General features: G+C 63.4%; 45 protein-coding genes, 2 tRNA genes and 2 pseudogenes (1 of these 49 running past the window's edge). 18 read left to right on the top strand and 31 right to left on the bottom strand.

Going from position 1 to position 57,671, the window contains the following annotated elements; all coding sequences use genetic code 11:
- Together BTO32_RS06510 and BTO32_RS06505 are read right to left on the bottom strand one after the other, a co-directional pair.
- Positions 1 to 68: the 5' end (the start) of a PaaI family thioesterase gene (locus BTO32_RS06510; RefSeq protein ID WP_076723824.1), read on the bottom strand. The gene continues 403 nt to the left of window position 1, outside the view; only the first 68 of its 471 coding nucleotides appear in the window; the start codon lies at positions 66 to 68; the stop codon falls past the left edge of the window.
- A gap of 33 nt (positions 69 to 101) precedes the next feature.
- The gene (locus BTO32_RS06505) at positions 102 to 830 is read right to left on the bottom strand and encodes a DUF599 domain-containing protein (protein ID WP_076723823.1); all 729 of its coding nucleotides are present in this window, start codon (positions 828 to 830) and stop codon (positions 102 to 104) included.
- A 168-nt stretch (positions 831 to 998) separates the two neighbouring features.
- Between BTO32_RS06505 and BTO32_RS06500 the strand changes: the two genes are divergently transcribed.
- The 4 genes and pseudogenes from BTO32_RS06500 to BTO32_RS06485 all read left to right on the top strand — a co-directional run.
- Entirely contained in the window at positions 999 to 2,276 is a 1,278-nt protein-coding gene (locus BTO32_RS06500; protein WP_076723822.1) for a M48 family metalloprotease, read from the top strand.
- 79 nt (positions 2,277 to 2,355) lie between these two features.
- Complete coding sequence (locus BTO32_RS06495) at positions 2,356 to 2,904, top strand: hypothetical protein (RefSeq protein WP_076723821.1); 549 nt, start codon at positions 2,356 to 2,358, stop codon at positions 2,902 to 2,904.
- A complete protein-coding gene (locus BTO32_RS06490; protein WP_076723820.1) occupies positions 2,901 to 4,088 on the top strand; it encodes an iron-containing alcohol dehydrogenase in 1,188 nt (395 codons plus the stop codon). Before BTO32_RS06495 ends, BTO32_RS06490 begins: the two co-directional genes overlap by 4 nt.
- Positions 4,089 to 4,211: 123 nt before the next feature.
- Positions 4,212 to 4,958: pseudogene (locus tag BTO32_RS06485) on the top strand (substrate-binding periplasmic protein); the annotation flags it as partial.
- Positions 4,959 to 4,982: 24 nt separating this feature from the next.
- On the opposite strand, the gene BTO32_RS06480 reads toward BTO32_RS06485, so the two are convergent.
- Together BTO32_RS06480 and BTO32_RS06475 are read right to left on the bottom strand one after the other, a co-directional pair.
- Complete coding sequence (locus tag BTO32_RS06480) at positions 4,983 to 7,463, bottom strand: ABC transporter permease (RefSeq protein ID WP_076723818.1); 2,481 nt, start codon at positions 7,461 to 7,463, stop codon at positions 4,983 to 4,985.
- Positions 7,463 to 8,149: an ABC transporter ATP-binding protein gene (locus tag BTO32_RS06475; RefSeq protein WP_139339032.1), complete on the bottom strand. Its 687-nt coding sequence runs from the start codon at positions 8,147 to 8,149 to the stop codon at positions 7,463 to 7,465. The genes BTO32_RS06480 and BTO32_RS06475 overlap by 1 nt, the downstream gene beginning before the upstream one ends.
- Positions 8,150 to 8,245: 96 nt before the next feature.
- Here BTO32_RS06475 and BTO32_RS06470 point away from each other — a divergent pair, with 96 nt between their 5' ends.
- The gene (locus BTO32_RS06470) at positions 8,246 to 8,893 is read left to right on the top strand and encodes an arylesterase (RefSeq protein WP_076723816.1); all 648 of its coding nucleotides are present in this window, start codon (positions 8,246 to 8,248) and stop codon (positions 8,891 to 8,893) included.
- On the opposite strand, the gene BTO32_RS06465 is transcribed toward BTO32_RS06470, so the two are convergent.
- Positions 8,882 to 9,853, bottom strand: coding sequence for a YheT family hydrolase (locus tag BTO32_RS06465; protein ID WP_076723815.1), 972 nt, complete (start codon positions 9,851 to 9,853; stop codon positions 8,882 to 8,884). The two genes, BTO32_RS06470 and BTO32_RS06465, sit on opposite strands and share 12 nt — an antisense overlap.
- A gap of 72 nt (positions 9,854 to 9,925) precedes the next feature.
- Between BTO32_RS06465 and BTO32_RS06460 the strand changes: the two genes are divergently transcribed.
- Positions 9,926 to 10,001, top strand: a tRNA-Asn gene (locus BTO32_RS06460).
- Positions 10,002 to 10,049: 48 nt separating this feature from the next.
- On the opposite strand, the gene BTO32_RS06455 is transcribed toward BTO32_RS06460, so the two are convergent.
- The gene (locus BTO32_RS06455; protein ID WP_076723814.1) at positions 10,050 to 11,339 is read right to left on the bottom strand and encodes a M18 family aminopeptidase; all 1,290 of its coding nucleotides are present in this window, start codon (positions 11,337 to 11,339) and stop codon (positions 10,050 to 10,052) included.
- A 67-nt stretch (positions 11,340 to 11,406) separates the two neighbouring features.
- Between BTO32_RS06455 and BTO32_RS06450 the strand changes: the two genes are divergently transcribed.
- Positions 11,407 to 11,892, top strand: coding sequence for a hypothetical protein (locus BTO32_RS06450; protein ID WP_076723813.1), 486 nt, complete (start codon positions 11,407 to 11,409; stop codon positions 11,890 to 11,892).
- A 102-nt stretch (positions 11,893 to 11,994) separates the two neighbouring features.
- Entirely contained in the window at positions 11,995 to 12,600 is a 606-nt protein-coding gene (locus BTO32_RS06445; RefSeq protein WP_076723812.1) for an outer membrane beta-barrel protein, read from the top strand.
- Here the strand turns inward: BTO32_RS06445 and rlmKL are convergent.
- Complete coding sequence (rlmKL, locus tag BTO32_RS06440; RefSeq protein ID WP_076723811.1) at positions 12,588 to 14,777, bottom strand: bifunctional 23S rRNA (guanine(2069)-N(7))-methyltransferase RlmK/23S rRNA (guanine(2445)-N(2))-methyltransferase RlmL; 2,190 nt, start codon at positions 14,775 to 14,777, stop codon at positions 12,588 to 12,590. The genes BTO32_RS06445 and rlmKL overlap by 13 nt on opposite strands.
- Before the next feature lie 344 nt (positions 14,778 to 15,121).
- Between rlmKL and rmf the strand changes: the two genes are divergently transcribed.
- Positions 15,122 to 15,331, top strand: coding sequence for a ribosome modulation factor (gene rmf / locus BTO32_RS06435; protein ID WP_076723810.1), 210 nt, complete (start codon positions 15,122 to 15,124; stop codon positions 15,329 to 15,331).
- Between the two features lie 184 nt (positions 15,332 to 15,515).
- Here the strand turns inward: rmf and BTO32_RS06430 are convergent, their stop codons facing one another.
- Positions 15,516 to 16,547 carry a quinone-dependent dihydroorotate dehydrogenase gene (locus tag BTO32_RS06430; RefSeq protein WP_076723809.1) on the bottom strand — a complete coding sequence of 344 codons (1,032 nt, stop codon included), beginning with the start codon at positions 16,545 to 16,547 and terminating at the stop codon, positions 15,516 to 15,518.
- 382 nt (positions 16,548 to 16,929) lie between these two features.
- Between BTO32_RS06430 and BTO32_RS06425 the strand changes: the two genes are divergently transcribed.
- Positions 16,930 to 18,108 carry a cation diffusion facilitator family transporter gene (locus BTO32_RS06425; RefSeq protein WP_076724146.1) on the top strand — a complete coding sequence of 393 codons (1,179 nt, stop codon included), beginning with the start codon at positions 16,930 to 16,932 and terminating at the stop codon, positions 18,106 to 18,108.
- A 6-nt stretch (positions 18,109 to 18,114) separates the two neighbouring features.
- On the opposite strand, the gene BTO32_RS06420 is transcribed toward BTO32_RS06425, so the two are convergent.
- Positions 18,115 to 19,614, bottom strand: a complete 1,500-nt coding sequence (locus BTO32_RS06420; RefSeq protein WP_076723808.1) for a RimK family protein — start codon at positions 19,612 to 19,614, stop codon at positions 18,115 to 18,117.
- Between the two features lie 199 nt (positions 19,615 to 19,813).
- On the opposite strand from BTO32_RS06420, the gene rimI reads away from it, so the two are divergent.
- Positions 19,814 to 20,926 (top strand): ribosomal protein S18-alanine N-acetyltransferase, encoded by a 1,113-nt coding sequence (rimI, locus tag BTO32_RS06415; RefSeq protein ID WP_076723807.1) that lies wholly within the window; start codon positions 19,814 to 19,816, stop codon positions 20,924 to 20,926.
- Here the strand turns inward: rimI and uvrB are convergent.
- Positions 20,923 to 22,976: pseudogene (gene uvrB / locus BTO32_RS06410) on the bottom strand (excinuclease ABC subunit UvrB). The gene rimI and the pseudogene uvrB sit on opposite strands and share 4 nt — an antisense overlap.
- 191 nt (positions 22,977 to 23,167) lie before the next feature.
- On the opposite strand from uvrB, the gene BTO32_RS06405 reads away from it, so the two are divergent.
- Both BTO32_RS06405 and BTO32_RS06400 read left to right on the top strand, forming a co-directional pair.
- On the top strand, positions 23,168 to 24,352 hold the full coding sequence (locus BTO32_RS06405) for a pyridoxal phosphate-dependent aminotransferase (protein ID WP_076723806.1): 1,185 nt from the start codon (positions 23,168 to 23,170) through the stop codon (positions 24,350 to 24,352).
- Between the two features lie 67 nt (positions 24,353 to 24,419).
- A tRNA-Asn gene (locus tag BTO32_RS06400) sits at positions 24,420 to 24,495 on the top strand.
- Positions 24,496 to 24,609: 114 nt separating this feature from the next.
- On the opposite strand, the gene pyrF is transcribed toward BTO32_RS06400, so the two are convergent.
- From pyrF to purU, 12 genes are all read right to left on the bottom strand, one after another.
- On the bottom strand, positions 24,610 to 25,320 hold the full coding sequence (gene pyrF / locus BTO32_RS06395; RefSeq protein ID WP_076723805.1) for an orotidine-5'-phosphate decarboxylase: 711 nt from the start codon (positions 25,318 to 25,320) through the stop codon (positions 24,610 to 24,612).
- A gap of 31 nt (positions 25,321 to 25,351) precedes the next feature.
- The gene (gene lapB / locus BTO32_RS06390; protein WP_076723804.1) at positions 25,352 to 26,521 is read right to left on the bottom strand and encodes a lipopolysaccharide assembly protein LapB; all 1,170 of its coding nucleotides are present in this window, start codon (positions 26,519 to 26,521) and stop codon (positions 25,352 to 25,354) included.
- Complete coding sequence (locus BTO32_RS06385; protein WP_076723803.1) at positions 26,521 to 26,823, bottom strand: LapA family protein; 303 nt, start codon at positions 26,821 to 26,823, stop codon at positions 26,521 to 26,523. Before BTO32_RS06385 ends, lapB begins: the two co-directional genes overlap by 1 nt.
- A 54-nt stretch (positions 26,824 to 26,877) precedes the next feature.
- The gene (locus BTO32_RS06380; protein WP_076723802.1) at positions 26,878 to 27,174 is read right to left on the bottom strand and encodes an integration host factor subunit beta; all 297 of its coding nucleotides are present in this window, start codon (positions 27,172 to 27,174) and stop codon (positions 26,878 to 26,880) included.
- Between the two features lie 127 nt (positions 27,175 to 27,301).
- Positions 27,302 to 28,990, bottom strand: a complete 1,689-nt coding sequence (rpsA, locus tag BTO32_RS06375) for a 30S ribosomal protein S1 (protein ID WP_076723801.1) — start codon at positions 28,988 to 28,990, stop codon at positions 27,302 to 27,304.
- A 130-nt stretch (positions 28,991 to 29,120) separates the two neighbouring features.
- Positions 29,121 to 29,801 (bottom strand): (d)CMP kinase, encoded by a 681-nt coding sequence (gene cmk / locus BTO32_RS06370; RefSeq protein ID WP_076723800.1) that lies wholly within the window; start codon positions 29,799 to 29,801, stop codon positions 29,121 to 29,123.
- A complete protein-coding gene (locus BTO32_RS06365; RefSeq protein ID WP_076723799.1) occupies positions 29,798 to 32,026 on the bottom strand; it encodes a bifunctional prephenate dehydrogenase/3-phosphoshikimate 1-carboxyvinyltransferase in 2,229 nt (742 codons plus the stop codon). Before BTO32_RS06365 ends, cmk begins: the two co-directional genes overlap by 4 nt.
- Before the next feature lies 1 nt (position 32,027).
- Positions 32,028 to 33,152: a histidinol-phosphate transaminase gene (hisC, locus tag BTO32_RS06360; protein WP_076723798.1), complete on the bottom strand. Its 1,125-nt coding sequence runs from the start codon at positions 33,150 to 33,152 to the stop codon at positions 32,028 to 32,030.
- Positions 33,153 to 33,174: 22 nt separating this feature from the next.
- The gene (gene pheA, locus BTO32_RS06355; RefSeq protein WP_076723797.1) at positions 33,175 to 34,272 is read right to left on the bottom strand and encodes a prephenate dehydratase; all 1,098 of its coding nucleotides are present in this window, start codon (positions 34,270 to 34,272) and stop codon (positions 33,175 to 33,177) included.
- 2 nt (positions 34,273 to 34,274) lie between these two features.
- Complete coding sequence (gene serC, locus BTO32_RS06350) at positions 34,275 to 35,357, bottom strand: 3-phosphoserine/phosphohydroxythreonine transaminase (RefSeq protein ID WP_076723796.1); 1,083 nt, start codon at positions 35,355 to 35,357, stop codon at positions 34,275 to 34,277.
- Positions 35,354 to 37,921: a DNA gyrase subunit A gene (gene gyrA, locus BTO32_RS06345; RefSeq protein ID WP_076723795.1), complete on the bottom strand. Its 2,568-nt coding sequence runs from the start codon at positions 37,919 to 37,921 to the stop codon at positions 35,354 to 35,356. Before gyrA ends, serC begins: the two co-directional genes overlap by 4 nt.
- 127 nt (positions 37,922 to 38,048) lie before the next feature.
- Positions 38,049 to 38,903: a formyltetrahydrofolate deformylase gene (gene purU, locus BTO32_RS06340; RefSeq protein WP_076723794.1), complete on the bottom strand. Its 855-nt coding sequence runs from the start codon at positions 38,901 to 38,903 to the stop codon at positions 38,049 to 38,051.
- 169 nt (positions 38,904 to 39,072) lie between these two features.
- Here purU and BTO32_RS06335 point away from each other — a divergent pair, with 169 nt between their 5' ends.
- Both BTO32_RS06335 and ftsH read left to right on the top strand, forming a co-directional pair.
- A complete protein-coding gene (locus BTO32_RS06335; protein WP_076723793.1) occupies positions 39,073 to 39,321 on the top strand; it encodes a YkoF family thiamine/hydroxymethylpyrimidine-binding protein in 249 nt (82 codons plus the stop codon).
- Positions 39,318 to 41,231: an ATP-dependent zinc metalloprotease FtsH gene (gene ftsH, locus BTO32_RS06330; protein WP_076723792.1), complete on the top strand. Its 1,914-nt coding sequence runs from the start codon at positions 39,318 to 39,320 to the stop codon at positions 41,229 to 41,231. Before BTO32_RS06335 ends, ftsH begins: the two co-directional genes overlap by 4 nt.
- Before the next feature lie 44 nt (positions 41,232 to 41,275).
- Here ftsH and yghU read toward each other — a convergent pair whose 3' ends face one another.
- The 4 genes from yghU to BTO32_RS06310 form a co-directional block, all read right to left on the bottom strand.
- On the bottom strand, positions 41,276 to 42,157 hold the full coding sequence (gene yghU / locus BTO32_RS06325; RefSeq protein WP_076723791.1) for a glutathione-dependent disulfide-bond oxidoreductase: 882 nt from the start codon (positions 42,155 to 42,157) through the stop codon (positions 41,276 to 41,278).
- 93 nt (positions 42,158 to 42,250) lie between these two features.
- Positions 42,251 to 42,610, bottom strand: a complete 360-nt coding sequence (locus BTO32_RS06320; protein ID WP_076723790.1) for a carboxymuconolactone decarboxylase family protein — start codon at positions 42,608 to 42,610, stop codon at positions 42,251 to 42,253.
- A 53-nt stretch (positions 42,611 to 42,663) separates the two neighbouring features.
- Positions 42,664 to 42,954, bottom strand: a complete 291-nt coding sequence (locus BTO32_RS06315) for a YrhK family protein (protein ID WP_245820291.1) — start codon at positions 42,952 to 42,954, stop codon at positions 42,664 to 42,666.
- A complete protein-coding gene (locus BTO32_RS06310) occupies positions 42,954 to 43,301 on the bottom strand; it encodes a 4a-hydroxytetrahydrobiopterin dehydratase (protein WP_076723789.1) in 348 nt (115 codons plus the stop codon). The genes BTO32_RS06315 and BTO32_RS06310 overlap by 1 nt, the downstream gene beginning before the upstream one ends.
- 128 nt (positions 43,302 to 43,429) lie before the next feature.
- Between BTO32_RS06310 and imuA the strand changes: the two genes are divergently transcribed.
- Genes imuA through BTO32_RS06295 form a run of 3 tightly spaced genes read left to right on the top strand, consistent with a single transcriptional unit; the run spans position 43,430 to position 48,658 of the window.
- Positions 43,430 to 44,116, top strand: coding sequence for a translesion DNA synthesis-associated protein ImuA (gene imuA, locus BTO32_RS06305; protein ID WP_076724144.1), 687 nt, complete (start codon positions 43,430 to 43,432; stop codon positions 44,114 to 44,116).
- 4 nt (positions 44,117 to 44,120) lie between these two features.
- Positions 44,121 to 45,539, top strand: coding sequence for a Y-family DNA polymerase (locus tag BTO32_RS06300; RefSeq protein WP_076723788.1), 1,419 nt, complete (start codon positions 44,121 to 44,123; stop codon positions 45,537 to 45,539).
- Between the two features lie 5 nt (positions 45,540 to 45,544).
- Positions 45,545 to 48,658, top strand: a complete 3,114-nt coding sequence (locus BTO32_RS06295; RefSeq protein WP_076723787.1) for an error-prone DNA polymerase — start codon at positions 45,545 to 45,547, stop codon at positions 48,656 to 48,658.
- Between the two features lie 71 nt (positions 48,659 to 48,729).
- Here BTO32_RS06295 and BTO32_RS06290 read toward each other — a convergent pair whose 3' ends face one another.
- The 5 genes from BTO32_RS06290 to BTO32_RS06270 form a co-directional block, all read right to left on the bottom strand.
- Complete coding sequence (locus BTO32_RS06290) at positions 48,730 to 50,052, bottom strand: sodium ion-translocating decarboxylase subunit beta (RefSeq protein WP_076723786.1); 1,323 nt, start codon at positions 50,050 to 50,052, stop codon at positions 48,730 to 48,732.
- A gap of 13 nt (positions 50,053 to 50,065) precedes the next feature.
- Positions 50,066 to 51,847: a sodium-extruding oxaloacetate decarboxylase subunit alpha gene (oadA, locus tag BTO32_RS06285; RefSeq protein WP_076723785.1), complete on the bottom strand. Its 1,782-nt coding sequence runs from the start codon at positions 51,845 to 51,847 to the stop codon at positions 50,066 to 50,068.
- Positions 51,848 to 51,889: 42 nt separating this feature from the next.
- The gene (locus BTO32_RS06280; RefSeq protein WP_076723784.1) at positions 51,890 to 52,138 is read right to left on the bottom strand and encodes an OadG family protein; all 249 of its coding nucleotides are present in this window, start codon (positions 52,136 to 52,138) and stop codon (positions 51,890 to 51,892) included.
- Positions 52,139 to 52,387: 249 nt separating this feature from the next.
- Entirely contained in the window at positions 52,388 to 54,787 is a 2,400-nt protein-coding gene (locus BTO32_RS06275; RefSeq protein WP_076723783.1) for a phosphoketolase family protein, read from the bottom strand.
- A 19-nt stretch (positions 54,788 to 54,806) separates the two neighbouring features.
- Positions 54,807 to 57,410 (bottom strand): plasma-membrane proton-efflux P-type ATPase, encoded by a 2,604-nt coding sequence (locus BTO32_RS06270; protein WP_076723782.1) that lies wholly within the window; start codon positions 57,408 to 57,410, stop codon positions 54,807 to 54,809.
- Positions 57,411 to 57,671 lie beyond the last annotated feature (261 nt).

Below are 57,671 nucleotides of genomic sequence, written 5' to 3'. Positions count from 1 at the left end.
AGCTCACGGGCTTGGTTCAGGGTGTGGATGAACCGGCTGACCCGGTCTCTTCGAGTTTTATCGTCCATTCGGGAACAACCTATGATGAAGACATTCGCGGGTTAGACACTTTTGTCGGACTTGCCCGGCACGGGTTCCTCGAACACCTTGCCCGAGCGCAAAGCGGCCAGCGCGTCCGAACAGAACTCCCGGCGGTACAGCACGATCACCACCACTGTGGAAGCGACGATGAACGCCACCGGGTGGAAGAACCAGGCCACCACCGCCAAGGCATAATAGAAAGATCTCAGCCCCAGGTTGAAGGCGTCGCCCGCCAGGTTGCAGATATTGCCCGCACTGCGGGCGAACGCTTCCCGGGCCGCCGGACTGACCTTGGTGTCACCCGGCATCGGGGCACTGCCCACCATCACCGAGACAAAGTTGTACATCCGCATCGACCAGGTGAACTTGAAGAAGGCGTAGACAAACACCACCAGCAGCACCACCAGGCGCAGCTCCCAGATTGCCCGGTTCGGCACCACGCTGAACGGCAGCGTGGCGAAGACCTCCATGGCCTCCGAGGTGTAACCCAGGGCGGTGATGATCCCCGCCAGGATCAACAGGCAGCTGGACGCAAAAAAGGCACCGTTACGCTCCAGGTTGCCCACCACCGAAGCATCGGAAATCCGATTTTCGCGCCGCAGCATCACCCGCATCCAGTCCTCGCGGTACAGATCCAGGGTGTTGGACAGACACGGACGATCCGCGGCGCGCTGCTTGGAATACTGGGTATAACCGACCCAGCAGGTGAAGAACCAAAGCAACGCAACGAGTTCGATCAGGTGACCCATGAATGTCCTAGTCCAGGCGTTCGGTTGGGGGCATGAAGCACGGAGCGCCTATGATACGCCATGACCCGGCCGGCCACCACCAGGCCCGTTTTCACCGCGGCCGGCTCGTGCAATGATGTGGGGACGACAGGAGCCCGCAGGGAACCAATACCGAAACAGGAGTTCACCGTGTCCAAGAAACACCTGAATGCCGTTGCCGTGACCCTTGCTTTCGCAGCGTCACTTACCGGATGCAGCGTCAACCCGGTCACCGGGGAAAAACAACTGTCCCTGATCCCGGAAAGCCAGGAGCTGGCCATGGGGGCCGAACAGTATATCCCGACCCAGCAGACCCAGGGCGGCCGCTTCTACGTGGACCCGGAACTGACCCTCTATGTACAGCAGGTGGGCCAGAAACTGGCCAGGGTCAGCGACCGACCGGACCTGCCCTTCGAATTCGTGGTCCTGAACAGCAGCGTGCCCAACGCCTGGGCCCTGCCCGGCGGCAAGATCGCCGTGAACCGGGGATTGCTGACGCAACTGGAGGATGAGGCACAGCTGGCTGCCGTGCTCGGGCACGAAATCGTCCACGCCGCCGCCCGCCACAGCGTTCAGCGCCTGCAGCAGGCCCAGCTGATCAGCCTCGGCGTCGCCGGCCTCGGCTTCGCCGTCTCCGACAACGAGTGGGCGGGGCTGGCCATGGGCACCGCCGCCCTCGGAGCGCAGCTGGCCCTGGCCCAATACAGCCAGGGCGACGAGCTGGAAGCAGATCACTACGGCATCGCCTACATGAAACGGGCCGGTTACGACCCGCAGGCGGCGGTGGAGCTCCAGGAGCTGTTCGTGAAGCTCAGCGAGGGGCGCGACCAGAACTTCCTCCAGGGACTGTTCGCCACACACCCGCCGTCGGTGCGCCGGGTGCGGGAAAACCAAGCCCTGGTGAACCGGATCGGCGCCGGCGGCTACCGGGGCGCGGATGCCTACCAGCGCAAGCTGGCTACCCTTCGCCAGCTGCAGCCCGCCTACGATGCCCACGACGAAGCTCTGGCACTGGCATCCGACGGCCACTATCAGGAGGCGCTGGATAAGATCAACGAGGCCATTCGGCGGTTGCCCCGGGAGGCGATGTTCTACTCCCTCCGGGGCCGGCTCCACCAGGCACTGGACCAGCGGGAGAAGGCCGAGGCCGACTTCGACAAGGCCATCGCCCTGTACCCGGAAATGTTCGAATACCAGCTGCGGGGAGGCCTCAACGCCCTGGCGCTGGGTGAGCTGGAGACGGCCCGCCAGCGCCTGACCCGCGCCAACCAGTCGGTGCCCACCTCCATCGCCTACCTGCGCCTGGGAGACATCGCCGTGCGCCAGGGTCGTCGTGCCGAGGCCATCACCGCGTACCGCCAGGCCGCCCAATCCGATGACGAGATCGGCGCCGAGGCCCGCCAGAAACTGGCCGAGTTGACGCAGTAGCCGGGGCAGTCTTACGTTGACTTTTAGAGCAATAACTCTAAAAATCATGAAAACCAACAACAAACCATGGACAAACCCCATGCTGCTCAAACGAATCCAGCCAATGGCGTACCATGCCCGCCGCTTGTACGTGGAGCTGATGTTCCAGGTGATGGGACGGGCGTTGCAGGCCGTCAGTGAAGTGGACGAAACGGTCAGACGTGAAGCCCGCGCCCTGCCGGCGGGCCTGCTGTTCGAGATGATGGTGATGCCGGACGGGCCCCGCCTGGTGGTGGAACACACCGGAGACGGCCATTTCCTCTACCATGGCAGCCAAGCCCCGCGGGCAGTGGACCTGTCGATCCAGTTCAAGCATATCGCCCATGCCTTCCTGGTGCTGTCGTTTCGGGAGAAGACCGCCGTCGCCTTCGCCAACGACCGCATGCTGGTGGACGGCGAGATCAGCCAGGCCGTCCGCATGACCCGTGTGCTCAACCGGCTGGAATCCTTCATTCTGCCCAAACTGGTGGCCCAGAGGGCAGTCAAGGAGTACCCCAAAGAACTGCGCCTGCCCGAGAAGCTGCTCAGCGCTGCCCGCATTTACCTGCGGATCGTCACCCACCTGTTCCAGACAGCGAGAACATCATGAGCCAGAACTATTACGAGTTTTTCTGCCCGGTCAAGGTGATCGCCGGCAAGGCCGCCCTTGAGCACCTGCCCTACGAGCTCACCAGCCTGGCTGCCCGCCGGCCGATGATTGTCACCGACAAGGGCGTGCGCGCCGCCGGCCTGCTGGACCCAGTCATCGCCGCCTGCGAGGAAAGCGGTCTTGAGATCGTCAGCACCTATGACGACGTACCGCCCGATTCCGCCACCCATGTCGTGCGCGATATCGCCGCCATCTACCGCCAGGAAAAATGCGACGCCATCATCGCCGTGGGCGGCGGCTCGGCCATCGACACCGGCAAGGCTGTCAACATTCTTGTTTCCGAGGGCGGAGACGACCTGGCCCAATACAGCGGCGCCGGCGTGCTCAAGCACCCGCTCAAACCCTTTTTCGTGATCCCCACCACTGCCGGCACAGGCTCGGAAGTCACCTCGGTGGCGGTGATCACCGATGAAACGAAGGGCGTGAAGCTACCGTTCTCATCCGCGTTCCTGCTGCCGAACGCGGCCATCATCGACCCGAGGATGACCCTGACCCTGCCCCCCCACATTACCGCGGCAACCGCCATGGATGCCCTCACCCACGCCACCGAAGCTTATACCTGCCTGGCCAAGAACCCGCTGAGCGATGCCTACGCCACCGCTGCCATCCGGAAAATCAGCCAGTCGCTGCTCACGGTCATGGACAACCCCAAGGACATCGAGGGACGTCTGGAGCTGGCCCAGGCATCCACCATGGCGGGAATCGCCTTCTCCAACTCCATGGTGGGCTTGGTGCACGCCCTGGGGCATGCCACCGGCGCCATTTGCCATCTGCCCCATGGCCTGTGCATGAGCCTGTACCTGCCCTACGCCCTGGAGTACAACCTGGATACCATCCGCGCTCCCCTGGGGGAGCTGCTGCTGTACCTGGAGGGCCCGGAGGTCTATGCCGCCACGCCGGGGCACCGCCGCGCGGAAGCCAGCATCGCCGCCATCCGCAAGCTGCGGGACCAGCTGTACAAACGATGCCAGCTGCCCCGTACCCTCAAGGAAACCGGCAAGGTACTGGAAAGCCAGCTGGACGCCATTGCCGAGCTGGCTCTGGACGACGGTTCGATCATGTTCAATCCGAAGGAGGTGACCCTCGAGGACGCCCGGGAAGTACTGCGCCGGGCCTGGGCCTGACATCGGCTCGGCCGGCCAATTGCAATGGCCGGCCGATATGGGGACAATGGGCCAACGAACGAGGCAGGGAAGCTGCAGGGTTATCTATAACGTCAAACATCCATCGCCCTACAGAGTCACGCGATGCTAAACGGTTCCCCTTCCCACCTGGCCAGGGCTTTCCTGTGTCTCCTGGCGCTGGCCTCCGGGCCGGTTTTTGGCGCCGGCGACGACGTCCCGGTGCTGCGTTTCAACGTGTCCCCCAATGGCTACCCACCCTACCTGATCGTCAAGCAGGACCGGGCCTCCGGTATCATGTGGGATGTCATGGAACGGATTGCCTCCCGCCTTGGGTATCGTTTGGTGGCGGAACGCATTCCCAGAAAGCGGGTGGACCAGATGCTGCTGGACGGCTTCATCGACGCCACGCCCAGGGCCCGGGAATGGACCGCGGAACCGGACAAGTTCCTGTTCACCGATCCGGTGGTCCACATTGAGGAAGTGTTTTTCGTTCCCAGCCAGTCGCCTCTGGAATACCAGCAACCGGAGGACCTGTTCTCTCGGACGGTGGTCACCCATCTGGGCTACTTGTACCCGCCATTGGAGCCCTACTTCCAATCCGGCAAGATCCAACGCTTCGACGTCGCCCGGGACCGGGACATGTTTACCTACCTGGTATACGGCAACCAGTTCGATGCGGCGATTGCCGATCGTCTGGTCGGTAAGTGGATTCTCCGCCAAGAGGGCATGCAGGACCAGTTCCGGTCGTCGCAACACTCCCTCAGCCATTACGGATTCCGGATCATGCTGCGGCAGGACTGGCAGGCGTTCGCCGACGCCTTCAACCAGGAACTGGCGCGCATGCGCGAAAACGGCGAACTGGACGCCATCCTCGCCAACTACCGCTGGACCGGGTTATTCCAGGCGCCGGAGCAGCAGCATCGGCGACACGTTGAGCACCGGCCGCAGCTGCCAGCGGCCGAACAGGGCCACCACCAGCGCGCTCACCAGGGGCACCGGCAAAACCACCGACCAATGCCACCGGAAACCGCCCCCGAACAAACGGGCCTGGAGCGCATAGACCGCCGCCTCCGCCGCCAGCACCCCCATCGTTCCCGCCAAGCCGCCCAGCACGGCAAATTCCAGCAGGGTGCTGTTTACCAGCAGGGAACGCCGTCCCCCCAGTGTCCGCAGCAGCGCACCCTCCCGTTGCCGGTCCCGGAGCGTGGCGCCCACCACCGCCGCCATCACCACTAGGGCGGCGGCCAGCACCAGCGCCAGAATCGCTTCGATCGCCCGGGTAACTTGGCGCACGATGTCCTGGATCCGGCTGATGATGTGATCGATTTCCAGCACCGACACGGTCGGGAACTGCCGGGTGAAGTCGTTCAGGGCAGTCTTGGCCTGCGCAGGCAGGTAAAAGCTGGTGATCCAGGTGGCCGGTAGGCCCTCCAGCCCGCCCCCCGGCGGAAACACCATATAAAAGTTGGGTTTCATACTGTCCCACTGCACCGTACGGATGCTGGTGACCGGTTCGGTGATCCGCTCGGCGCCGACCACGAAGGTCAGCTCATCCCCCAAGGACAAACCCAGCCGCTCCGCCAGCTGGGACTCCACCGATACGCCCCGGACCTCACCGGGTTCGAACCAGTGCCCCGCGACCAGGTCGTTGTCTTCCGGCAGCGTCGCCATCCAGGTTAGGTTGAGTTCCCGGTTCAACGCCCCGATGCGTTCATCCTTGCCAACCGCCTCCTTCACCGGACGGCCGTTCAGCTCCACCAGACGCCCGCGCACCATCGGATACAGTGCCTCCAGCGGCCGCCCCCGCTCGCGCCAGAAGTCCGCCACCGAGTCCACCGCATCCGGTGCAATGTTGATCAGGAAATGATTGGGTGCCTCGTCCGGCAGCTGGGTCCGCCAGTCATCCAGCAACGAGGTACGCACCAAAATCAGCGTTACCGCCAGCATCAGCGTCATGGCGAACACCGCCAGCTGCGACAAGGCCGCGCTCCGATGCCGGTACAGCCCCACCAGCGCCAAGCGCCAGCTGGTGCCGCCGCCCCGTATCCGGCGCAGCAGGGCAATGAGCCCGCCGCCGATCAGAACCAGAACCGCGAGAAGCAGCACCAGGGCGCCCAGCAGCGACGCCACCAGAGCCAGCTCGCCTGCGTACAGCCACACCAGCCCAAACACCGCGATCAGCGCCAGTGCCACGTCTGTCAGCAGGTCCCGCCCGGACTCCCCGGGCTGGCTGCGCAACACCCGCATCGCGGGCACCCGGCGCAACCGGCGAATCGGCGGATAGGCAAAGGCGAACAGGGACACCACCGCGGTCAGCAGCGCCGGCAGCAACGCCTGCGGCGCCAGCTGGATATCAACGGGGCGTTCCAGCACCTCCGACAGCAGGGAAGCCAGCAACCAGAACAGGGGCAATGCCACCAACACGCCACCGACGATGCCCACCAGTCCCCACACCAGCAGGCGACGGAGGTAACGCCGGGCAATGCCCGGGCCGTCCAGTCCCAGGGTTTTCAGCAACGCCACGGTGTCGCGCTGGGACAAGGCATACTGACGGCTGGCCACGGCAACCGCCACGGCTGCCAGCAGCACCGCTAAACTGCCGCCCAGCAGCAGAAAGCGCTCCGCCCGTTGCAGGGACCGGGAAAAGGTTTCGCCGTCCCGCACGCTCTCCCACTCATGGCTGGGCCCCAGGCGCGGTTTCAACCATTGGTAATATGACGCCAGGGCGGTGTCGTCGCCGGCAAACAGATACACATACTCGACCCGGCTGCCGGTCTGGATGACGCCGGTGGAGGCCACGTCGTCCAGATGCATCATCACCCGGGGAGCCAGCGCCGACAGCCGAAAGCCACCGTCCGGTTCCCGGATCAGCAGGCCGGTCACCTTGAGCGCACGGTTGCCCACCTCCAACGTATCGCCAATGTTCAGCCCCAACAGCCGGAGCAGGCGGGGATTGATCCAGACTTCCCCCGGACCGGGGCCACGGTTCACCGTCAGTCGGGGCCCGTCGGGCCGCCGCTGCATGTCGATGTCGCCCCGCAGCGGATACTCGTCACTGACGGCTTTCACCGACACCAGCTGAAAGCCGTCGCCGCCAAACACCATGGTGGAAAACTCAACCATCCGGCCGGTGGCCAGCCCGCGGGCGCGGGCCTGTTGCAGCCACTCATCGGGGATCGGCCGTCCGTTCTCCGCCTCCAGCTGCCGGTCCGCCGCCAGGAAAGCGCTGGCGGAGCTGACCAGGGTCCGCTGGAGCTGATCGGCGAACAGAGCGATGGTGGCGACCGTGGCCACGGCGATCACCAGTGCCGCCAGGACCACCCGGACGTCCCGTTCCCGCCAGTCCCGGCGGGCCCATGCTCCGTTGCGCGCCATTACGGAGCCTCCCCGCCGGCGACCGCCGGCTCCGACAACCGGCCGGCCTCAATGTGCAGCTGGCGGCCACAACGGGCCGCCAGTTGTTCGTCATGGGTCACCATGACCAGGGTGGTCCCCTGCTCCCGGTTCAGCGCCATGAGCAGATCGGAGACGGCCTGACCGGTGCGGTTGTCAAGGTTGCCGGTGGGCTCGTCCGCGAACAGTACCACCGGATCACAGGCGAAGGCGCGGGCGATGGCAACCCGCTGCTGTTCACCTCCGGACAGCTGTCGTGGGGTGTGATGCAGGCGATCCCCGAGCCCTACCCGTTCCAGCAGTTCTCGGGCCCGCGATTCCGGCGCCTCCTGCCCAGCCAGCTCCAGCGGCAGCAACACGTTTTCCAACGCGGTGAGTGCCGGCAGCAGCTGGAACGACTGGAACACGAACCCCACCCGCTGCGCCCGCAGCCGAGCCCGCTCGTCCTCATCCAGCTCACTGATGACAGCGCCATCGAGCAGGATTGAACCCTCGCTGGGGGTGTCCAATCCGGCCAGCAACCCCAGCAGGGTGGTTTTGCCGGAACCGGAACGCCCGACAATTGCCACCGACTCACCACGGAGAATCTCCAGGTTGACCCCCTCCAGGATCGTCAGCGTATCATGGGCCAGGGCCACGCGATGGCTGAGGCCGGTCACTTTCAGCATAGGAACGTCCGACTCCGCCTGTGTTTTGGTCATCTGGTTCACGGAAACTCCCGTTGATTACCTGTCCTGTATTCAGATAGGAGACGAAGCCCCCTCATGCATACGCACGTAAGGCCCGCCCGATTCATCCTGCTGCTGTTCCTGCTCGTCACTCTACCGGGGCTGGCCGGCGCCCGTACCCTGCTGGTTCTGGGCGACAGCCTCAGCGCCGGTTATGGCATCCCCGCCGAGCAGGCCTGGGTCCAGCTGCTGCGCGCGCGGCTCGAACAGAAACGGCTGGACTGGTCGGTGGTCAACGCCAGCATCAGCGGCGAAACCACCGATGGCGGCCTGCGCCGATTACCCGGGCTGCTGAGCCGGCACGAGCCCGGGATCGTAGTGATCGAACTCGGCGGCAACGATGGCCTGAGGGGATTCCCGCCCCAGGTCATCGAACAGAACCTGGCCCGAATGATCGAACTGACCCAGGCCGCTGGTGCCCGGGCGGTCCTGGTGGGCATGCAGATTCCGCCCAACTACGGCCAACGCTATACCCGGGCTTTCGCGGAACTCTATCCCCGCTTGTCCGACCGCTACGATGCGCCATTGGTTCCCTTCTTTCTGGAGGGCATCTACGACCAGCCGCCGCTGATGCAGGGCGATGGCATTCACCCTACCGCCCAGGCCCAGCCCAGGCTGCTGGACAATCTCTGGCCGGTGCTGGCGCCCCTGCTGTCCCCTGCGCACCAGGCGTCAAGCGACTGACAGCCGACCGATAAAATGCAGGGCCCGCCGTTCCGACCAGTACAGGCCGTCCCGAGCGTGTTCCACGAAGCCGACATGGCCACCCCAGCGGGGAGACTCGAAGCGCAGGTGACGCCCCAGCACTCGGGTGGATTCCGGAAAGCAGCCTCGGGACAGAAACGGATCGTCCGCCGCGTTGACCATCAGCGACGGCACCCGGATGTCCCGCAGTCGTGGCAGCGCCGAACACTGGGCCCAGTAATCACGGGCATCACGGAAGCCGTGCAGGGGCGCGGTGAAACGGTCGTCGAACTCATGGAAGCTGCGAATGGAGCCGAACCCCTCGACGTCGATCAGGCCGGGAAACGCCTGGGCTTTCTGGCGCATCTTGCCATGCAGGTCCTTCAGGAAACGCTGCATGTAGATGCGCCGGCTGGGGCGGGCCAGCACCTCCGCGCTGCCGGCCAAGTCGCAGGGCACCGAGAAGGCCACGGCGCCGCAGATCCGGCTGTCGACGCGTTCCCCCTGCTGCCCCAGATACAACAGAGTCAGGTTGCCTCCGAGGCTGAAACCCGACAGCAGAACGGTCCGGTAGCCCTCGCCCAGGGCGTGGGAGACCACGAGCCCCAGGTCGTCGGTGGCGCCGCTGTGGTAAAACCTCGGCTGCAAGTTCATGTCACCGCCGCAGGAGCGGTAGTTCCAGGCCAGCACGTCCCAGCCGGCAGCCAGCAGAGCCCGGGCCAGGCCCAGCACATAGGGGCGCTGGCTGTGGCCTTCCAGACCATGGGAAATGATCGCCAGACGCCCGGCCCCCTGGCGGTACCAGTCGAGATACAGCCGGTCGTCATCCGGTGTCGCCAGCCACCGCCGTTCCGGAGCCCGAAGCGACACCGAACGGAACAGCGTCGGCCACACCGACTGCACGTGACCGTTGCGCAGCCAGACCGGGGGACGATAGCGTAAGGTCTTGCTTCTGTACAATTTTCAGCCCTTTCATCCAGGGGTTGACGAGGCCGGATAAAGCGCTTAATATGCGCGCCACTTCGACGCTGTTCCCCGATAGCTCAGTTGGTAGAGCAACGGACTGTTAATCCGTTTGTCGCTGGTTCGAGCCCAGCTCGGGGAGCCACCGAATTCCCAAAAGGCCGCTGTTCACCAGCGGCCTTTTTTCTTTCCCTCAGAGCACCACCGGCCGCTGCAGGAATTCAACCAGTACCCGGAACAGCGTGTGGCCGTCCTCGGCACCGATCAGCTCACGAATCGAATGCATACCAAACTGCGGCACGCCGATGTCCAGCGTCGTCACGCCCAGGTTGGCCGCCGTCAGCGGACCGATGGTACTGCCGCAGGCCATGTCGCTGCGCACTACGAAGGTCTGGTGCGGCAGGCCCAGCTCGTCGCTGATCAGGCGATACAGGGCCGCCGAGCGGCTGTTGGTGGCGTAGCGCTGGTTGTGGTTGACCTTGATCACCGGTCCCCGGTTCAGGATCGGGCCATGGTTTTCGTCGTGCCGATCGAGGTAGTTGGGGTGCACGCCGTGGGCATTGTCGGCGGAAATCATCATGGAGCGGGCCAGCGCACGCCCCCTGGCCGCGCCCAGCCAACGATCCAGCACTGCACTCAGGAACGGGCCCTGGGCTCCCTCGGCGGACATGCTGCCGACTTCCTCGTGGTCATTGCACACCAGCAGCGCCGGCTGTTCGCCCGAGGTGTGGATCAGAGACTGCAGGCCGATGTAGCAGCTGAGCAGATTATCCATCCGGGCCGAGGCGATGAACTCCCCGTGCAAGCCGACAAACCCGGCTTTCTGGGTATCGTAGAGGCTGAGCTCGTAGCCAAGAATCCTGCGCGGGCACACCCCGGTTTCTTCGGTGACCTGACGTTCCAGCAGATCCTCGAAGCGGGTGGCGTCCCCCTCCGGAGCCTGCATCAGAACCGGAGGCAGATCGGTCTGCGGATTCACGCTGCGATTGCTGTTGGCCTCCCGGTCCAGGTGAATGGCGAGGCTCGGGATGAACGCCACCGGCCGGCGGAAATTCACCAACACATCCCGGACCTGGCCGGACGCCTCCTGCAGCGTAACCCGTCCGGCCAGGGACAGGTCCCGATCAAACCAGGGGTTGAGCAAGGCACCGCCGTATACCTCGACGCCCAACTGAAAGTACCCCTTGCGCCGCAGCACCGGATTGGGCTTGACCTTCAGGCAGGGACTGTCGGTGTGGGCTCCCACCATACGCACGCCCTGCGCCGCCGGGTCCCCAGTGCCGGTGCGGAAAGCCACCAGGCTGGATCCGTTGCGAATCACGTAATAGCCGCTATTGGCCGCCAGCGACCAGTCCTCGCGCTCGTCCAGCGCCTGGAACCCGGCCTCGTCCAGCTTCGCCTTCATGGTTGCCACGGCGTGCCATGGCGTTGGCGACTGGTTCAGAAATTCGAGCAAACCTTGGTTGAAATCAGCGTGTTCCATGATGCCCCTGATTGATTGATAATGGCCGCTCCAGTATACCAGTCGTTCATCAACACCGGAGACAACCTTGTCACTGCCCCGATTCCTCGACATTGAATACTGTCAGACCGACGATGCGCTGTTTCCCGTGGCCATGGCTTGGTCCCTGGCGGACGGTCGCATGAAAACCGTCGTGATCGCGCCGGAGGAAAGCTGGCTGCCGGACGACGGCGACCTGGGCGATGTCGACCTGTTCTACCTGCGGGAACAGGGCGTGCCGCTGATCGAACTGGCCCGGGAACTGCACGAGGACCTGCCCGACGAAACCGTATACGTCGACGGGCTGGACCCGGACGAGATCCTGGTGGACCTCATCTTCGGCGCGGTGCGCCAGGAAGCGCCCTTTGAAATCGCGCCGATCAGCGACCTGATTACCCACCGGGACGCCCATGCTCTGGAAGACCGGCGCCGGCAACTCCTGTTCGAGGAAGGGCTGGAGCCGCAGCTGCCGGAAAACGGCGTCTACGCCCTGCTTCTACTGGCAAAGGAAGAAGGGCTGCTGGAGGGTTATTGACCGTTTCCGGTCACCGGGAAGTGTGACGCGGATCCACGTAACATACCGTTACACACGGCAGAATCGGTGCCTGTGCTCAGCATCTCAGGAAACCGAAACGCCATGACCCAGGCCCCCCATGCCGGCGCGCTCGCCCCGCTCCTTCTGGTCGCGACCCTGATCAGCCCCGCCGCCGACGCCCAGGACACCCCGCCCCGTTCGGACAGGCACTACATCGGGCTGCTGGCCACCGCCATCAACCACCGCACCATCGGCCCCTATTCGGAGCGTGCCTGGGGCAACGCCAGCACCCTGGTCATCGGTGGTCATCTGACCGATCTGTTCCACGCCGAGATCCGTCTCGGCGCCGGCATTCAGGACGCCGAGGTCCCGGACAGCGATCTCAGCCTGTCCGTGGACTATTACGGCAGCTGGTACCTCGGCCTGCACTACCCGGTGACCGACTACGCCAACATCTACGGCCAGTTCGGCTTTTCCTACGTGCGGGGCAGCGCCCACCTCGGACACCCGGAGGACAGCCGGAACAGCCCCTACCGTGCACTCGATGACGTTCCGGAAAGCGCCTTCAGCACCGGCTGGCTCGCGGGGCTCGACTTCCAGGTCATGATCAACACCTACCTGGTGGTCGAAGGCGGCAAGCTGTTCAAGGACACCCGCAGCAATATCGACAGCTTCCAGTTCTCGGGCGGGCTCCGTTACGAGTTCTGATCACGCCTCCTGTGGCGGATGTGCCAGCAGCGGTGGATGCGGGGGTTACGCTGGAAATCCCGGTCGAGGGTTTGCCGGGACACCTCCCGAATCTCGAATTCCGCCTCCAACTCCCCGGCCAGCTGAAACCGCCGGAAGTTGTTCGAGAAAATCAGCAGGCCGTCATCCGCCAGTCGGCGCATGGCCCCCCGCACCAGGGCGACATGATCGCGCTGGACATCCAGCACGCCGTCCATGCGGGCCGAATTCGAGAAGGTGGGCGGATCCATGAAGATCAGGTCGAACATCTGCCCCGGCTGCGGCGGCTCGGCCAGCCAGGCCAGACAATCCGCCTGCTCCACCCGGTGCGCCCTTGGGTCGGCCCCGTTCAGCGCCAGGTTCTCCCGGGCCCAGTTCACATAGGTTTTCGATAGGTCCAGGCTCAGTGAGCCTGAGGCTCCGCCGACAGCGGCGTGTACCGTGGCGGCACCGGTGTAACAAAACAGGTTGAGAAAACGGCGGCCCCGGGCGTGTTGCTGGATCCAGTGGCGGACCGGCCGATGATCCAGAAACAGGCCGGTATCCAGATAGTCCCGCAGATTGACCCGCAGCGCACAGCCATGCTCGTGCACCGTGAAGAATTCACCGGTGGCATCCTGCTTCTCGTACTGGCGGGTGCCGGTCTGGCGCTGGCGCTGCTTGCACACCATGGCCGCAGGCTCGACCCCCAGCACCTCCGGTATCACCGCCAGCGCCTCCGACAAGCGTTCACGGGCCGCCCGGGCGTCGACGGATTTGGGGGCAACGTACTCCTGCACGTGCACCCGCCCTTCGTACAGATCCACCGCCAACGCGTATTCCGGCATGTCGGCATCGTACAGACGGTAACAGCCAATCCCCTGCTTGCGGGCCCACTGACCAAGGGTCTTGAGGTTCTTGCGCAGCCGGTTGCGCAGCATCTCGGCGCGGGCCTCGTTGACGATGCGGGGCCGGATCTCGCCGGTTTCGTCCGGGTCCACCGAGGGTCGGAGATTTTCCTCCGTCACCTCGAACAGCAGCAGCTGAGTCGGCAGCTTGCCGTTAAAGAAGCGGTACTGTTTGAAGCTGCGCAGGCCAATGGACTTGCCGAACTCGGGCACGCCGGTGAACACGCCCAGCCGCCACCCGGGCAACGCGTTCCGGGCGGCTTCGCCCAAGGCGCGGTAGAGGCCGGACAGCTCGGAGCGCTCGCCAAGCCGCTCGCCATAGGGCGGGTTGGTCAGCATCAGGCCGCGATGGGCGTGCTCGCCGTCAAGCCGAAACTCCGCCACCGGACGCGCCTCCACATGCACCACCCCGTCCAGGCCGGCGCGCTGAATATTGCGCCAAGCGGTGGCGATGACCCGGGAGTCCTGATCGTAGCCGACGATCTTCGGCAGCCGCCTCTGGCGACCCTCATGTGCTCGACGCTCCGCCTCCTGCCGCAGTGCCAGCCAGGTCTCCGGCTGATGCCCAAGCCAACGCTCGAAACCAAAGTGTTCCTGACGCCGCCCCGGGGCGATGTCCAGCACCATCATGGCCGCTTCGATCAGCAGAGTTCCGGAGCCGCACATCGGGTCCACGAAATCGCCCCCCTCGGCGGCAATTTCAGGCCATCCGGCCCGCAGCAGCAAGGCCGCCGCGAGATTCTCCTTCAGCGGCGCCACGCCCTTGTCGGTCCGGTAACCCCGCATGTGCAGGCTGTGTCCGCTCAGGTCGATCCCCAGGGACAGGCGGTCCCGGGTCAGGCGCGCGGCCACAGTGACATCCGGCTGCCGGGTTGCCACCGATGGCCGCGGCAGGCCAGCGGCGCGAAAGGCGTCGACAATCCCGTCCTTGACTCGCTGGGCACCATACTGGGTGTTGCGGATGACACGGTTCTGCCCAAAGAAGGACACCCGGAAGCTGCCCTGGGCGGGAATATGGGACGGCCAGGGCATCCCCAGCACGCCCTCATAGAGGCGTTCGTCGCGGCTGGCGTCCACCTCCGCCAGGTGCAGCACCACACGATTGGCCAGGCGGGACCACAGGCAGGCCCGATAGCCCGCCGCCAGATCGCCCTGGGCCCAGACACCAGCCGGAGCGTTGCGGGTGGGCTCCAACCCGAACGACTGGAGCTCGTCGGCCAGCAGGTACTCGACGCCCTTGGGGCAGGTTACAAAAAAGACACAGTCGGACAAGGAGGTCTCCTGGTGTTCAGTAAGGGTCAGGCTAAGTTTCCGATTTCGCGGCCATTCTACCGCTAACGCGTCATTTTTATTTCATCCACCTATAAGAGAAGCGTCATCTAGATGAAATAAATAGTGTACAGCCGCCGAGGGTTCGTTCTACCTTGTAATTGACGCGTCGTTCCGGAGGCCTGAAAAGCCTCCGTTAACAGGATCCTGACGGCTCTGGCCAGAACTGGCAATAGGGGGATGTCTCCGTGTGACACACGACAAGGACCCATTGTCATGGCCTGGGCTGGGTACGCGGGTGTTGGGTACCGGCACCCCACTTCTGTTAACCATCAGTGAGGGACGGCATGAAAAGACAGAAAAGAGACATGTACGCTCGTGCATTCAAGCGGGGATACCTCGCCGGCGTGTCCGGTAAATCCAAAGACAGCTGCCCGGTCGAACAGCCGGATGTCCGGCAGGAATGGCTGAACGGGTGGCGCGAAGGCCGACAAGACAACTGGGAGGGCATGATCGGCGTCTCCGGAATTCACAAGCTGGCCACCATTACCTCCTAGACCTCCTAGCTAAATGGTGGCCCGGTCCAAAACCTGATCTTTTTGAACTCAACGCAACACACAAACGAAGCAGTTCAACGCAGTCACCAAGCAACCCAAACGGGGCCTCCCGCCCCGTACCATGCGAGGAAGCGCAACGGGGTTTATTCCCTGCAAGGGCCCGCTAGGCGGGCCCATCCTTTTTCTACTCGGCCGCCGTCAACGCCCGCCGGATGGCTTCCACCGACTCCCCGATCAGGGTCGGCCCCCGGTAAATGAACCCCGTGTAGAGTTGCACCAGCCTGGCTCCGGCCCGCACCTTCTCCGCTGCACTCTCGCCATCGGTAATGCCGCCAACCCCAATGATCGGCAGCCGATCCCCCAGCTCCGCGTACAGGCCCCGAATCACCGACAGCGAGGCATCCCGAACCGGCGCGCCGCTCAAACCGCCGGCTTCCGCCCCATGACGGTGCCCGGCCACCGCTTCCCGGCGAATGGTGGTATTGGTGGCGATCACACCGTCCAGCCCCGTTTCCAGCAGCGCGCCCGCCACAAAGCGTATGCCCGCTTCGTCCATGTCCGGAGCGATTTTCACGGCAATGGGTACGTACCGACCGGTCTGTTGCTGGGAGCGCCCCTGCTGTTCCTTGATGGCCGACAGCAGACGCTTGAGGGAGTCACCGAACTGGAGATCCCGGAGTCCCGGAGTATTGGGAGAGGACACATTGACGGTGATGTAGTCCGCCACCGGATACACCGCTTCGATTCCGGCACGGTAATCCCGTTCCGAATCCTCGTTGGGGGTGTCCTTGTTCTTGCCCACATTAATTCCGAGGATGCCCTGGTAACGGCGCCGGCGCACTCGTGTCAGAAGATGCTCCAGCCCCTCGTTATTAAACCCCATGCGATTGATGATGGCTTGATGCTCCGGCAGCCGGAACAGGCGCGGCTTCGGATTGCCGGGCTGCGGGCGCGGTGTCACCGTACCCACTTCGATGAATCCGAAGCCGAGGTCACCCAGGGCATCCAGGTGGTCCGCATTCTTGTCCAGCCCAGCCGCCAGCCCCACCGGATTGGGAAACTCCAGCCCCATCGCGCGAACCGGACAGGGTGCCACATCCGGCGTCAGGGCGCGCAGCAGACCCAGTGTGTGGGCCAGGTCCAGTGCGTTCAGGGCCAGGTTGTGTGCGGGCTCCGGCGGGAGTCGGAAAAGCAGAGTGCGAATCAGACCGTACATCGAACATCTCCCAGAAAAACAGCTGCGGAGTATACCGAAAGTTTTCCACAGCATCCCCTGTTGCGTTTTTTTTGCGCCTAAATGACTGACACATTAACTTCCCGTGACCTTTTCCACGGATTCTGTGGATAACCCTGTTGAAAATCCCGGGGCAAGCGTTGCGATCCCTTGATAACCGCGCCAGTCTACAAATTGGTCATTTTTTGATCAGTCAAATTAACCTTTATTTTCAGCAAGTTACCAATGTCAAGACGATTCAGACCAACAACGAGCGATTCTTGGGCCAAAGTCACCGAACTGCAACCATGTGCATAACACCGCGCGTGATCGGACGGAGAGGGTTCCAAAAACCGGCGTCTTTAGCGATATACTGCGAGGGTTCATCTCCGAAACCACCCCCGCGACAGGAGTCCCCTTGAGTCCCAGCCAGCAGCACACCCTCGCAGAGGAAAGTCACGCCGCCACCCGGGTCACCCTCATCGGCATGGTACTCGATGCCGCGCTTGGCGCCCTGAAAGTGGTGGCGGGCGCCCTGTTTCACTCCCAGGCACTGATCGTCGACGGCGTACACTCGTTTACCGATGTGGCATCGGACTTGGTCGTGCTCGCGGTGATGAAGGTTTCCCGGCAGGCACCGGACGACAACCACCCGTATGGCCACCAACGCATCGAGACCTTCGGTACCCTGCTGCTGGGCAGTATCCTGATCGCGGTGGGCGCAGCGCTGGCCTGGGAAAACGTTCTGCGCCTGCTGGAAGGCGGACTGGACACGGTTCCGGAATGGCCGGTGCTGGTCGCCGCCGGCCTGTCGGTGGCCGGCAAGGAGTGGATCTACCGTTACACCCGCCGTGTCGGCGAGCGTATCCGTTCCGATCTGATCATCGCCAACGCCTGGCACAGCCGCACCGATGCCTTTTCCTCGGTCGTGGTACTGGCGTCCACCGCCGGTGCCATGCTCGGGTGGATCTGGCTGGATGTGCTGGCCGCCATTGTCATTGCCGTCATCATCGTCCACATCGGCTGGAAATTCACCTGGGATAGCGTCAAGGAGCTGGTGGATACCGGCCTGTCCCGGGAGGACACGCAACGGCTTCGGGCCATCGCGCTCGGCACCGAGGGTGTACGCAATCTGCATGAGCTGCGCAGCCGGCGGATGGGCCACGACATTCTGCTGGATGTTCATCTCGTAGTCCCCCCCGATATCAGCGTGTCCGAAGGCCACCAGATTGGCATGGAAGTGGTGGCACGGATGCGCGAGGCCCTGCCGGGCATCCGCGACATCAACTTTCACATCGACACCGAAAACGACGAGGCGAACCCGGCCGCCAACCACCCGGCCCCGCCCCGGGGCGAACTCAGGGCACTGCTGTCGGAAACCCTGGGCCGGGATCTCCCGGGCGACCACCGCCTGCGCCTGCACTACCTGAAAAACAGGGTCTACATCGAACTGTTTTTCGACAGCCAGGAGCAGGCCGAGGGAGTCAGCTGCGACACCATTCACGACAGGCTCGCACACCACCCCTGGTTTGGCAGTGTGCGCATCTGGATCGCCGGAGGCTGAGGCGGCTTACCCCCGGCGCTTGTCTTCCATGCGGGTCAGGAACTCCTGCATGATCAGGGTATACAGTTCGCCGCCAAGGAACTTGTCCTCCACGCCAGAATCAATGCTCGGGTTGTCGTTGACCTCGATCACCGCGACCCGATTCCCGGACTGCTTGATGTCCACCCCATACAGGCCGTTACCGATCAGACGGGTAGCGTTCAGGGCCGCCTGGATCACGTTGCGGGGCACTTCGTAGGTCGGCAGGGTCTCGAATCCGCCGCTTTCCACCCGCGACTCGCCATGCTGGTAGATCTGCCAGTGGCCCTTCACCATCATGTACTTGCAGGCATAGATGGCACGCCCGCCCAGCACACCGATGCGCCAGTCGTACTCGGTGTAGAAATACTCCTGAGCCAGGACCAGGGCCGACTGCCGGAACAGCGACTTGAGCCCGGAGGCGAGTTCGGCCTCGTCCCGGGCCTTGATCACACCACGCGAGAAGGCGCCATCCGGAATCTTGATCACCACCGGCAGCCCCAGTTCCGTCACCACACGGGCCACGGCGTCCTTTTGGTCCTTGGACAGGATCAGGGTTTTCGGGGTCGGCACCTTGTTGTTCTTGAGCAGGTCCGCCAGGAAAACCTTGTTGGTACAACGCAGGATCGACACCGGATCGTCGATGACCACCATGCCTTCCGCTTCCGCCTTGCGGGCAAAGCGGTAGGTGTGGTGGTCGATGGCCGTGGTTTCCCGGATGAACAGCCCGTCGTACTCGGGCAGGCGCATATAGTCGCGCCGGGTAATCCGCTCGACGTTGATGCCGAGCTTGCGGCCAGCCCGCTCGAACCGTTTCAACGCCGTCTCGTCGCTGGGGGGCAGCTCCTCCTCCGGATTCACCAGCACCGCCAGATCAAACCGGTACCGGCGCCGGGAACGGGGCTTACGCCAGACAATGCTGCTGAAACGATCCAGAGCGGCGGCGAACTGGTCCTGCTCCGATTCGTCCAGCTCGCTGGGCGCTCCCGGCCGCAGGGAATCGATTTGCCACTGTTTCCGGCGCTTGAAGACGATCTCCAGAATCGGACAGGGAAACCGTTCGAACAGGGCCCGGGCCACCAGTTTCAACTCCGGCTGGGCCACCTGCCCAAAAAAGCTGCGCACACGGACCTCGTGGGTGGCCTCCCGCTCATCCGCTGCCGGTTCGATCACCGCCCCCGCCTTTTCCAGCCAGCGCACCACCGGGCGGTCCAGCTCATCGAGCTGCAGGGAAAACAACCCTTTGCGGCTCAGATCATTGAGGGTCATAACGGAGGGCACCACATTGTGTCCACGCGCCTCGGCCAGCAGTGAACAGTAATAGCCCTTGCTGAGGTACTTCGAACTCTGGCACAGGTTGATGACCCGCACCCGCCCGGTCGCCGGCGAAGCGTACTGAAGATACTGGTCGAACGTCAGCACATCCTCGCTGGGGTAATACGGCGCCCAATCCTTGGCGCGGTCGACAACGATAAGCAAACGGGACATGGGTGGCACGCCTCCCTGAAGGTTCTGCCGGTTCTGATGGCCGCACGATACGCCGGGGCCCGTCGCCGGGCAATTGGCCGTGAGTGCGTGCTTCTACGCATGCAGCCAGGGTTTGCGCCCGGGCCAGGCTCTACCATAATAGCCGCAAGTGACGCGCTCATCCGCTCGCCTACCCGACCCATGCAAGGCCCAGCCCCCGATGCCCGAGATCACCCTGCGTCCCGCCACCCCAAAAGATCTGGATGCCCTGGTCCGACTGGAACAGCAATGTTTCACCGAGGATCGCTTGTCCCGCCGCAGCTTCCGGCGTTTTCTGGATATGCCCCAGGACCGGCTGATCGTGGCCGAGCATGGGGGCCGCCTGCTGGGCTACTGCTTGGTGCTGATGAACGCCGCCACCCGGCTGGCTCGCATCTACTCCATCGCGGTGTCGCCGGAGGCCCGTGGCCAGGGGCTGGGCGAACGCTTGGTGCGCCAAGCCGAGCAGGAAGCCGCCGAGGCCGGACGAATCGTCATGCGCCTGGAAGTACGGGAGGACAATGCCGGTGCCATCAACCTGTACCGGCGACTGGGCTACCGCCAGTTCGGCACCTACCGGGATTACTACGAGGATCACGGCGACGCCCTGCGTTTCGAGCGCCGCATCCTGTACTACGAGCCGTCCCGGGAGTTTCCGACGGTCCCCTACTACCCCCAGACCACCGAGTTCACCTGTGGCCCCGCAGCGTTACTGATGGCGATGGCGGCCCTGGATGAACAGCAGCCGGTAAACACTCTGGAGGAACTGCGCATCTGGCGGCAAGCCACCACCATCTTCATGCTCGCGGGCCATGGTGGCTGCGGCCCCCACGGCCTGGCCCTGGCGGCCTGGCAGCGCGGTTTCCACGCCAGCGCCTGGATCAGCCAGGAAGGCGCGCTGTTCAAGGATACGGTTCGTAACGAGGACAAGAAGCGGGTACTGGAGCTGGTGCACGAGGGTTTCCTCACCGACATCGGCCATACCGGCATTGAGCTGCACCATGACCCGCTCACTCTGGAAAGCATGGAACGGGCGCTGCACGAGGGTCGCGTTCCGGTGATTCTGATCAGCACCTGGCAGCTCAACCACAGCCGAATCCCCCACTGGGTGACCGTCTGTGCCATCGATGACCGGTTCGTCTACCTGCACGACCCGGAAATCGACACGGACGCGGGGGAAACGGTCGCGGACAAACAATACCTGCCCATCGACCGGCGGGTTTTCACCCGTATGTCGAAATACGGGCGCAACCAGCCCCTGCAGGCGGCGGTGATCGTCGGCCCCCGGCGCTAGCCCGCTCTCAACGCCGCTTCCCGCAGCTCGGCGATCTCGTCCCGCAGGCGGGCGGCGGTTTCGAACTCCAGTTCCGAGGCCGCCTTGTACATCTCGTCTTCCAGCCGGGCGATCTCTTTCAGCAGTGCCTCCGGCGAACGCCCGGTATCAGCGGCACGATAGCTTCCGCTGTCATCGGCCACCTTCTGGCCCGGCCGCTCGCCCCGCTTCCGACCCCGGCCGCCAGTCGCCCCTTCCATGATATCGGCGATTTTCTTGTTCAGCCCCCTGGGGGTAATGCCGTGGGCCTCATTGAATGCCATCTGCTTGGCGCGGCGACGCTCGGTCTCATCAATGGCCCGGCGCATGGAGCCGGTGATCGTGTCACCATAGAGAATGGCCTTGCCATTGACGTTGCGCGCAGCCCGGCCAATGGTCTGGATCAAGGACCGCTCGGAGCGCAGGAAACCCTCCTTGTCGGCATCCAGGATTGCCACCAGGGACACCTCGGGCATGTCCAGACCTTCTCGCAGCAGGTTGATGCCGACCAGAACGTCGAATTCCCCCCGCCGCAGGTCGCGGATGATTTCCACCCGCTCCACGGTGTCGATGTCCGAGTGCAGGTAGCGTACGCGAATGTCGTGCTCCATCAAGAAGTCGGTCAGGTCCTCGGCCATCCGCTTGGTCAGCGTGGTGACCAGCACCCGCTCATCCACGGCCACCCGGGCGTGGATTTCCGACAGCAGGTCGTCCACCTGGGTCGAGGCCGGGCGTACCTCGATTTCCGGGTCCAGCAACCCGGTGGGCCTGACCACCTGCTCGACCACCTGTCCCGCATGCGCCGCCTCATACGGCCCCGGGGTGGCAGACACGAAAATCATCTGCGGCGCGATGCGCTCCCATTCTTCGAATCGCATCGGCCGGTTGTCCAGTGCCGACGGCAGCCGGAATCCATACTCCACCAGAGTTTCCTTGCGTGACCGGTCGCCCTTGTACATGGCACCGATCTGCGGAATGGTGACATGGGACTCATCCACCACCAGCAGCGCGTTCGGCGGCAAGTAGTCGAACAGAGTGGGCGGCGGTTCGCCGGGCTGGCGCCCGGACAGGTAGCGGGAGTAGTTCTCAATGCCGTTGCAGTAGCCCAGTTCCAGCATCATCTCAATGCGTAACGGGTCCGTTCTTCCAGCCGCTGGGCTTCCACCAGGCGGTTGCTGTCCCGCAGCTGCTGCAGCCTCTGGTCCAGTTCGGACTTGATCTGTTCCACCGCGTCCAAGACAGTCTGTCGGGGCGTGACGTAATGGGATTTCGGGTAGATCGTCACCCTCGGCACCCGCCGCAGCACTTCTCCGGTCAGCGGATCGAAATGGCTCAGGTTCTCCACCTCATCATCGAACAGCTCGATGCGGATCGCCTCCCGTTCGGATTCCGCGGGAAACACATCGATCACGTCGCCGCGTACCCGATAGTTGGCCCGGTGGAACTCGACGTCGTTGCGGGTGTATTGCAGCTCCGCCAGACGCCGGAGAATGAACCGCTGATCCACCTGATCGCCACGATCCAGGTGCAACATCATCTTCAGGTAGGACTCCGGATCACCCAGACCATAGATGGACGACACGGTGGCGACAATGATCGCATCCGGCCGCTCCAGCAGCGCCTTGGTGGCGGACAGTCGCATCTGCTCGATGTGTTCGTTGATGGAGGCGTCCTTCTCGATGAAGGTGTCCGAGGACGGCACATAGGCTTCCGGCTGGTAGTAGTCGTAGTAGGAGACGAAATACTCCACGGCGTTGTCCGGAAAAAACTCCCGGAACTCGCCGTAGAGCTGCGCCGCCAGAGTCTTGTTGTGAGCCAGAATGATGGTCGGGCGCTGCACCTGCTCGATGACGTTGGCAATAGTGAACGTCTTGCCCGAGCCGGTCACCCCCAGCAGGGTCTGGTGCGCCAGGCCGGATTGCAATCCGTCCACCAGTTCCCGGATCGCTTTCGGCTGATCGCCGGCGGGCTGATAGGAGGAGTTGACGCGAAACACGCCCTGTCGGGCGGAGCGGGATTCTTTGCTGGCCATAAAAGGTCTGATTACCTCCGGGACTTGGCCGGTAATGGCCACCAACCGGGCCAATACCATGGGAACATTTAGTGTTCGGCAGGCTTCATGATACCATCAGTGCGATCGACGGCTGGCCGAGATTCAGCCAACACCCAGGCTCCTCACCGGCCGATCGCAGCCCAATGGACGTAGCTTTAAGGAGCTCAAGTTTGGACCTTCAACTTTCCAGCCGTGTACAGGCGATCAAGCCCTCTCCCACCCTCGCCGTGACCAACAAAGCCGCGGAACTCCGGGCGGCCGGCCAGGACATCATTGGCCTGGGCGCCGGCGAACCGGACTTCGACACCCCCGAACACATCAAGGTGGCCGCCATCGAGGCCATCCGCAACGGCCAAACCAAATACACCGCGGTGGATGGTACGCCGGCATTGAAGAAAGCGATTATCGCGAAGTTCAAACGGGACAACGGTCTGGAATACGAAGCCAACCAGATTCTGGTATCCAGTGGTGGCAAACAGAGCTTTTTCAACCTTGCCCTGGCCATTCTGAACCCGGGTGACGAAGTCATCATTCCTGCCCCCTACTGGGTGTCTTACCCGGACATGGTACTGGTGGCCGAAGGCAAACCCGTGATCCTCGAGACCTCCGCCGAAACCCGCTTTAAGATCACGGCACAACAACTCGAACAGGCAATCACCGAGCGTACCCGGCTGTTCGTCATCAACAGCCCCTCCAACCCCAGCGGCATGGCCTATTCCCTGGACGAGCTGAAAGCGCTGGGCGAGGTCCTGAAACGGCACCCGCACGTCATGGTCGCCACCGACGACATGTACGAACCGATCCTGTGGACTGGCAAACCGTTCTGCAACATCCTCAACGCCTGTCCCGAGCTGTATGACCGCACCTTCGTACTCAATGGCGTGTCCAAGGCCTATTCCATGACCGGCTGGCGCATCGGCTACGCCGCTGGCCCGGCCCGCGTTATCGGCGCGATGAAGAAGATCCAGTCCCAGAGCACCTCCAACCCCTGTTCCATCTCCCAGGCAGCGGCAGCCGCAGCCCTGGAGGGGGATCAGACCTGCGTTGGCGAAATGGTCAAGGCATTCAGGGAGCGCCACGACTGGCTGGTTTCGGCCCTGAACGAGCTGCCGGGAGTGGCGTGTCTCCGGGGCGACGGTACCTTCTATGTGTTCCCCAGCTTCCAGGGCGCCATCGAAGCCACCGACGGGGTCGGCACCGACGTCGAACTGGCAGAGAAACTGCTCAGCGATGCCGGGGTTGCCCTGGTGCCCGGATCGGCCTTCGGTGCCCCCGGGCACATGCGCCTGAGCTTCGCCACCAGCATGGAAAACCTGGAAAAAGCGGTGGCAAGACTGAGGAACGCCCTGGCCTAAAATTTTCTGGCCAGGGGTTGACGAGGCCGTGGGACCCACTTAATATACGCGCCTCGTCAGACGACGTTCCCCGATAGCTCAGTTGGTAGAGCAACGGACTGTTAATCCGTTTGTCGCTGGTTCGAGCCCAGCTCGGGGAGCCACTTATTCCAAAAGCCCGTGGATTTCGGATCTACGGGCTTTTTTATGTCTGGACCAAGAGACTGGGTGACAGGGCATCGGCGACGCCCTTACACGGGCGCCGCACACCGGCACCGTCAGAACCCTTCGATTTCCGAGGCAATGACCTCCAAGGCCGCCAGAGGATCCGGCGCCCGGGTAATGGGGCGGCCAATCACCAGATAGTCGGACCCCGCCCGCAACGCCTCCGAAGGCGTCATGACCCGCTGCTGATCCCCTTTCTCCGCCGTCGCCGGACGAATGCCCGGCGTCACCAGCACAAAGTCCGCCCCCTGCTCGGCTTTGAGTACCGGCGCCTCCTGCGCAGAACAAACGACGCCATCCAGCCCACAGTTTCGGGCCAAAGTCGCCAGACGCGACACCTGAGCCTCCGGCGTCCCGGCAACCCCGATACCGGCAAGGTCCTCAGGCCCCATGCTGGTCAGTACGGTCACTGCGATCAGCAACGGCCGGTCAGCACCATAGGCGTCAAGGCGCTCCCGGCATGCCACCATCATCCGCTCGCCGCCCAAAGCGTGCACGTTCACCATCCAGACACCGAGGTCGGCCGCCGCCGCCACCGCAGCGGACGTGGTGTTGGGTATGTCGTGGAATTTCAGGTCCAGAAACACCTCGAAACCACGCCCCTGAAGGGAGCGAACCAGCTGGGGCCCGAACCGGGTAAACAGCTCCTTGCCCACTTTCAGACGACACTTGGCCGGATCCAGCCGGTCCACCAGCGCGAACGCGGATGCCTCGGAGGCAAAGTCCAGGGCTACGATGATCTTGGGGTCATTGACGGTCTGCACAATCGGGTATCCTGAAAACGGTGACTGAGGGTTATTCGGCTTCCACCCCTTGTATCGGGCGAACGGTTTCCCACTGCTTGCAGCTTGGGCACAACCAGTGCAGCTGCTGGCCGGAGAAGCCACAACTGACGCATCGGTATACGGGGCGATTGGCGAGCAACAGGTGCCCGATCCGGCTGACCAAGCGCCCTTCATCCGTGGTCATGCCCTTCTCATAGCCGGCCATCTGAACCAGCCGCAGCAACCCCCGCACCGAGGGTCGCACTTCCAGCTCCTGGCGCAGCAAATCAATGGCCGCAGGACGGCCGGAGGCACGCTCCACGGATTCGACCAGCGCCAGAAGCAGGCTGGTACTGGGATACTTTTCATAGAGTTTCTGCAGTTTCTTGACCAAGCGGGCCACGTCGCCGTGTTCCCGCTCCAGCTTCATCAGGCGATCAACGGCTTCGGGACCGAATTCCGGGTTCTGGTCAAACACCTTCAGGCTCTCCCGGCCGGCCTCCCGATAACTGCCCTGGCGAATCAGCAGGTTCATCAAAATCAGGGTGGCACGCACACAGGAACGATCATATTCCAACGCTTCCCGAGCCCGCTTCTGAGCGGTCCAGCGGTCATCATCCCGCAATGCCTGATCCGCCAGCTCGCACGTCAGGTAGGCCAGGGTCTTGGCCAACTCGGGACCGGCATCACCCCGCGTCAGGGTGCGCGCCACATCCGCCGCCTTGGCCCATTCCCGCTCCTGCTGATACAGCTCAATCAGGTGCTCTGCGGCCCGGCGACCGTAATCCCGATCCCCCATGATCTGATGCAGCAACGCTTCCGCCCGGTCCAGCAGGCCCGCGTTCATGTAGTCCAATGCCAGCTCAAGGGTTACCTGGGGGGAATAGCGGCTCGGCAGCTCGGGCCGGGCCAGCAGGTTCTGGTGAATCAGGATCGCACGATCCGTCTCGCCCTTGTTGCGGAAGTGACTGCCGATGGAGAGGTGTAGACTGACGGTATCCTTGTTGACCGCCAGGGACTGAACAAAATTCTCGACCGCCTGATCTGAGTAATTGGTAAACAGAAACTGCAAGCGCTCCCGAACCGAATTCTCATCCGACAGACCGGACCTGGACGCACGGCCACGACTGCCGTACCGACCCGCAAGCCAACCCGCGGCTACCGCCACGGTCAGCAGCAGCCATTGAAGCAGTATGTCCATCAAAGCGTCCGGTTGGTCTCGGCCCTGGATTTCTCCAATGCCTGCTCGGCCCGATCAAGTCGTTTCTTGAGGGAGCGGCGCGAAACCGCCGTTTTGAAGGTGGCCAAGAGGGTCATCAGCACACCGAACAGGGCACCAATGACAAAAGCCATAATGACCCAGACGGCCACGCCGTGGGGCTGCGTCTCAAACAGCAGGAAGTTCAGGGAGACCGCCATCTGGTTGTTCAGGGAAAACACAAGCGCCAGCAACACCAGGATTAAAACCAACAGGACAATGAGGATCTTCTGCAATCCTGCCATAGCACTCGCACTCCATGGGCTCGCGTGGGCCCAATTCCCCCGATTGTGTAACGGTCAAAAGCCTTTTTTCAGGCTCTCGTTAACTTGTTCCCTGAGCTCTTTGCCGGGTTTGAAATGAGGTACGTACTTTGCGGGCAACTGAACCGCCTCGCCAGTTTTGGGATTGCGCCCCACCCTGGCAGCCCGGTGATGGAGCGAGAAGCTGCCAAACCCCCGGATTTCGATTCTCTGACCATTCGCAAGCGACTGGGACATGTGCTCGATAATGGTTTTCACAGCAAGCTCGACATCCTTGACAGACAGCTGAGTCTGCTTGGACGCAATCAGTTCGACCAGCTCGGACTTAGTCATGAGGCGCTTCCCTCTTTATTATTAGGCAGACAGTTACCGCATACCTATGACCATAGTTTAGCCAAACCGAAAAAAAATACAAAAAAAACGGGCTCTTAGAGCCCGTTTTTTTCACGCCAGGAGACAATCACTCCTTATTGGCGTTCTGCTGCTGCATCTGTTCCTTGATCAGGTCACCGATGGTGGTGGCACCGGTGGACTCGGCCGCCTTGCGGACGCTTTCCAGCGCCTGCTTGTCATCTTCAACGTCCTTGGACTTGATGGACAGATTGATGACACGGTTCTTGCGGTCGATGCTGATGATCTTCGCTTCGACTTCCTCGCCTTCCTTCAGCGCGTTACGAGCGTCCTCGACGCGGTCACGGCTGATTTCAGACGCTTTCAGAACCGCCTCAACCTCGTCGTTCAGAGCCACGACAGCACCTTTGGCGTCAACGGAGGAAACCGTACCCTTGACGATGGAGCCCTTGTCGTTCAGCTGTACGAACTCAGCGAAAGGATCGCTTTCCAGCTGCTTGATGCCCAGGGAGATACGCTCGCGCTCCGGATCCACGGACAGGATAACGGTCTCGACCTCGTCGCCCTTCTTGTACTTGCGTACGGCTTCCTCACCCGGCTCGTTCCAGCTGATATCGGACAGGTGCACCAGACCGTCGATACCACCTTCCAGACCGATAAAGATACCGAAATCGGTGATGGATTTGATCTTGCCGGAGATGCGGTCGCCCTTGTTGTACTTGCTGGAGAACTCCTCCCACGGGTTGGGCACGCACTGCTTGATGCCCAGGGAGATGCGACGACGCTCCTCGTCGATGTCCAGGATCATGACTTCCACTTCGTCACCGACCTGAACCACCTTGGAGGGATGAATGTTCTTGTTGGTCCAGTCCATTTCGGACACGTGAACCAGACCCTCGACACCTTCTTCCAGCTCCGCGAAACAGCCATAGTCGGTCAGGTTGGTGACCCGGGCCATGACCTTGGAACCTTCCGGATAGCGAGCCTTGATATCCACCCAGGGATCTTCACCGAGCTGCTTCAGACCCAGAGAAACCCGGTTGCGCTCCCGGTCGAACTTGAGAACCTTGACGGTGATTTCGTCACCCACGTTGACGATTTCGCTCGGGTGCTTGATGCGCTTCCAGGCCATGTCGGTGATGTGCAACAGGCCGTCAACACCACCCAGGTCAACGAACGCGCCGTAATCGGTCAGGTTCTTGACAATACCCTTGATTTCCAGACCTTCGGTCAGGGTTTCCAGCAGAGCTTCACGCTGCTCGCTGTTTTCCGCTTCCAGAACCGCGCGGCGGGACACCGCCACGTTGTTGCGCTTCTGATCCAGCTTGATGACCTTGAACTCCAGTTCCTTGTTCTCCAGGTGCGCGGTGTCGCGAACCGGGCGAACGTCAACCAGGGAACCGGGCAGGAAGGCACGAATACCGGACAGGTCGACGGTGAAACCACCCTTGACCTTGCCGTTGATCACACCCTTGACAACCTCTTCCGCCTCGAAGGCCTTCTCCAGAACCTTCCACGCTTCGGCACGCTTGGCCTTCTCGCGGGACAGACGGGTTTCACCGAAGCCATCTTCAACAGCATCGAGAGCCACATCGACAACGTCGCCGACAGCAACTTCCAACTCGCCTTTTTCATTCATGAACTGGGAGGCGGGGATAACGCCCTCGGACTTCAGTCCGGCGTTAACGGTGACCCAGTCGTTGTCGACGTCAACTACGGTTCCCTGGACGATGGAACCCGGTTGCATGTCAATTTCTTTCAGGCTTTCTTCAAAAAGATCCGCAAAGCTCTCGCTCATTATGTGTCCTATGTGATCAACGCAAGTGTACTCCGTGCCGCCAGCAACACGGTCTGTTAGCGATTTCCGGAACCAGTCAATGGCTGGCAAGAATCACTGCTTCCGGCACTCCAGCGACAAAAAGGTGCGGTCAGGCCTGGCCCACCACGGCCATACACCTGTCCAGCACCTCCTCGATACTCAAACCTGTGGAATCAATGACTTGCGCATCATCCGCTGGTTTGAGAGGGGCCGCCGAACGGTTCATGTCCCGCTCATCGCGCGCCCGAATCTCCTCTAAAAGGGCGTCAATCTTAACATCGACCCCGGCTTCCTTCAACTGGTTAAAACGTCGCCGGGCCCGTTCCTCGGGGCTGGCGGTCAGGAAGATTTTGAAGGGTGCATCGGGGAAAACCACCGTGCCCATGTCGCGGCCATCGGCCACCAGTCCCGGAGCTTTTCGGAAGTCCCGCTGACGTTGCAGCAGGGCGTCCCGGACCGGCTGCAGCACGGCAACACGGGAGGCGTTGTTGCCACACACCTCCGTGCGGATTTCCGAGGTCACATCCTCGCCCGCCAGCAGCACCCGGGCAGGCTGCCCCGGCGGAGTCGGCTCGAACGCCACGTCCAGGCCGGACGCCACCCGCACCAGGCCGGATTCATCATCCAGAGCCACCCCCTGCCGGACTGCGGCCAGCGCGGTCAGGCGATAAATCGCACCGCTGTCGAGCAGGTGCCAACCCAGGCGCTGCGCCAGCATCTGGGTAATGGTGCCCTTACCCGATCCGCCCGGGCCGTCGATGGTAATGACCGGTGGCTGTGCCGCCCTCATTCACCGCCCTCCGCTCGGATCTGGATGCCGGTGCTCCGGGCCAAGTCGACAAAGCCGGGGAAGGAAGTGGCCACATTGGCACAGTCGGTGACCACGATCGGAGCGGTGGCCCGCAATGACGCCACCGCGAATGACATGGCAATGCGATGATCACCGTGGCTGTCCACGGTTCCCCCACCGATTTCCTGGCCACCCTCGATGATGATGCCATCCGGTGTCACGGTGGTTGCCACACCCAGTGCCGCCAAGCCGTCGGCCATGACCTGGATGCGGTCGCTTTCTTTGACCCGCAGCTCCTCGGCACCCCGGAGAACTGTACGTCCGGTGGCGCAGGTCGCGGCGATGAACAGTACCGGGAACTCGTCGATGGCCAGCGGCACTTGGTCCTCGGGGATGTCGATGCCCCGCAGCTCGGCCGAGCGCACCCGCAGGTCCGCCACCGGCTCGCCGCCGATTTCCCGCTGCGCCAACACCTCGATATCGGCCCCCATCCTGCGCAGGATGTTGATCACCCCCACCCGGGTCGGGTTCATGCCGACGTGGCGCAACACCAAGTCCGAATCCGGGGCGATGGACGCCGCCACCAGGAAGAAAGCGGCGGAGGAAATGTCGGCGGGGACGTCGATGGCGCAGGCGGTCAGCTTGCCGCCACCGGTCACGCTGGCGGTGGCACCGTTCCGGTGGACGTGGTAGCCAAAACCCTTCAACATGCGTTCGGTGTGGTCCCGGGTCGGCGCCGGTTCGGTCACGGAGGTTACGCCCTCGGCATAGAGCCCGGCCAGCAGCAGGCACGATTTGACCTGAGCGCTGGCAACCGGCATTTCGTAGTGAATTCCGGTCAGGCTCTGGCCCCCCCGGATCCGGAGCGGCGGCCGACCGCCGTCGGCGGTGTCGATGACCGCGCCCATGGCCCGCAGCGGCTCCGCCACCCGCCCCATGGGCCGCCGGGACAGGCTGGCGTCGCCGGTCAACTCGGAGTCGAACGGCTGAGCCGCCAGCAAGCCGGCGAACAGTCGCATGGCGGTGCCGGAATTGCCGAGATACAAGGGGCCTCGGGGTGCCTGGAGGCCGTGCATGCCCACCCCGTGGATCCGCACGAACCCTTCGTCCGGTCCCTCGATGGCAACGCCCATGTCACGGAATGCCTGCAAGGTGGCCAGGCTGTCCTCCCCTTCGAGGAATCCCTTAACCTCGGTAATGCCCTCCGCCAACGCGCCCAGCATAATGGAACGATGGGAAATCGACTTGTCACCAGGAACCCGGATATCACCCCGAACGGAACCCCCCGGCTGGAGATGGAACGTAACCTGTGTGTTGCTGTTGTCTGTCACAAACGCCTGCCCTGAAAGCATCTTGGAAAAATGGTCCCGCGCCGCCTTGGCGCGACTGAAAACCCGTAGCAAGGTGGCACCGTCACCGGCGGCGATGGCGGCCCGCAGCTGTCCGAGATCCCGGGTAAAGTGGTCGATCACGCGCAGCACCGCATCCCGGTTGGACAGAAAAATGTCATGCCACATCACCGGATCGCTGGCGGCGATACGGGTGAAATCCCGAAAACCACCGGCGGCGTACCGGAAGATGTCCATATTCTCATTTTCTCCCGCCAAAGTGTCCACCAGGGAAAAGGCGATCAGGTGCGGGAGATGGCTGGTGGCTGCCAGCACTTCGTCGTGGTAGGCCACCGACATGGTCAGCACGGTGGCGCCGCACGCTTCCCACAACGCGGTCAGCCGCCCGACCGCCTCCGGGTCGGTGTTGTCGGCGGGCGTGAGGATCACCTTGTGCCGGGCGAACAGTTCCGGGTTCGCGGCGCGGATGCCGCTGCGCTCGGAGCCGGCGATGGGATGCCCGGGAACAACCCGGGGCGGCAACTCACCGAAGACCGACTCGACATCCGCCACAAAACTGGCCTTGGTGCTGCCGACATCCGACAGGATGGCGTCCTCCCCCAGAACGGGCCGTATTTCCGCCAGCACCGAGCGGGCGGCGCGCACCGGCACCGCGAGCATCACGAGATCACTGCCGCGCACGGCCTGGGCCAGCGAGTCGGCCGCCTGGTCAATCACGCCCAGCGCCACCCCCAGCGCCAGCTCGTCCGCACGGGCATCGTAGCCGACCACGGTCTGCGCCAGCCCGTGCGCGCGAATGGCGCTGGCCAGGGAACCGCCGATCAGCCCGAGGCCAATGACCGCGACCCGACGAAACAGCGGCGAGGGCTGAGCCACCTCAGCCCCCCTCCCCACCGGCGGTCAGGGCTTCGGCCAAGGCATCCAGGAAGCGATCGTTCTGATGCGGCAAGCCGACCGAAACCCGCAGGTGTCGCGGCATACCGTAGCCGGCCACGGGCCGGACGATCACACCGTGCTGCAACAGCGTCTGATAGACCGCGGCCGCCTGGTCGCCAACCTCGACGGCGATGAAGTTGCCGGCCGAGGGAATGTACTTCAGCCCCATACGGTCGAACCCTTCCGCCAGCTGCTTCAAGCCCGCCGCGTTCACCTCCCTCGACCGTTCCAGATAGGCTTCATCCGCCAGCACCGCGGTAGCCGCGGCCAGGGCAACCGAGTCTACGTTGAACGGTTGCCGTACCCGGTTGAGGATATCCGCGATGTCCGGGGAGCTGAGGCTGTACCCCACCCGCAGCGCCGCCAGCCCCCAAGCCTTGGAAAAGGTGCGGCACACGATCAGGTTGGGAAAACGCGACAGGAGCCGGACACCGTCCGGGCTGTCGTCGCCAGTCAGGTACTCGCAGTAGGCCTCGTCCAGCACCACCAGAACCCGTTCCGGCACCTTGGCCAGGAAGGCCTCGATGGCGGCGGCCGTGTGTACCGTGCCGGTGGGGTTGTTGGGGTTGGCGACAAACACCAGCCGCGTCCGCTCGGTGATGGCGTCGGCCATGGCATCCAGGTCATGCCCCCAGTCACGGGCCGGCACGCAGACACCACGAGCACCGATGGCCTGGGTGACCAGTGGATAGACGGCAAAGGCGTACTGGGAAAACACCACTTCGCTTTCAGTATCGGCGAAACAGCGGGTGATCACTTCCAGGACATCGTTGGAGCCATTGCCCAGAGTGATCTGGTCCATGCCGACACCGTAGCGCTCCGATAGGGCCCGCTTGAGCTCATAACCGTTTCCGTCCGGGTAGAGGCAAAGGTCGGACAAGGCAGAGCGGGCAGCCGCCAGGGCTTTTTCGCTGGGCCCCAACGGGTTCTCGTTGCTCGCCAGTTTGATGATGTCCGACGGCTCCAGGCCCAGCTCGCGGGCCAGCTCGTCGATGGGTTTGCCCGGCTGGTAGGGGCTCAGCGCCTGAACGCCCTTAACCGCGAGACTCTGGTAATCGACTGCCATAACGCTCCCCTATTTTTACTGCTTACAGCACACCAATGGGATAGGACCCCAGACGCTTCAGCTCCACCGCCTCGGCCTCCACTTCCGACAGGACCTCGCGGATGACGTCGTCCTCCATGTGTCCCTCGAAATCGATGTAGAACACGTAGGCCCAGGTGCCGCTGGGGGAGGGTCGAGTCTCGATCCGGGTCAGGCTGACGCCATGCCGGTGGAAGGGCTCCAGAAGCTGATAGAGGGCCCCCGGTTTGTTGCGCATGGATACCAGGATGGAGGATTTGTCGTGCCCGCTCGGCGGCACGGTTTCCCGGCCGATGATCAGGAACCGGGTGGTGTTATCCGGCCGGTCCTCGATGCAGTTGGCCAGCTTTTCCAGACCGTACAGCTCGGCCGCCATGTCGCCGGCGATAGCGGCGGCCCCCGGTTCCTCCGCCGCGCGGCGCGCTGCCTCGGCGTTGCTGGAGACGGTTACCCGCTCAATGCCGTAGCGATGGGTATCGAGCCATTGGCGGCACTGGGCAAAGGATTGCTGATGGGAGTAGATGCGGGTGATCGCTTCGTCCCGGTGCTTGGGCGACACCAGCAGGTGGTGATGAATCCGCAACTGGACCTCACCACAGATTTTCAGCGGCGAACTCATGAACATATCAAGGGTATGGTTGATCATGCCCTCGGTGGAGTTTTCCACCGGCACCACGCCATAGTGGGCGGCACCGGACTCCACTTCACGGAAAACCGCATCGATCGCCGGCAGGGGCACGCTGATGACAGAGTGCCCGAAGTGCTTGAGCGCCGCCGCCTGGGTGAAGGTCCCCACCGGCCCCAGGAACGCGATATGCATCGGTTTCTCCAAGGCCAGGCACGCGGACATGATTTCCCGGAACAGGCGGGCCATTTCCTCGTCCGGAAGGGGCCCCGGATTGGAGTCTTTGATGCGCCGCAGCACCTGGGCCTCGCGCTCAGGCCGGTAGAAGACCACATCCTGGCCCGGATTCGCGGCCAGTTTCACGTTGGCCACTTCCTGGGCGCAGCGCGCCCGGGCACTGATCAGGTCCATGATTTGTCGGTCGATCCGGTCGATCTGCTCCCGCAGTTCCGCCAGTCGGGCCTTCTCATCCGTCATGGTCAGCCGTGCTCCTTCGCGAATTCGGCCATATAGTCAATCAGGGCATCCACCCCGGCTTCCGGCATGGCGTTGTAGAGACTCGCTCGCATACCGCCCACTGACCGGTGCCCCTTCAGGTTCAGCAACCCACGGGCCTCGGCGCCTTCCAGGAAGGCGCGGTTAAGAGCCTCATCGGCCAGGGTGAAGGGTACGTTCATCCGGGAGCGGAAACGCGGTTCGATGGGATTGGCGTAGAAATCATTGTCGTCGATGAACCGGTACAGCTTGCGCGCCTTGCGCTCGTTGCGCTCTGCCATTGCCTCCAGGCCACCCTGGGCCTTCAGCCATTTGAACACGAGCCCGGCCAGGTACCAGGAATAGGTGGCCGGAGTGTTGTACATGGAGCCATTATCGGCGATGACCTGGTAGTTCATCATGGTCGGTGTTTCCTTGCGCGCCTTACCCAGCAGATCCTTGCGAAGGATGACCACGACCAGCCCGGAGGGGCCGATGTTTTTCTGGGCGCCGGCGTAGATCAGACCATACCGGGTGACGTCCAGCGGGCGCGACAGGATGGTGGAGGACATGTCCGCCACCAGCGGCACGTCGCCACTGTCCGGCACGAAGTCGAATTCCAGGCCGCCAATGGTTTCGTTGGGCGTGTAGTGCAGGTAAGCCGCGTCCGGGCGGGTGCGCCAGCCGGACGGATCCGGTACCGTGGTAAAACCGCTGTCCTCGGAGCTGGCCACCACGTTCACGTCACCGTAGCGACGGGCTTCGGCAATGGCTTTCTTAGACCAGATGCCGGTATTCACGTAATCGGCCGAGGTCTTGTCCCCCAGCAGGTTCAGGGGAATGGTCGAGAATTGACTGGACGCGCCCCCCTGCATGAACAGGACCGCGTAATCCTCCGGAATCTCCGCCAGCTCGCGCAGATCCCGCTCCGCCTCCTCGGCGATGGCCACGAACTCGTCGCTGCGGTGGCTCATTTCCATCACCGACATGCCGGTACCTCGCCAGTCCAGCATTTCCTCCTGAGCCTGTTTCAGAACGGGCTCCGGCAGGGTAGCCGGGCCGGCGCAAAAATTGAACGCCCTGCTCATGCTTCGGTTTCCTCACCATCCATCTCATCATCATCGGACTCGGCGATACGCTCGACCCCGACCAGGCGCTCGTCACTTTGGGTCAGCCGGATCAGGCGCACGCCCTGGGTATTCCGGCTCAGCAACGAGACTTCATCGGACCGGGTACGTACCAGGGTTCCCTTGTCCGAAATCAGCATCATCTCATCTCCCTCGAACAGTTGCAGCGCGCTGACCAGGTCGCCGTTGCGCTCGGAGCACTGCATGGCAATGACACCCTGGCTGCCCCGGCTGTAGGTGGGAAACTCCTCCAGCGCGGTGCGCTTGCCGTAGCCGTTTTCGCTGGCGGTGAGAATCACGCCGCCGGCCTGGGGAATGATCAGAGACACCACCCGCTGGCCGTCCTGGAGGCGGATGCCGCGCACCCCCCGGGCCAGACGGCCCATCGGCCGGACCTGCTCCTCGGGGAAGCGCACGGCCTTGCCCGCGCTGGAGAACAGCATCACTTCGGCGTCACCCTGGGTGATGGCGGCGCCGATCAGGGTGTCACCTTCGTCCAGATTCAGCGCGATCAGGCCGCTGCTGCGCGGACGGGAGAAGTTCTGCAGCGGGGTTTTCTTGACCACGCCATGGGACGTGGCCATCAGCACAAACTGGTCTTCCGGATACTCCTTGACGGGCAGGAAGGTGGTGATGCGCTCGCCCTCCTCCAGCGGCAGGATGTTCACCATCGGGCGGCCGCGGGAACCCCGGCTGCCCCGGGGAATTTCGAACACCCGCAGCCAGTACACCTTACCCCGGTTGGAGAAGCACAGGATGGTATCGTGGGAGTTGGCCACCAGCAGCTTCTCGATGAAATCCTCGTCCTTCATCGCGGTGGCCGCCTTGCCCCGGCCGCCCCGGCGCTGGGCCTGATAATCCTCGACCGGCTGGGTCTTGGCGTAACCGCTGTGGGAAATGGTGACCACCAGATCTTCCTCGTCGATCAGGTCGGCAATGGTCAGGTCGCGACGGGAGCTGACAATTTCGGTCCGGCGGGGGTCGCCGTAGTCGTTGACGATTTCCTGCAGTTCATCGCGGATGACCTGCAGCAGGCGCTCGGGGTCGCTGAGGATTTGCAGCAGATCGGCGATCTTCTCCAGGATTTCCCGGTATTCGCTCTGAAGCTTCTCGGTCTCCAGGCCGGTCAGACGGTGCAGGCGCAGGTCGAGAATGGCCTGGGCCTGCTCCGGCGACAGGTGGTACAGGCCGTTGCGCAAACCGTAGATTTCCGGCAGGTCATCCGGACGGCAGGCATCCTCCCCAGCCCGTTCCAGCATCGCCAGGACGCCACCGGGCGCCCAACCCTGCGCCATCAGTTTTTCCTTGGCCTCGGCCGCGGTCGGCGAGGTTTTGATCAGCTCGATCACCTCGTCGATGTTGGCCAGGGCCACGGTCAGACCCTCCAGGATGTGGCCCCGCTCGCGGGCCTTGCGCAGTTCGTAGATGGTGCGGCGGGTGACCACCTCGCGGCGATGACGCAGGAAGGCGTCCAGCATTTCCTTGAGGTTGAGGGTCTTGGGCTCACCGTTGACCAGTGCCACCATGTTGATACCGAACACGGTTTCCAGCTGGGTGTGGGCGAACAGGTTGTTGATCACTACGTCGGGGTTTTCACCCCGGCGCAGCTCGATCACCACCCGGATCCCTTCTTTGTTGGACTCGTCCCGCAGCTCGGAGATACCTTCGATCCGTTTTTCCTTGACCAGCTCGGCGATCTTCTCGATCAGGCGGGCCTTGTTGAGCTGGTAGGGCAGCTCGGTGATCACGATGGACTCGCGACCGGTCTTCTTGTCCTGCTCGATCTCGTGGCGGGCGCGGATGTAGATACGGCCCCGGCCGGTGCGGTACGCCTCGACGATGCCGGCACGGCCGTTGATGATGCCCTGGGTCGGGAAATCCGGGCCCGGAATGTATTCCATCAGGTCATCGACGGACAGGTCCGGGTTGTCGATCAGGGCGAGGCAGCCGTTGACGACTTCCGTCAGGTTGTGGGGCGGAATGTTGGTGGCCATACCCACGGCTATGCCGGAGGAACCGTTCACCAGCAGGTTGGGCACCCGCGTGGGCAACACGTCGGGAATCTTCTCGGTGCCATCGTAGTTGTCGACATAGTCGACGGTTTCCTTGTCCAGATCCGCCAGCAGGGAGTGGGCAATTTTTTCCATGCGGATTTCGGTGTACCGCATGGCCGCGGCGCTGTCGCCGTCGATGGAGCCGAAGTTGCCCTGGCCGTCCACCAGGGGATAACGCAGGGAAAACGGCTGCGCCATGCGCACGATGGTGTCATAGACCGCGGAGTCGCCATGGGGGTGGTACTTACCGATAACATCACCCACCACACGGGCGGACTTCTTGTAGGGCTTGTTCCAGTCGTTACCCAGCTCGGACATGGCGAACAGGACCCGGCGGTGGACCGGTTTGAGGCCATCGCGCACATCCGGCAGGGCCCGGCCCACGATCACGCTCATGGCGTAATCGAGGTAGGACTGTTTCAACTCGTCTTCAATGTTTACCGGCAGGATCTCTTTGGCTAACTCACCCATCGAGAAAAGTTCCTTTGCGTTATCTGGAAGTCGTGCGGGCGCCGTTTTCCAGACGCCCTATGTGTTCTGCAACAAGCCGCCAAGCATACCACAGGCACCCCCGTTCAAGGGCAGCGGCAGGCAGGGCTCAGTCGAACACTACGGTCTTGTTTTCGAAGGTAATGACCCGGTCTTCAATGTGCGCGCGCAGGCCCCGGGCCAGCACATTCTTTTCCACGTCCTTGCCAAGCCGGACCATGTCCTCGATGGTGTCGCTGTGGCTGATACGGATCACATCCTGCTCGATGATCGGACCTTCGTCCAGATCCTGGGTCACATAGTGGCAGGTGGCCCCGATCAGCTTGACCCCGCGGTTGTAGGCCTGGTGGTACGGGCGGGCGCCCGCGAAGGAAGGCAGGAAGCTGTGGTGGATGTTGATGATCTTGCCGGCGTACTTATCGCACAGGTCGGCTGGCAGGATCTGCATGTAACGGGCCAGCACCACCACGTCGACTTCGTAGTGCTGGAACAGCTCGTCGATATGGGCAAAGGCCTCGGCCTTGTTCTCCTTGCTGACCGGCACGTGGTGATAGGGAATTTCGTGCCACTCAACCATGCGGCGCAGGTCGTCGTGATTGGAAATCACCGCCACGATCTCGGCGTTCAGCTCCTTGCTGTGCCAGCGGTGCAGCAGGTCGGCCAGACAGTGAGACTCTTTGCTGCACATCAGGATGATGCGCTTGGGCTGGGCGGAATCGGCAATGTGCCAGTTCATGTTGAATTCCCGGGCGATCGGTTCGAATGCTGCCCGGAACTGGTCCAGGCCGAACGGCAGGGAATCGGCTTTGATCTCGTGCCGCATGAAGAACCAGCCGGCGTGAGTGTCGGAATGGTGGCTCGCCTCGGTGATCCAGCCGTTGTAGGTGGACAGGAAATTACTCACCTTGGCGACAATTCCCACCCGGTCCGGGCAGGAAATCACAAGACGATAGGTATGCTCCATGAAGCCTTTCCTTAACTTAAACACGGGAAAGCAGGTGCGACGGGGGACCCGGCGGAAGACTTGAAAACGGGCAATCGGTACGCACCATCAAAAATGACCCGCTATCATAGCCTATCTGAACGGCCAAAACGAGGAATTGACCCGAGCCGGAGGCCGGGGGGAGGAAAACATGTATCTTTCAGTGCAACTCAGCTGCTACCCTCTCAAAGAGGACTACAAGCAACCGATCTGGGACCTCATCGCCCGCCTGGAACAGTCGGGGCTGGAAGTCTACCCGGGCCGGATGAGCACGGAGATCTTTGGCGAGTACGACGAAGTCATGAAGGTACTGGCAGACGCCATGAAGTGGTCGTTTGAAACCTATGGCAAATCCGTCTTTGTCGCCAAGATCATGGAGGGCGACCGGAGGCCAAGATGACAACCGCACCAGGACCCGGGCAAAAACCGGACAACCCACCCACCCCACCCCAGTCCACGCTGCCCAACCAGTACGCGTTTCTCTGGTTGAGCGCCGCCATCTTCCTGATGGTGCTCTGGATGCAGGGAGACAACCAGGCCCGCCAGCAGGACTTGGCCTACTCCGATTTCAAGGCCGCGGTGGTCAAGCAGCAGGTGGCGGAAGTCACCCTCAAGGCGGAGGAAATCCTCGGCAAGTTTACCGAGGCCGGCGCCGCCGCCTTCAGCGGCGACCGTTCCGATGCACGACCGGCCACCGGTTTCCGGACCATCCGTCCGCCCATGGATGATCCGGAGCTGCTCCCCCTACTGGAAGATCACGGCATCACCATCCGCGCCGCGCCCGCCGGTCTGCCCTGGTGGCAGCAGCTGATCCAGGCCTTCCTGCCCTGGCTGTTACTGCTGGCGCTGATGTTCTGGTTCTGGAATACCGCCCAGCGACGCATGGGCCAGGGGGGCGGCCTGTTCGATTACGCCCGTTCCCGGGCCCGCCGGGCCCGCAAGGAAACATCCCACACGACACTGGATGACGTGGCCGGCATCGAGTCCGCCAAGCGTGAAATCACTGAAATCATTGAATTCCTGAAGTCACCGGAACGCTTCCGGCGGCTGGGTGCGGTCATGCCCAAGGGCATCCTGCTGGTCGGCCCGCCCGGCACCGGCAAGACATTGCTGGCCCGGGCCATTGCCGGCGAGGCGGACGTGCCCTTCTTCAGCATCAGCGCCTCCGAGTTCATCGAGATGTTCGTGGGCGTGGGCGCGGCCCGGGTCCGAGACATGTTCCAAACCGCCCGCAAGGAAGCCCCGGCGCTGATTTTCATCGACGAACTGGACGCCATCGGCCGCTCCCGGGGCACCGGGCTCGGTGGCGGGCATGACGAGCGCGAGCAGACCCTGAACCAGATCCTGACGGAAATGGACGGTTTCGAGGAGCACGAGAGCATTCTGGTGCTGGCCGCTACCAACCGGCCGGATGTCCTCGACAGCGCCCTGCTCCGCCCGGGCCGGTTCGATCGCAAAATCACCCTGGACCGTCCGCACAAGGAAGCGCGCGAGGCCATCCTGGCAGTGCACGTGCGCAAGGTGCCGCTGGCGGAGGACGTCAACCTGTCCGACATCGCCGCCCGGACCATTGGTTTTTCCGGCGCCGACCTGAAAAATTTGGTCAACGAGGCGGCGCTGACCGCCGTGCGCTCAAACAAGGACAAGGTGGACGCCCAGTGCTTTGACGAAGCCCGAGACCGCATCATCTTGGGCGAGGAACGGGACGCCAAGCTGACGCCCCAGGAACGGGAGGCGGTGGCCTACCACGAGTGCGGCCACGCCATCATGGCTTACTTCATGCCAAAGGCCGACCCACTCACCAAGGTCACCATCATCCCCCACGGTATGGCCATGGGTGTGACCGAGCAGACCCCGCAGGAAGACCGTTACACCTATACCGAAAGCTACCTGAAGGACCGTATCAAGGTCATGCTTGGCGGCCGCTCCGCGGAAAAGGTGATCTACGGCGAGGTCAGCACCGGGGCCCAGAACGACCTCAAGGAAGCCACCCGCCTGCTGCGACGGATGATCGGCCAGTGGGGCATGAGCGAAAAGGTCGGTCCCCTGGGCCTGAGCATCGGCGAGGAACACGTATTCCTGGGCCGCGAGATGGGCGCGCCCCGCGAATTCAGCGAGAAAATGGCGGAGCTGATCGATGCCGAGATCCAGCAGCAGCTGATTGAGCTGGAACGGGAAACCGTGGAGTTCCTCAAGGCGCATCGCAACCATCTGGAAGCGCTGGCACGGGAAGTCCTGCAAAAGGAAACCCTGAGCGCCGAGGAAATCGACGAAATCCTACGTCGCGAAGACGACCGCAAGATCGCCTGAGCCCGGCACCCGGGGCCCTTACGGCCCCCGCCGGCGGGGCCGGCCTATCCGCCTGCCCCGTCACGCTCCAGCTTGTCCTGGGTCCGCTGCTCGAAATCGCTGGCGTCGTGGCGCTCGTGCAGCTGTGAGGACAGCTCCCCCCAGGTCCGGTTCACCATGCGCCCCCGCTGGACCGCCGGCCGCTGGGCAATCTCGTCGGCCCAACGGATCACGTGGGTGTAGGTGTGCGCTTCCAGAAATTCGGCGGCATCATAGAGCACGCCCTTCACCAAGGCACCATACCAAGGCCAGATGGCCATATCGGCGATGGTGTAGGTTTCTCCGGCCACGTAGCGGTGCTCCGCCAGCTGCCGGTCCAGCACGTCCAGCTGGCGTTTCACTTCCATGGTGTAGCGGTTGATCGGGTATTCATACTTCTCCGGCGCATAGGCGTAGAAGTGGCCGAAACCACCGCCCAGAAAAGGCGCGCTGCCCATCTGCCAAAACAGCCAGTTCAGGGTTTCGGTACGCCCGGCCGGGTCCTTGGGCAGGAACTCGCCAAACTTCTCGGCCAAATACAGCAGAATGGAACCGGACTCGAACACGCGGATCGACGGCTCGACACTGCGGTCCACCATGGCCGGAATCTTGGAGTTGGGGTTGACCTTCACGAAACCGCTGCCGAACTGCTCGCCTTCGGTAATTCGGATCAGCCAGGCGTCATACTCGGCGCCTTCGTGACCCAGCGCCAGCAGTTCCTCGAGCATCACCGTCGCCTTCACCCCGTTCGGGGTCGCCAGGGAATACAGCTGGATCGGATGCTGACCCACCGGCAGCTCTTTCTCATGGGTCGGCCCGGCCACCGGCCGGTTGATACTGGCGAACTTGCCACCATTGCCAGGATCCCATTGCCACACTTTGGGCGGAGTGTACGTCGGATCACTCATCGAGCCAGATCTCCTGTCATTCGGTCAAAGAAAACCGGGCTCCCTCCGGAACCCGGAAACACCGCTTCAAAACACGCGCCTGGAAGCGGTCTGTCAGCGGCCCGGCACCGTCGCCCGTTCCTGGAACTGGCTCAGTGCCTGCAGCGCCTCGATACCATAAACCACCGAGGGGCCGCCGCCCATCAGGATCGCCACCGATACGGTTTCGGCGATCTCCTCGGCGCTGGCGCCCGCCGCCATCGCATCGTGTACATGAAAGGAAATGCAGCCGTCGCAGCGCACGGTAATGGCGATCCTCAGCGCGATCAGCTCCTTGGTCTTGCTGTCCAGGGCCCCCTGCCGGGTACTGGCCTCATGGAGCGCGCCAAACCCCTTCATCACGTCCGGCTGGGCCAGCCCCAGCTTTTCCATCCAGACGGTCAGCTCCTGGTAATGCTCCGGAAAGTTCTTCATGGTCCGCTCCTATGCCCGCTTGACTGTTCCCCCATCATAGCACCCGCCCCGCCCTAGCTGTCCCAGTGGCTGGCCGGGATGCGCTTAATGTGGATATGGCTGACCAGACGAATCGTCGGGCGGACCAGAAACTGAAAACTGCCGACGACGAACAGCCAGGCTGCCGCTTTTTCGTATGCCGGGAACAGAAACAGGAGACTGCCGATCAGAAACCAGATGGCGATGAAAAAATCGTTGGCGATACTGAGCACCTCGTAACGCCGGCGGATCACCAGCTCCTCGTTACCCAGCTTCAGGGTGAGCGGGCGGTCCGTGTCCCGCTCATCCATGATCCCGTCAGCCATCATGCGTCCCCGGAATAGAGCGCATCGGTGCGGGCCGCCATGATGAAATCGTTACGGTGCAACCCGCCAATTTTGTGTGTCCACCAGCGGACCGTGACCTTCCCCCACTCCAGGAGTATGGCAGGGTGATGATTTTCCTGCTCGGCCAGTTCCGCCACCTGGTTGGTGAACGCCAGGGCCTCGGCGAAATTCCGGAACCGGAACGCCCGCTGCAGCTGCGGCTCCCCATCCTGCTCGATGAGGCGCCAGTCGGGAAGCTCCGCAAGCCAGGTCCGGGACTCCGCCTGGGTCGCCTTCGGCGCGTCCGCCCGACAGGCCTCGCATATCTGGTCCTTGAGTGCCGTCATTGTCTCGCCTCCTTTGGTGATTGCCTGTTCTAACCCTGGGCTCTGGCAACGGGATTATCAACCCCCGTCTTGCAATCTGGCCAGCAGCAAAATACTGTATATAAACACAGTACTCTTGGATGCTGCCCATGAATGAGCTGCTGACGACCCTGATTCAGGAAGTTCGTGTCTGGCCGGGCCACCGACACCATCGAGCCCGGATTCCTGCCGAAGCCACCGGCTACCGGGAGCTGGATGAGCCACTGGGCGGAGGCTGGCCCCGGGGCGCCCTGACCGAATGCCTGCTGGATGGCGTAGGCATGGGCGAACTGCAACTGGTGTTGCCGGCGATGCGGCGGCTGAGCCGCCGTGGCAAGCGCGTGTTCTGGATCAACCCACCCCACATTCCCTACGCTCCGGCTCTCGATCAGGAGGACGTGGACCTGAACCAGGTGTTGGTGATCCGGACCAACAACCGGGGCGATACCCTGTGGACCCTGGAAAACTGCCTGCGCGCGCCCGTCACCGGCCTGGTGCTGGCCTGGCCCGGGGGGCTGGCCAGCCGGGAAATACGCCGCCTGCAGCTGGCGGCAGAAGCCGGCCGCAGTGTCTGCATCCTGTTTCGGGACCGCCGTCAGGCCAGCCAAAACTCACCGGCCGCCCTGCGCCTGCAACTGACCCCGGACGGATATCTGGGCCTGAACATTCAGGTGCTCAAACGTCGGGGCGGCCGACCGGGTCAGTCCTGCACCCTGAACACGGCCCGGCGGGCCGGCTTGGCGCAAACGGAGGCGTCCGGGGTCGTGCAGGGCCCCTGGACCGTCCCTCGGGAGTAGAACCATGCTCTGGCTTTACCTGCATTTCCCCCACATGCTGCTGGATCACCTGCGTCGTCACCGGCAGTCGTCGCGGCCCCTGGCCATCCTCTCCGGCCAGGACCCACGGGTGGCGCAGGCATGCCCGGAGGCCCGGGCCCTGGGCATTACCGCGGGCATGCGCCTGAAAACGGCACTGGCCCTGGCACCGAATCTGGACGTGATCCAGACACAGCCGGGACAGGACACCCAAGTACTGGAAGCTCAGGCCCGCTGGCTGTACCGATGCGCGGCCCACATCGCCCTCCGCCCGCCCGATGGCCTGCTGGCCGAAGTGGCCAGCCTGCAGCGGTTGTACGGGGGACTCCCCGGGGTCTGGCAAACGGTTGCACAGGCCCTGGAGACACACCAGCTGACCGCCTCAATGGCCCTCGGCCATACCCCGGAGGCCGCACGACTTCTGGCCCGGGCGGACCAGGGCGAGTGCACCGCAGACACTGCGCGCATCCGCCATCGGGTGACCGGGCTGCCCCTGTCCCAGGCCGGCTTCGACCGCACCACGACAGAGCGGCTCCAGCGCCTGGGTCTGACCCGACTCGGCGAGGTCCTGGCCCTGCCACCGGCGGAGCTGGCCCGGCGGTTATCGCCGGACGCCCTGAGCCACCTTCAGAAAATCCAGGGCACACGCCCGGACCCGGTCCAGCCCTGGCACCCGCCGCATGTGTTCCGGCAGGAGGTGGACTTCCTTCAGGACATCGAACAATCGCAGGGGCTGCTGTTTCCCTTGCAGCGTGTACTGTCGGAGCTGGAAGAAGAACTCCGATGGCGTCAGCAGGACACCGACAGCCTGCACCTGTCCCTGCGCCACCGCCAGGGCGACGATAGCCGGATTCATCTCCGCACCGCTGGGCCGGAACACCGGGCCGAGGCCTTTCTGAACCTGGCCCGCCTGCACCTGGAACGGCATCCCCTGAGTGCTCCCGTTACGGGACTCCGGGTCTGCGTGCGGCGGTTTCTGGCCCGGGACGCCAGTCGCGGCCAGGACCTGTTCGGGAAACACAGTCACCCGGAGGAAGCCTGGCACACCCTGGCCAGCCGTCTTCAGGCCCGGCTTGGAGCTTCCGCCCTGCAACGGCTGGTGCCGCGAGCGGACCATCGGCCGGAACGGGCCTGGGCCGCCGCCGGGGCCCTGGGCGAGCCCCATCAGCAACGGCCGGTGCCCGTTCTCCCGGGGCATCGCCCGCTGTGGCTGCTGGCCAGTCCGTACCCCCTCGGCGAAGCGCCGGCCGCCTGGCTGTCTGGCCCAGAACGCATCCGCAGCGGCTGGTGGGACGGGCAGCCGGTGCAGCGGGATTACTACGTTGTCCAGCTGGCCGACGGTCCGCTGGCCTGGGTCTTCCGGGATCTGCGCAACGACTGGTTCATCCACGGCTGGTTCGGATAGAGACAATGCCAGGTTACGCCGAGCTGTTCTGCGTCAGCAATTTCACCTTCCTGACCGGTGCCTCCCACCCCCACGAGCTGGCCGAGCGGGCCGCCGCGCTGGGTTACCATGCCCTAGCCATCACCGACGCCTGTTCGGTGGCGGGCATACCCCGGGCCTGGGCCGCCCTGAAAGCGCAGCCGGTCAAGCTGATTACCGGCAGCTGGTTCCAGTTGTCGGATGCCCCCGCCGGCGAGGCCCGCCCCAGTTTCGTTCTGCTCGCCCGCACCCGCAAGGGATACGGCCAATTGTGCCGCCTGATCACCACCGGTCGCCGGCGGGCCGACAAGGGGCAATACCAGCTGCATGGCCACGACCTCGACAGCCACTGTCTGGACGACTGCCTGTGCCTCTGGCAACCACCGCCCCTCGCCGGTTCGGACGCCCAGCAAGCCCTGGCCTGCGGCGAATGGCTGCAACAGCGGTTCCATCACCGTTTCTGGATTGCCGCCAGCCGCCCCCTGGAGGCAGACGAGGAACAGCGCCTGGCCCGGATCCGATGGCTCGCCGACCAGCTCCGGTGCCCGATCGTGGCCACCGGTGAGGTTCACATGCACAGCCGGGAGCGCCAGCCGTTGCAGGATGTACTGACCGCTCTGCGCCACCGCTGCACCTTGGACCAAGCCAGCCCCCACCTGTTTCCGAACGGTGAGCGCTACCTGCGACCGCTCCCGGTCTTGCAACGTCTGTTCCCGGAGCCCTGGCTCCGGGAAACCCTGCGTATCGCCGAGGCCTGTACCTTCGAGCCCGGCGCCCTTCGCTACGAATACCCGGCGGACCTGGTGCCAGCCAACGAGACGCCGACCGATCACCTGCGCCGGCGGGTACGGGAAGGAGAACGACGGCGCTACCCGGAAGGCACCCCGGAGCGTGTTCGCGACCAGATCCGCAAGGAACTGGCGCTGATCGAGGAGCTGAAGTACGAACACTACTTTCTCACCATTCACGACATCGTCCGCTTCGCCCGTGGGCAGGGCATTCTGTGCCAGGGGCGGGGTTCCGCCGCGAACTCGGTGGTGTGTTATTGCCTGGGCATGACCGAGGTGAACCCGGCCAAGGTAGAGCTGTTGTTCGAGCGGTTCATCTCCCGCGACCGCAACGAACCGCCGGACATCGATGTGGATTTTGAGCATGAGCGCCGGGAAGACGTGATCCAGTACATCTACCGCCGCTATACCCGCGAGCGCGCCGCCCTGGCCGCCACGGTCATCCGGTACCGGCCCCGGAGCGCGATCCGGGACGTCGGCAGGGCCCTGGGCTTCGACCCCGCGCTGGTGGAACAGCTGCTGGAAGCCATTGACTGGCGGGACCGGGATACCGACTGGCGACAACAGATTCTGGACAAAGGGTTAACACGCAACCCAAGAATCGCGGACCGTTTTTTCAACCTGGTCAATACCCTGCTCGGGTTCCCCAGGCACCTGTCCCAGCATGTGGGCGGTTTCGTGATCAGCGCCGGCCCCCTGGCGGAGCTGGTGCCGGTGGAGAACGCCGCCATGGCGGACCGCACCGTCATCCAGTGGGACAAGGACGACCTGAAGAGCCTGGGTCTGATGAAAGTGGACGTTCTCGCCCTGGGTATGCTCTCGGCCCTGCGCAAGGCCCTGGCCCTGATCGGGGAGGCACGGGGCACCCCCTTCACACTCCAGGACATCCCACCGGAGGACCCGGACACCTACGCCATGCTTTGTCGGGGTGACAGCATCGGCGTCTTCCAGGTGGAGTCCCGGGCCCAGATCAACATGTTGCCCAGACTCAGGCCAACCACCTGGTACGACCTGGTGATCCAGGTGGCCATTGTCCGGCCGGGGCCCATCCAGGGTGACATGGTGCACCCCTACCTGCGGCGCCGGCATGGCCAGGAACCGGTTGCCTACCCCAACGACGCCATCCGACAGGTGCTGGAGCGCACCCTCGGCGTTCCCATCTTCCAGGAACAGGCCATCAAGCTGGCCATGGTCGCCGCCGGCTTCAGTGCCGGCGAGGCCGACCAGCTGCGCCGGGCGATGGCCGCCTGGAAAGCCCACGGCGACCTGACCCCATTCCGGGACAAACTGATTGCCGGCATGCTCGAGCGGGGGCATGACCCGGAATTTGCCGAGCGGCTGTACCAACAGATCTGCGGTTTCGGCGGCTACGGCTTCCCCGAGTCCCATGCCGCCAGCTTCGCCCTGCTGGTGTACGCCTCCGCCTGGATCAAGCGCCACTACCCGGCCATGTTCTACTGCGCCCTTCTCAACAGCCAGCCGATGGGTTTCTATTCACCGTCACAACTGGTGCAGGACGCACGGCGTCATGGCGTCACCGTGCGTCCTGCCGATGTCAACCACAGCCAGTGGCAGCACACCCTGGAAGGCCCCGAGCACCACCTGCGACTGGGCCTGCGCCTCATCCGGGGGCTGCCCGCCGCCAGCGCCGAGCGTATCCACCGGCACCGGCCCCGTCGGGGATACCGTGACACCCGCGAGCTGCGACGGCTGGCGAGGCTGAGTCAACGGGACATGGAGTGTCTGGCGGGCGCCAACGCCATGCCCGGGTTTACCCGCAACCGGCACCAAGCCTACTGGGAACTGCTGGATCATGAGGTGCCGGCCGCCCTGTTTGCGGAAGCCGGCGAAACAGAGCGACCCGAGCCCCCCTGCGAGCAACTGCCAGAACCCTCGGAAGGCCAGGACATCCTGGCCGACTACCACAGCCAGGGATTGAGCTTGCGCCGACACCCCCTGGCCCTGCTCCGGGAGCAGGGCTGCCTGCGTCATTGCCTGACGGCCGAACAGCTGACAACCGCCCATCCCGGGCGGCCAGTTCAGGTGGCCGGGCTGGTCACCGGGAGACAACGCCCCAGTTCCGCCGCCGGCGTCACCTTCGTGACCCTGGAAGACGAAACCGGCAACGTGAACGTGGTGGTCTGGCTGGCGACGGCACGGCACCAGAGGAAACCCCTGCTGACCGCCCGGCTGCTGCATGTGCAGGGGGTGGTGGAGCGGGAGGGCGAGGTGGTCCATGTCATGGCCGGGAAACTGACCGACCTGAGCCATCTCATCGAAACCCTGCCGGTCCGTTCCAGGGACTTTCACTGAGACCCTCGACACCGCCCGAGAAAAATAAAACCCCGCACACAGGCGGGGTTTTAACGGGCTGCCGGCGGTGTTCAGCTGAGCAGCTTGATCATCACGCCCGCCGCCACCGCAGAGCCGATTACGCCGGCCACGTTCGGGCCCATGGCGTGCATCAGCAGGAAGTTCTGCGGGTTGGCTTCCAGGCCCACCTTGTTGGAGACCCGGGCCGCCATCGGCACCGCAGATACCCCGGCGGAGCCGATCAGCGGGTTGATCTTTTCCTTAGACATCAGGTTCATCAGCTTGGCCATAAGCACACCGGCAGCGGTACCGACACCGAACGCCACAATACCCAGCATCAGGATGCCAAGGGTCTGCGGATCCAGGAACTTCTCAGCCATGAGTTTCGAGCCCACAGACAGTCCCAGGAAGATGGTGACAATGTTGATCAGGGCATTCTGGGCAGTATCGCTCAGGCGCTCAACCACGCCGCACTCACGCATCAGGTTACCGAAGCAGAACATACCCAGCAGCGGCGCCGCATCCGGTAGGAACAGCACCACGGCAATCAGAACCACCAGCGGGAAGATGATTTTCTCCTTCCGGCTCACCGGGCGCAGCTGCGACATCTTGATCTTGCGCTCCTCCTCGGTGGTCAGCGCCTTCATGATCGGCGGCTGAATCATCGGCACCATCGCCATGTAGGCGTAGGCGGAAACCGCGATGGCACCCAGCAGGTGCGGGGCCAGGACGCTGGAAACGTAGATCGAGGTGGGACCATCGGCCCCCCCGATGATGCCGACCGCGGCGGCCTCAAGGATGGTGAAGTCCAGAATACCGCCCCAATCCAGCAGGGCCGCGCCCAGCACCGTGCCGAAGATGCCGAACTGGGCGGCAGCGCCCAGCAGCATGGTCTTCGGGTTGGCCAGTAGCGGACCGAAATCCGTCATCGCGCCCACGCCCATGAAGATGATCAGCGGCCCCACGGTGCTGCCAATGATCACCTGATAGAAGTTGTAGAGCATGCCGTTGCCGTAGCCGAAGTCTTGGGCCAGGCCATTGGCCATGGCTACCTCCGCCGTACTGGCTTCCTTGAAGGCGTGTTTGAAGGTCTCGATCACTTCCGGCGTCACCGCCTGGGAGGCGTCGTAGGCCACGTCCAGTGCCCCCGCCAGGGCCGCCAGCACTTCCGGCTTGCCGAAGTGGATCGCGTTCTCCGCGGCGGACAGGGCAAGCCCCGCCTCCGGGATGTTCGCCAGAATGCCGCCGAAGCCGATCGGCACCAGCAGCAGAGGCTCAAAGCCCTTGCGAATGGCGAGGTACAGGAGAAGCAGGCCAATGCCGATCATCACCAGCTGGCCAGGTTCGATGTTGAACAGGCCACTGCCTGTCCAGAGCGTCAGTAATTTTTCCATGGAATGCTGGCCCTTATGCGATTGTCAGCATTTCATCATCAGGGGAGACGGCATCACCGACCTTGATGAAGACTTCACCGATGGTGCCGGCTTTGGGTGCGCGAACTTCCGTTTCCATCTTCATGGCCTCGAGGATGACCAGGACATCGCCCTCCTCAACGGTGTCACCGGGAGCAACCAGCACTTTCCAGATGTTGCCACCCAGCGGCGCCACCACCGGCTCGCCCTCACCTGCGGCCGGAACGGCAGCACCCGCCGCCGGGGCGGCCGCGCCTCCCTGGGCTTCGATCTGGGTGATTTCACCCCCCTCGGACACCGCCACCACGAACTTCCGGCCATTGACCTCGACGGTGTAAGTCTCGGGGCCACTCGCCTTCCGGGCCGGCGCCACGTCATCGGCGCTCGGGACCGGCTCGAAGGCGTCCGGGTTGCCACGGTTTTCCAGGAACTTCAGGCCAATCTGGGGGAACAGTGCGTAGGTCAACACGTCGTCCACGACATTCTCGGCCAGCTGGATGCCTTTTTCCTCCGCCAGCGTTTTCAGTTCCTCGGTCAGCCTGTCCATTTCCGGCTCCAACAGGTCGGCCGGGCGACAGGTCACCGGCTCCTTGCCGTCCAGCACGCGCGCCTGCAGTTCCCGGTTGAACGGCGCCGGAGCCGCGCCGTATTCACCCTTGAGGATGGCGGCGGTCTCCTTGGAGATGGACTTGTAACGCTCGCCCGTCAGGACATTGAGCACCGCCTGGGTACCAACGATCTGGGAGGTTGGCGTCACCAGCGGGATATAGCCCAGGTCCTCGCGGACCTTGGGAATTTCCTCCAGCACCTGATCGAACTTGTCGATGGCGTTCTGCTCGCGCAGCTGGCTTTCCATGTTGGTGAGCATGCCGCCGGGGACCTGGGCGGTCAGGATGCGGGAATCCACGCCACGCAGGCTGCCCTCGAACTTGGCGTATTTTTTCCGGACTTCGCGGAAATAGCCGGCAATTTCTTCCAGCAAATGCAGGTCCAGACCGGTGTCGCGGTCGGTGCCCTCGAGAATCGCCACGATCGCCTCGGTGGGCGAGTGGCCGTAGGTCATGCTCATGGAGGAGATGGCGGTATCCACGTTGTCGATACCCGCCTCGGCCGCCTTGATGGCGGTGGCCGTGGACATGCCGGTGGTGGCATGGCACTGCATGTGAACGGGCACGCTCAGTTCTTTCTTCAGACGGCTGACCAGCTCGTAAGCCACGTACGGCTTGAGCAGACCCGCCATGTCCTTGATGGCGATGGAATCGGCGCCCATGGACTCAATCTGCTTGGCCAGTTCCACCCACATATCAACGGTATGGACCGGGCTGGTGGTATAGGAAATGGTGCCCTGGGCGTGCTTGCCCGTCTTGCGCACGGCCCGGATGGCCGTTTCCAGGTTGCGCGGATCGTTCATGGCGTCAAAGATCCGGAACACATCGACGCCGTTCTCGGCGGCACGGTCGACAAACCGCTCTACCACATCGTCCGCGTAATGGCGGTAACCCAGCAGGTTCTGGCCCCGCAGCAGCATCTGCTGGGGCGTGTTGGGCATGGCCTTTTTCAATTCGCGGATGCGCTCCCAGGGGTCCTCGCCCAGATAGCGGATGCAGGCATCAAAGGTGGCGCCACCCCAGGATTCGAGAGACCAGAAGCCGACCTTGTCCAGCTTCTCGGCAATCGGCAGCATGTCATCCAGCCGCATTCGGGTGGCCAGCAGGGACTGATGGGCGTCACGCAGAACGACGTCCGTAATCCCCAGCGGTTTTTTTGTATCAGTCATCGTGTCAGCCTTCTATGAAAAGGTTCTCTTTCGTTTACCGGGTCACTTCCGGTGCCGCGCCCGGTATTGTGCAATCGCCTTCTTGATGGCCTCGGCGGTGTCAGGATCGACCGACGCGGGCGCTTTCGGCTTGGCACGTGGCGTTTTCGCCGGGGTTGCCGGCTCCGGCGCAAACCGCAGGATGAGCCTGGACATCAGGCCGGTCGCAAACACCAGGATCAGCAGGAATGCGAACACGAACCCCATGCCCACGATCATCAGATCGACGGCTTGTGACATCAGCTCATTCATATCGAACAGCTACCTGTTATTGGAGTGTATGATTTTCCCGTTTTGCCCCGGGGCGCCCGCCAACTGCGTTAGACTAAAGTCTTATGGCGCAACCGGAACAATTCGGAAGGCAAAATCCTGCGTAATTTACCGTTTTAGGCAGGCACGGGCAACCTAAACCCCGACTTTCCATACGGGGTTTCCGAGATCGCCCGGATCGGGAGATGCGCCGGAACCGGGCCCAGCCGCGTCCAGGCCCGGTTCCGGATGTCAGCCATCGGCGCTGGTCCAGCGCCAGTCACGAATTTCCGGCAGATCCTGGCCGGTGCGGATGATGTACTGACGGTGTTCCGTCAACCGGTCGCGCATGTGCTGCTTGAGGTAGGCTGCGCGGTGCATGAGCCCGGGCACCCGGTCGACGACATCCATCACCAGATGAAACCGGTCAATGTCGTTCAGCACCGCCATGTCGAACGGCGTGGTGGTGGTGCCCTCCTCCTTGTAACCGCGCACATGGAGGTTGTGGTGGTTGCGCCGCCGATAGGCCAGGCGATGAATCAGCCAGGGATACCCATGGAAGGCGAAGATGATGGGCTTGTCCGTGGTGAACAGGGTATCGAAATCCTTGTCGCTCAACCCCACCGGGTGCTCCTCCCGGGGTTGCAGGGTCATCAGGTCCACCACGTTGATCACCCGGACCTTCAGGTCGGGTTCGTGCTCGTTCAGCAGGCGGACCGCCGCCAGGGTTTCCAGAGTCGGCACATCGCCGGCGCAGGCCATCACCACATCCGGCTCCACCCCTTGGTCATTGCTTGCCCACTCCCAGATGCCAATACCGGCTCGGCAGTGCCGGATCGCCGCGTCCATGCTCAGCCACTGGGGACTGGGCTGCTTGCCGGCGACGATCACGTTGACTTTGTTACGACTGCGCAGGCACTGGTCCGCCACGTACAGCAGCGAGTTGGCGTCCGGTGGCAGATACACCCTGACGATGCTGGCCTTCTTGTTGACCACGTGGTCGATGAATCCCGGATCCTGATGGGAAAAGCCGTTGTGATCCTGTCGCCAGACGTGGGACGTCAGCAGAATATTGAGTGAGGCAACAGGCCGGCGCCAGGGTATTTCCTGGCTCACCTTCAGCCACTTGGCGTGCTGGTTGAACATCGAATCGACGATATGAATGAAAGCCTCGTAGCAGGAAAAGAAACCGTGACGACCGGTCAGCAGATAGCCTTCGAGCCAACCCTGGCAGGTGTGTTCGGACAGGATCTCCATGACGCGACCGGCCGGTGACAGGTGGTCATCGTCGTCGTAGCGTTCCGCATCCCAGGCCCGGTCGGTCACCTCCAGCAGTGCCCCCAAACGGTTGGAGGCGGTCTCATCCGGCCCCATAACCCGGAAATTCCGGCGTTCCAAATTGCAGGCCATCACGTCCCGCAGGAAATTCCCGAGGGTCCGGGTGGCCTCGCCGGAAACCGCGCCGGGCTGCGGAACCTCCAGCCGGTAGCGGGTGTAGTCCGGCAGCCGCAGGTCTTGGAGCAGCAGCCCCCCGTTGGCATGGGGATTGGCGCCCATGCGCCGTTCCCCTTCCGGCGCGAGCCGGGCCAACTCCGGACGCAGCCTGCCCTGTTCATCAAACAGCTCCTCCGGCCGGTAACTTTTCATCCACTGTTCCAGCAACCGCACGTGGTCCGGCTTAGTGGCCAGCTCCGCGAACGGTACCTGATGCGAGCGCCACGTACCTTCCAGGCGCAGGCCGTCCACTTCCTTCGGGCAGGTCCAGCCCTTCGGGGTCCGCAACACGATCATCGGCCAGCGCGGCCGCTGCGTCCGTTCTCCCGACCGGGCCCGCGCCTGAATGCCTTGGATGTCATCGATAGCACGGCTCAGAACGGCCGCCATCGTCTGGTGAACCACGAGCGGGTCTTCGCCTTCCACGAAATACGGCTCGTAGCCGTACCCCTGGAACAGCTTGCGCAGTTCGTCGCGGCTGATACGGGCAAGCACCGTCGGGTTGGCGATCTTATAGCCATTCAGGTGCAGGATCGGCAGCACCGCGCCGTCGGTCACCGGGTTCAGGAATTTGTTGGAGTGCCAGGCCGTGGCGGCGGGGCCCGTTTCCGCCTCGCCATCGCCGACCACGCAGGCGACGATCAGATCGGGGTTGTCGAAGGCCGCGCCGAAGGCATGGCTCAGGGAATAACCCAGCTCGCCCCCTTCGTGGATGGAGCCCGGCGTTTCCGGCGCCGTGTGGCTGGGGATGCCGCCGGGAAAGGAAAACTGCCGGAACAGGGCCTTCATACCCTCCTCGTCCTGAGTGACACTCGGGTAGAGTTCGCTGTAGCTGCCTTCCAGGTAGGTGTTGGCGACGATGCCGGGCGCTCCGTGCCCAGGGCCGGTGATGTAGATCACGTTCAGGTCCCGGGCCCGGATCAGTCGGTTGAGATGCGCGTACACCAGGTTCAGGCCCGGTGCGGTGCCCCAGTGCCCCAGCAAACGCGGCTTGACGTGCTCCAGTTTCAACGGTTCCCGCAACAACGGATTGTCCAGCAGGTAGATCTGGCCAATCGAAAGGTAGTTGGCCGCGCGCCAGTAGGCGTGCAACTGGTCCAGCGCCTCCGGGCTCAGCGGCGCGGGATTGGCCGGTTCGGTCTTCCCTGTCTCATCCATCGGTAGTCTCCTCAATGATTCAGTCGACGGCGCCCTCGCGCCGTAACATCCGGTAGGTCAGGACCTTGATCACGTCGTTGACGAAGAACCAGGCCAGGGCATACAGCCAGATCCAGGCAGCATAGGCCCAGCCGACGGGCGTTATCATGACACCGTACACCGCGATCAGCGTGCCCAGAATCTCGGTTCCGAACGTAGCCACCATCAGCAGCGGCGATGGCCAGGGGCGCTCCCAGAACCAGCCTTCGGCGCGGGTGACGTACAAGGTGCTGTGGCCGGCCACGATCAGCTTCAGAAACAACAGACTACGGATCATGTCCTCCGAAACCCCGTGCTCCTGCAATACGAAGAACAGCAGGAAGGAGGACACCACACCGGTCAGGCCAAGCACCGAGGACACCGTCAGCAGCTCCCGCATGTTCCAGCGCAGGGGCGCGTTGTGGACGCGGGTGTGATCGTAGGCGATGGTCAGGATTGGAATGTCGTTGAGCAGCGCCAGCAGGATGATCATCAGGGCGGTGATCGGATAGAAGTCGAACACGATGATCGAAACCGTCATGAACAGGATGATCCGGAGGGTTTCCGCGATCCGGAAGGTGGCGTAGCTCTTCATCCGGGCGAACGTGATCCGGGCCTGACGGATCGCCTCGTTGATGACCGACAGACCGGGGGCGGTCAGCACGATGTCCGCGGCGGCCCGGGCGGCGTCGGTGGCGTTGGCGACCGCGAAGCCACAATCGGCCTTTTTCAGGGCCGGCGCATCGTTGACGCCATCGCCGGTCATGGCCACGATGTGGTCGCCTTTCTGCAGGGTGTCGATGATCCGGTACTTATCCTCCGGCACCACCTCCGCGAAGATGTCCACCTCCTCAATCATCTCGACGATGGCGGACTCGTGGGTATGCAGGAACTCTCGTTCCAGCAGGCGAGTGTCGTACAGCCTGCCGACCTCCTCCATCACCTCGCTAGCGAACCGGCGCGCCTCCTTGAACGGCACGCCCCCTTTCAGGCGGCGGTAGATGGCGGTGGTCAGCGCCTCCACCAGCGCCAGCAGCTCGTTGCTTGCCGCCCCCGACAGCTGGGCCGAGCGGATGGTGCGCTGCTCCAGCCCCAGCAGGCCGCCGATCTCACGGGCGATGGCCAGGTTGTCGCCGGTCACCATCTTGACAACGACACCGTTGCGCTGCATTTCCTCGATCACCTCCCGGGAATCTTCCCTCGGCGGGTCGTACAGGGGGATCAGGCCCAGCAACTCCAAGGGTTCACCATCACGGCGGCGGCCCACGGCGATGGTCCGATACCCCTTCGCCGCCAGTGCGTCCACCTGGCGATTGACCTCCGCCACCCGGGCTTCGTCCAGCTCGGTCATCTCCAGCAACACCTGGGTTGCGCCCTTGGCCACCAGGAACCGATCGTCCGCCCGACTCACCACGGCCTCGGTACGTTTGCGAACCGGATCGAACGGCGTGAACGAACGCTGCTGGTAGGATCGCCAGTCGACGTCCGGGTAATGCTCATCCAGGTACCGGAAGATGGGCAGCTCGATGGGGTCCCGGTTTTCCAGGCGCGAGGCCAGCGCCGCGCACAGGAAAAGATCCGGCTCGGACTGCCCAGGCAGCAGGATCGGATCGGCCACCTGCATTTCATTGCGGGTGAGCGTACCGGTCTTGTCAGAGCACAGAACATCCACACCGGCCAGTTCCTCGATGGCGGTCAGATGGGAGACGATGGCCTTGCGACGGGCCAGGTTGATGGCCCCCACCGCCATGGTCACCGACAACACCGCAGGCAGCGCCACCGGGATGGCCGCAACCGTCAGGACCAGTGCGAAGCGGGCGATCTCCAACAACGGCTCATGACGAAACAGCGCCACCATCACGATCAACAGCACCAGGGCCAGGGTGATCAGGATCAGGAAGTTGCCGATCTGCATCACCATTTTTTGAAAGTGGCTGCGTTCCTTGAGACTGGCCCGGGACACCAGCGACACCACGCTGGAGAAGTTAGTGTGCATGCCGGTGTTGACCACCACCGCCCGCATTTCACCCTGCTTGACGATGGTATTGGCGTAGGCCACCGCGCCGGTTTTCTTGCTGACCGGCAGCGACTCCCCCGTCAGCGCCGACTGGTCCAGCAACAGATAGTCCCCGTCCAGCAACTGGACATCCGCCGGCACTACGTTGCCGATTTTCAGGCGAATGATGTCCCCGGGCACCAGTTCACGGAACGGGAGCGCCCGATACTGCCCCGAGCGCAGCACGATGGCCTCGCCCTGAAGGCCCTGTTTCAGGGCCTTCAGGGCGTTCAGGGCACGGTGTTCCTGGAAAAAATCGAGCAGTGCGTTAACCAGCAGCATCACCAGGATAATGGCGAAGTCTTCCCACTTCTGAACCAGCGCCGACAGCAGCGCCGCCACCTCGATCATCCAGGGAATCGGGCCCCAGAAGCGCCGGAACACGCGATGCCACAGGGGCTCTTCCCGTTCCTGGATCTCATTGGGGCCAAAGCGTTCCAGTCGGCGCGCGGCCTCGGCCTCTGACAAGCCTTGGTCCGGATCGGTATCGAGCGTATTCAGGGTATCTTCGGGGGGGTGATCGACGTAGTCGTCGGTCTTTCTTTCCATGACGGCTCCAGTTCCCGGCGCTTGGCTCCCTTGAGGCACCGGACAAGCGAACAACGGGGGAGCGGGAGGCCCGGCGGCCTCTCTAAACATAGTAAGCTTCTGGATGGCTGTCTAAGTTTCGGCGGGTGGGGAAACCGTAACACCGGGCGAGACGACCGGACATGGCAAAACGCCCCGGCCTGCGTGATTTGCAAACCGGGGCGCCTTGACCTAAAGATGGCGCGGCTGGGAGGATTCGAACCTCCGACCGCCTGGTTCGTA

Origin of the sequence: Marinobacter lutaoensis, from assembly GCF_001981305.1 — a bacterium.
Taxonomy (GTDB): domain Bacteria; phylum Pseudomonadota; class Gammaproteobacteria; order Pseudomonadales; family Oleiphilaceae; genus Marinobacter; species Marinobacter lutaoensis.
The sequence above is the reverse complement of the archived record's forward strand: the minus strand, read 5'-3'. Positions and strand labels throughout refer to the sequence as shown.

Excerpts from the sequence above, each read along its gene's own strand:
- rmf (WP_076723810.1), top strand. The coding sequence starts at position 15,122 with ATGAAAAGACAGAAAAGAGACATGTACGCTCGTGCATTCAAGCGGGGA.
- imuA (WP_076724144.1), top strand. The coding sequence starts at position 43,430 with ATGAATGAGCTGCTGACGACCCTGATTCAGGAAGTTCGTGTCTGGCCG.
- BTO32_RS06445 (WP_076723812.1), top strand. The coding sequence starts at position 11,995 with ATGACCCAGGCCCCCCATGCCGGCGCGCTCGCCCCGCTCCTTCTGGTC.
- BTO32_RS06475 (WP_139339032.1), bottom strand. The coding sequence starts at position 8,149 with ATGCTGAAAGTGACCGGCCTCAGCCATCGCGTGGCCCTGGCCCATGAT.
- lapB (WP_076723804.1), bottom strand. The coding sequence starts at position 26,521 with ATGGACATACTGCTTCAATGGCTGCTGCTGACCGTGGCGGTAGCCGCG.
- BTO32_RS06310 (WP_076723789.1), bottom strand. The coding sequence starts at position 43,301 with ATGACGGCACTCAAGGACCAGATATGCGAGGCCTGTCGGGCGGACGCG.
- gyrA (WP_076723795.1), bottom strand. The coding sequence starts at position 37,921 with ATGGGTGAGTTAGCCAAAGAGATCCTGCCGGTAAACATTGAAGACGAG.
- pheA (WP_076723797.1), bottom strand. The coding sequence starts at position 34,272 with ATGACGGATGAGAAGGCCCGACTGGCGGAACTGCGGGAGCAGATCGAC.
- BTO32_RS06335 (WP_076723793.1), top strand. The coding sequence starts at position 39,073 with ATGTATCTTTCAGTGCAACTCAGCTGCTACCCTCTCAAAGAGGACTAC.
- BTO32_RS06380 (WP_076723802.1), bottom strand. The coding sequence starts at position 27,174 with ATGACTAAGTCCGAGCTGGTCGAACTGATTGCGTCCAAGCAGACTCAG.
- BTO32_RS06480 (WP_076723818.1), bottom strand. The coding sequence starts at position 7,463 with ATGGCGCGCAACGGAGCATGGGCCCGCCGGGACTGGCGGGAACGGGAC.
- yghU (WP_076723791.1), bottom strand. The coding sequence starts at position 42,157 with ATGAGTGATCCGACGTACACTCCGCCCAAAGTGTGGCAATGGGATCCT.
- BTO32_RS06275 (WP_076723783.1), bottom strand. The coding sequence starts at position 54,787 with ATGGATGAGACAGGGAAGACCGAACCGGCCAATCCCGCGCCGCTGAGC.
- BTO32_RS06490 (WP_076723820.1), top strand. The coding sequence starts at position 2,901 with ATGAGCCAGAACTATTACGAGTTTTTCTGCCCGGTCAAGGTGATCGCC.
- purU (WP_076723794.1), bottom strand. The coding sequence starts at position 38,903 with ATGGAGCATACCTATCGTCTTGTGATTTCCTGCCCGGACCGGGTGGGA.
- BTO32_RS06385 (WP_076723803.1), bottom strand. The coding sequence starts at position 26,823 with ATGGCAGGATTGCAGAAGATCCTCATTGTCCTGTTGGTTTTAATCCTG.
- BTO32_RS06300 (WP_076723788.1), top strand. The coding sequence starts at position 44,121 with ATGCTCTGGCTTTACCTGCATTTCCCCCACATGCTGCTGGATCACCTG.
- oadA (WP_076723785.1), bottom strand. The coding sequence starts at position 51,847 with ATGACTGATACAAAAAAACCGCTGGGGATTACGGACGTCGTTCTGCGT.
- BTO32_RS06505 (WP_076723823.1), bottom strand. The coding sequence starts at position 830 with ATGGGTCACCTGATCGAACTCGTTGCGTTGCTTTGGTTCTTCACCTGC.
- rimI (WP_076723807.1), top strand. The coding sequence starts at position 19,814 with ATGCCCGAGATCACCCTGCGTCCCGCCACCCCAAAAGATCTGGATGCC.
- BTO32_RS06430 (WP_076723809.1), bottom strand. The coding sequence starts at position 16,547 with ATGTACGGTCTGATTCGCACTCTGCTTTTCCGACTCCCGCCGGAGCCC.
- BTO32_RS06280 (WP_076723784.1), bottom strand. The coding sequence starts at position 52,138 with ATGAATGAGCTGATGTCACAAGCCGTCGATCTGATGATCGTGGGCATG.
- hisC (WP_076723798.1), bottom strand. The coding sequence starts at position 33,152 with ATGGCAGTCGATTACCAGAGTCTCGCGGTTAAGGGCGTTCAGGCGCTG.
- BTO32_RS06495 (WP_076723821.1), top strand. The coding sequence starts at position 2,356 with ATGCTGCTCAAACGAATCCAGCCAATGGCGTACCATGCCCGCCGCTTG.
- BTO32_RS06290 (WP_076723786.1), bottom strand. The coding sequence starts at position 50,052 with ATGGAAAAATTACTGACGCTCTGGACAGGCAGTGGCCTGTTCAACATC.
- BTO32_RS06470 (WP_076723816.1), top strand. The coding sequence starts at position 8,246 with ATGCATACGCACGTAAGGCCCGCCCGATTCATCCTGCTGCTGTTCCTG.
- BTO32_RS06315 (WP_245820291.1), bottom strand. The coding sequence starts at position 42,954 with ATGGCTGACGGGATCATGGATGAGCGGGACACGGACCGCCCGCTCACC.
- rpsA (WP_076723801.1), bottom strand. The coding sequence starts at position 28,990 with ATGAGCGAGAGCTTTGCGGATCTTTTTGAAGAAAGCCTGAAAGAAATT.
- BTO32_RS06455 (WP_076723814.1), bottom strand. The coding sequence starts at position 11,339 with ATGGAACACGCTGATTTCAACCAAGGTTTGCTCGAATTTCTGAACCAG.
- BTO32_RS06420 (WP_076723808.1), bottom strand. The coding sequence starts at position 19,614 with ATGTCCCGTTTGCTTATCGTTGTCGACCGCGCCAAGGATTGGGCGCCG.
- BTO32_RS06320 (WP_076723790.1), bottom strand. The coding sequence starts at position 42,610 with ATGAAGAACTTTCCGGAGCATTACCAGGAGCTGACCGTCTGGATGGAA.
- cmk (WP_076723800.1), bottom strand. The coding sequence starts at position 29,801 with ATGAGGGCGGCACAGCCACCGGTCATTACCATCGACGGCCCGGGCGGA.
- ftsH (WP_076723792.1), top strand. The coding sequence starts at position 39,318 with ATGACAACCGCACCAGGACCCGGGCAAAAACCGGACAACCCACCCACC.
- BTO32_RS06270 (WP_076723782.1), bottom strand. The coding sequence starts at position 57,410 with ATGGAAAGAAAGACCGACGACTACGTCGATCACCCCCCCGAAGATACC.
- BTO32_RS06295 (WP_076723787.1), top strand. The coding sequence starts at position 45,545 with ATGCCAGGTTACGCCGAGCTGTTCTGCGTCAGCAATTTCACCTTCCTG.
- serC (WP_076723796.1), bottom strand. The coding sequence starts at position 35,357 with ATGAGCAGGGCGTTCAATTTTTGCGCCGGCCCGGCTACCCTGCCGGAG.